Here is a 56,577-nt window from a genome sequence, read left to right on the forward strand (position 1 = left end):
CTTGAATGTATTTCCGTAACGCGCCAACTTGTTCTCTCTTTATCGCCCCCAGATTCCAATTTTATCCAGGCGACAACCATTGTGACGCGGGGGGCCAGACCCACGGTCACTTCGAAGCCTTTGTAGGCGTAAGTTCTGTTCATAGACGGCCTAACTTCTGGAAAGGCAAACAAGCACGCCATCGGATAGCTTACTGACTAGCAGTGTACGCTTGCTCGCCCCTCGCCTTGGGAGGGCCTCACGCGACAAAATTTGAGAGCGTGAAGGAACATCTTTTCTTGGATGGCATTTGCCGCTCTGGCAGTTTGACCCTGCTCCTACTCCCTAAGCCGAACGTCATCAAGCCATACAGAACCGGACGGCCGCAAATTGCGACTGAACGGCCAAGGCGGGTCGCGTGCCGCCCCTCGACGTCAGGCAGCAGCCGGCCAGGAACAGCCGCTCGACATATGCGGCTAGATTGCTGACAATCCTGTTTCCTAGAACCCTACCCGGTTATCGCTTATATCGGAGAGCTCGGAAAGTTCCGCAGATCGAAGGGCCTCCTTCACTACGACTAATACCTTGAGTACATAGCCATGGCCAAGAAACCATCAGGAACGGCTGGACCTTTCACGGTCACCGTCAGCGCAGAAGGAACGATAGTTGGCCAGCAAGCAAAGATCGTGTGGCCCCCAGACCAAAAGGAGATCGAGCGTAAGATCCTAGGATTCTTTGTTCGAGAATTCGAGAAAACCGGCGCGAAGTTCTTGAACATTCAGGACGGTGGGACGAAAGACTTGGATTTTCTTCTCACACTTCCTGGCGGACAGGTTCACCTGGAGTTGATGGAGGTCGTGATCCCGAAATCGGGCGAGATCCCTTTCCGACCCGGGCATCGGCGACATCAACCTGTCCCTTACGCAGACGCAATTTTCGAAGGTGTTCAGAGGAAGATAGACAAGTATCGTTTGAACCACGAGGTTCCGATTGATTTTCTCTTATATGTGACGCACGAACAATACAATCCAAACGGAGCGGCACTCGACGTTTTGCGTCGATATTTTCTGGAACGGAAGCATCCGTTTGAATGTGTTTTCTTCCTTACCCCTAGTCCCGAAGACCTAGTCCATCTGAACGTTCTGTTCAACAAGGACCACCCATTTAATCCACCGCCACTATCGGAGCTTGAAAAGCGCGAGTGGATCAACGTTGTGGCCTCCGAGGCGCAGGTTGGAACATTTCCCAATAGCTAACCGGGGCCCGCCGAGTCGACCGCTGAACGACCGCTTTGCAGATAGCCATCGGGCAGCTTTGGTCGAGGGCGGTCAATCGCGGCACTCCCGTAGTGCATGACAACCTGCGGGATGCCGATTGGACGTATTGGCTACCCAAGCTTTGTGAGCAAGTCGGCAGGATTCAGGTGCGTGTACCGTTTCAGCATCTGCATGGACCGGTGGCCCGTAACGCTGGCGACCTCAAGTGGGTGGAGTCCTTTCTCGAAAAGCCTGCTCGCTGCTTCATGGCGCAGATCATGCCAGCGGAGGTTGGGGAAACCATTCTCGCTTTTCACGATGCGCTTCCAGACTAGCTGGACGGCGTTACACGATGTACCGAAAACCGGGCCGCTCAGCTTATCCGGATCGACATTCACCGGGCCTAACTGGCACAGTTCGGGATCGATGAATCTGTCGCGTTGCCAGAGGGCGGCGAGGGCGCGGAGAACATCTGCGGCGCGGCGTGTCAGCGGGAGACGAGCAGGGACTCCCTTGTTGTCAGCACCGCGTGCTTCGGGCGGAAACTCGATCATGCGGTCCTGGATCTTGACCCACTCCCAACGCACGTTAAACAGCGTACCTTGGCGCAGGCTTGTTTCGACCGCCAGTTCGAACGCAGGAGCCGCCCAAGGGTTGTTGCTTGCAGCAAGGCGCGTACGTAGCGCATCGAACTCACCAGGCAGAAGGCGGCGATCTCTGGCCCGACTACCAGTGGGCTTGCGAATGTTTTTCAAGGGATTCATGAGCGTCTCGAATCCCCACTCCTTGCGAGCGATCTCAAACAGGTGGCTGATGACCTGGAGTTCTAGGCGGATTGTATTTTCGGCCCGGCCAGCTGCTCGGCGGGCATCTCGGTATTTCGCAAAATCGACGCCACGCAAAGCCGCCAGTGGTCGCCAGGCGAGGTCATTTTTCTTCCAACGCGCAATGCGAGTCAGTTCTTGGCTCGGGTAGCGTTTGGTCGGCACGATCTCGCGGGCGTATCTGTCGAGTGCTTCCCCCAACGTGGTGCGCTCGGCCTCAGAGCGATCAACAAAGATGTTGAGGGAAATTTCGGCCTCGACGCGCTGAGCCCAATCGCGAGCCTGCTGCTTGGTGTCAAACGTCCGGTAGATCGGTTTGTGCCCGCGCTTGCGGACTTCGGCACGCCAGTAGGCGCCGCGTTGACTGATGTATGCCATCCAGATTCCCATGCGAAAGGTTGAGTTCGCTTGGTCTGGATTGTTCCGTTCCGGCAAATTTCCGGCAAAGGCCAGTTTTTGACGCCGAAGCACGTACGACAGACGAAAAAAAAGCACCGCGATAAATCGCAAGTGCTTGATTTTCCTTCCCTTGCGGGAAGAGGTGTCTTTGGTAGGCCGTACGGGATTCGAACCTGTGACCAACGGATTAAAAGTCCGCTGCTCTACCAGCTGAGCTAACGACCCAAAAGAGAAGCGAAATTATATCGGCGCACCAATGCCCTGTCAACTCTGCAAGACCATCGACCCAAAATGGAAAGCCCGGGCATCACTACCCGGGCTTTCCAGCGAGAGGCGCGCATGGTTATCAATTCGGACACTGCGCGTTACTGCCAACTACATCAAAACGTGATCAATCCAGCACCACGATCTACTTGATCTGCGACAGCTTGTTCTGCGCCGACTGCGCGACGTCCGAGCCGGCGTATTGCGCGACGATCTGCTCGAGCGTTTTTTTCGCCGCGGCCTTCTGGCCTTGTTCGAGCTGATTGTTCGCGATCGCGAGCAGCGCTTCCGGTGCACGCGGATGCTGCGGATAGTTCTTCACGACACCTTGCCAAACCGCCGTCGAACCCTTGTAGTCGCGCAGTGCATACAGCGCGTTGCCGAGCCAGTATTGCGCGGTCGGCTGATAGGGGCTGTTCGGATATTTGGAGATGAAGCTGCGGAACGATGCCGCCGCGTTCTTGAAGTCGCCGCTGCGGAATTGCTGTGAAGCCGCGTTGAACGCGTCTGTTTCACCCGGCTGCACCTCGCCCTGGACGCCGTCCACCGTCTGCTGCTGCGGCTCGAATTTCTTCAGGCGCGTGTCGAGATCGGTGTAGTAGTCCTTCTGCTGCTTTTGCAGCGTCGTGAGCTGGTTCGCCATGTCCTCGTTCTGTCCGCGCAGCGTCGCGACCTGCTGGTTGAGCTGGTCGAGACGGTTGGACTGATCGAGGATCGTGCGTTGCGCCGCCGATAGCTGGCTCGACAGACTATCGGTCTTCGAGCGCAGATCGAGAATGGCCTGGCGGGCCTGATCGTCGTCGAACATGCCCGCATGGGCGGGCACGGCCGTGAGGGCCGTGCCCGCGACGCAGGCCACTGCGGCAAACCGCAGCCAGGAGAAACGATGCGTCATTCGGCTCATCACCCGTTGGGACTTACTGTTGATATGCGAGGTCGGCGCGGCGGTTCTGTGCCCACGACGCTTCGTCATGACCCGTTGCCAGCGGCTTTTCCTTGCCGAGGCTCACGGCCTCCATTTGCGAATCCGACACGCCCATCAGCGACAGCGAACGACGCACGGCTTCAGCACGCTTCTGGCCGAGTGCGAGGTTGTATTCGCTGGTGCCGCGCTCGTCGGTGTTGCCCTGGATCAGCACGTGACGCTGCGGGTGGCTCTTCAGATATTGCGCGTGTTGTTGCAGCAGCGGTTGATAGTCATCCTTCACCGAGTAGCTGTCGAAGTCGAAGTAGATGCTGCGCTTCGCGAGCGGGCTGTTCGGATCGTTCAGCGGGTCGACGTTGACCGTCGCGACGTCGTTCGGGTTCGGTTGGGCCGAGCCTGCGCCCTTGTTGGCGTTTTCGTCGAGCTTGACGCCCGAGTGACATGCGGCCAGTGCACCGACCATCACGACGGCGAATGCGAAACGAAGTTTGGACATCATTTGATTACTCTCCTTGTGTTATTGCATCAACGTTATTGCATAAACGGGCCCCAGGACGGCTCGCGTACGCTGCCCCCCTGAACGGACAGGACCTGCCGAGTGCGACCGTCGGTCGATACTGCGGCCAACACGCCACGGCCGTTCACCTGAGTGGCGTAAAGAATGTACTGACCGTTCGCCGCGAAGCTCGGCGATTCGTCATGTGTCGTGTCCGTCAGGCCCGTGGCGGTTCCGCCTTGCAGGTCCTGGATGTACAGCTTGAACGCACCGCCGACGCGCGAGATGTAGGCAAGCTCCTTGCCGTCAGGACTCACACGCGGGCTGGTGTTGTAGTTGCCCGTAAACGTGACGCGTTGCGCGCCGCCCGCGCTTTCACCTTGCGCCGGCATCTTGTAGATCTGCGGTGCGCCGCCGCGGTCGCTCGTGAAATAGATCCACTGACCGTCAGGAGAGTAGGTCGGCTCGGTGTCGATCGAGCTGCCTTGCGTCAGACGACGCAGACCGCTGCCGTCCGCGTTGACCGCGAAAATCTGCGTATTGCCGGTACGCGACAGCGCGACAGCGAGCGTGCGGCCATCCGGCGACCACGCCGGCGCACTGTTGTTGCCCTTCTGGTCCGATACGACGATGCGCCGGCCCGTGGGCAGGTCGTGGATATAGACGATCGGCTTCTTCTTCTCGAACGACACGTAAGCGACCTTGGTGCCGTCGGGCGACCAGGCCGGCGAGATGATCGGCTCGGGACTCGACAGCGCGATGTGCGCGTCCTGACCGTCCGAATCCGAGATCTGCAGCTGGTAGCGGTTGCCCGACTTGATCACATACGACAGGCGCGTGGCGAACACGCCGCGATTGCCCATCAGCTTGGCGTAAATGTAGTCCGCGACCTTGTGCGCGCTCATGCGCAGACCGCTTTCCGGGCTCACCAGCACGAGGCCGCCGAGGCTTTCGCCCTTGACCGTATCGTACAGCTTGAAGCGCACTTCGTACTGGCCGTTCGGCAGGCGGTTCACGCTGCCCGCGACGAACGCGTTGGCGCCCTTCGCCTTCCATGCGCCGAGGTCGACGGAATCGGTCTCGGACACCGGCGTCGAGCCTGCGTCGATATTCGTGAATTTGCCGCTGCGTTGCAGATCCTGACGCACGATCGTGCTGACCTGCTGCGGGGAGTTCGCTTCATTGGCGAAATTCGCCGTTGCGATCGGAAACTGAGTGGATCCGACGCCCGTCACGAGGACGTTGAGTTGTGCGTTGGCGGCGCCGCCGACGCCGATCAGGCACGTTGCCACGAGTGTTCGCAGGCCTAGCTTGGTCATCAAACTCATGCTGTATGGGTTCCTCAAAACGGTTTTACTTAATACTCGAAGACAGCAGACAGACCGGAAAACGGTTATTTCGTTCCCGCGCAACGCCGCGCCGGGTGGGGCGCGGCGTTGGCCGCCGGTCGGCTGTCAGCCTGCACATCAAGCCGCCGGACGCAGCGTGATAGTGAAGTAGTCCGGCGTCTTGCCATTGACGTCCCGAGGCATCGGATCGGAGGCTCTCACCGCCCGCAACGCGGCGGCGTCCCACGCGGCATTGCCGCTGCTGTGGGTAATGTTTGCGCTCAGCTGATTGCCGTCCGGCGAACAACGCACGGCGATCACGGTTTCGAGACCTTCCGTTTCGCCGCCCCAGTTCACATGCTGAAGCACCAGCCGTCGTACCTTGTCCGCGTAACCCGGCGATGCCGCCGTGCCGCCCGAGCCGCTACCCGTTCCGCTCTTGCCTAGGCCGTTGCTGCTCGAACTGCTGCCGCCCACGCCGCCAGCCAGACCCTGCATCTGCGCAAGCCGCGCGCGACGTTCGTTGTCGAGCTGCTTTTTCGCCTGCGCGGCCGCATCGGCTTGCGCCTTGGCCTTCGCCGCTTTCTCCGCCTCGGCCTTCTTCTGCGCTTCTGCCTGAGCCTGCTTTTGCTGCTGCTCCTGCTGTTCTTTCAGTTGCTGTTGCTTCTGCTGCTCGGCGAGCTGCTGTTGCTTGAGCTTCTCGGCCTGCTGCTGTTGCTGCTGTTGCGCCTGCTGCTGCTTGAGCTTCGCGGCCTTTTGCGCCGCGAGCTGGGCCGCCTGTTCGGCCGCCAGTTGTTGCTGACGCTTCGCTTCCGCTTCCTGCTGCTCTTTCAGCTTCAACTGGCGCTGCTGTTCGGCCAGTTGGGCCGCGCGAGCCGCTTCCTGCTGCTGGCGCTTCTTTTCCTGCAGCGCGATGTCGGCCTGTTCGTCGCGCACGGGCGGAGCAGGGGCGACCGGCGTGGGCGGCGGCGTGACGACGGGACGCGGAATCGCGGAATCCGGCACCTCTGTCCACAGTTCCGCTTGCTCGCCCTCTGGCGTGCTGTTCTGCCATTGGATGCCGTGATACAGGAAGAATCCGAGCAGCGCATGCATCACCAGCGCGAACAGAAAAGCTCGCCCGGTGCCGCGTTCACGCGGCGGCTGAAGCGGGTATTCGGAGTTCTTGCGGATCATTGCGATTTGACTAGCAATCCGACGCGCTTGACGCCCCGAGCCTTCAGCTCGGACATCACGTTCATCACGACTTCGTACTTCACGGTTTTGTCGGCGGCGATCACGACGGGCTGATCGGGGTGCGATTGTGCCCGATCGGCGATGAAACCGTTGAGGCCAGCCTTCGTCATGTCTTCCTGCTGCTGCGTGCCGGAGTCGTCCTTGTACTTGACGCTCATGTTGCCGTCGGCGCGGATGTTGACGATTACGGGTGGCGTCTGCTGTTGGGGCGCCGCGCCGCCGACGGTCGGCAGATTGACGATCGACGGCGCGACGAGCGGCGCCGTGACCATGAAGATCACTAGCAGCACGAGCATCACGTCGATGTACGGCACGACGTTGATGTCGGCCATTGCGCGACGCGAGCGCGAGCCGCGCATGCTGGAGGAACGGGAGCCTGCCATCTTGGCCTCCTCAGTGTGCCTGGCGCTGCAGGATGTTCGAGAACTCTTCGATGAAGGTTTCGAAACGGATCGCCAGACGGTCGATGTCGTGCGCGTAGCGGTTGTAGGCGACCACGGCCGGAATCGCGGCGAACAGGCCGATCGCGGTGGCGGTCAGGGCCTCGGCGATGCCCGGCGCGACGTTCGCGAGCGTGGCCTGCTGCACGTTGGCGAGGCCGCGGAACGCATTCATGATCCCCCACACCGTGCCGAACAGACCGATATACGGGCTGACCGAACCGACCGACGCGAGGAACGCGAGATTCGCTTCGAGCACGTCCATTTCGCGCTGGAACGCCGCGCGCATCGCGCGCCGGGCGCCGTCGAGAATCGCGCCCGGATCGTTCAGGCGCTTCTCTTTGCCCTTCAGGAATTCACGCATACCGGACTCGAAAATCCGCTCGAGCGCGCCGATCGTGTGACGGTTGTTCGCGGCGCTCTGATACAGGGCCTGCAGGTCGCCGCCCGACCAGAAATCACGCTCGAAGCGTTCAGTTTGCGCGCGCGCCCGGCGAATCGCAAACCACTTGCGGAAGATGAAAGTCCAGGAGAGTAGCGACAGCAACAGCAGCAGAGCCATGACGGCCTGGGCCAGCAGGCTCGCGTTGAGTACGAGTGAAACGATCGACAGATCTTGTGTAGTGTTCATAGAGGTTCGTTTTAACGTCCCGGGAAGGGGGCGTCCGGCTGCAAGGCCGCTTCAAGCTTGCCGTGGGCAAAACGGAAGCTTCGGCGATATCGAAGCCGAACCATGCTTTGTGTTACCTGACCGGTATGAGTTCACTGGCCCCGTAACAACGAGGCTCAGGTATCGTCCGTTGACATGCCGCCGTCGTTCAGTCCGCGCTCTCGCCAAGGCCCGGCCCGTGCCGCAGCGCGGCGAGAACCGCCGGCGGGATCGCGGCTGGCCGCAGCGTCGCGCGGTCCACACAGCCAACCCGGACCGAACCGGTGGCAAGCAGCGTGCCTTCGCGCCATGCTTCCTGCACGAAGTCTACCGAAGCTCGGCCAAGACGCTCGATCCGGCTGACAATTTTCACGATGTCGTCGAGCCGGGCCGGAGCCCGGTAATCGACCGCGGTACTGCGCACGATGAAAATCGCGTCGTTTTCTTCCGCAAGCCGATGCTGGTCGACGCCGCACGCGCGCAGCCATTCGGTGCGAGCGCGTTCGAAAAATTTCAGGTAATTGGCGTAAAACACGATGCCGCCGGCGTCGGTATCTTCGTAGTACACGCGGATGGGCCACGTATAGCCGATTTCCGTGCCTGGCTGGCTGGTCGACATATTCATGCGGCGCATTCTACCGGAACGCACAACCCGGGGTCTGTTTCGAAGTGTGAGTTGCTTGTGGCGGGCGTCGGCGGCGATAGGAGCCGGCTTTGCCGGCCGCGCCGGGACTGGCGGAGCGGCTATCGACGTGCCGCAGGAAAAAGCCAGCACGATGATGGGCGGCGGCGCGACCGATGGTAGCGGCGGCCGCCGCCGCCCGCCTTCAAACTCAGCCGCGATGCACGGACAGGCCGGCGAACGACTGCGCGACCGGCATCAGCTCGATGGTGTTGATGTTGACGTGGGCTGGGCGCGTGGCGATCCAGTAGATGGAATCGGCGATGTCTTCGGCCATCAGCGGTTGCACGTTTTCGTAGACCTTGGCGGCCTTGTCGTCGTCGCCGCGATAACGCACGTTCGAGAATTCGGTGCCGCCGCACAGACCCGGCTCGATGTCGGTCACGCGCAGCGCGGTGCCGGCGAGCTCGGCGCGCAGGTTCAGGCTGAACTGGCGCACGAACGCCTTGGTCGCGCCGTACACGTTGCCGCCCGCGTACGGCCAGCGGCCCGCCACCGAACCCAGATTGAAGATATGCCCGCGGTTGCGCTCGACCATGCCGGGCAACAGCGCATGCGTGACCTGCACGAGGCCCGTGCAATTGGTCTCGATCATGGTGTTCCATTCATCGAGACTTGCCTTGTGAGCCGGTTCGGTGCCGAGCGCGAGGCCGGCGTTGTTGACGAGCACGTCGATCGCGGCGAAGTCCGCAGGCAGCGAGGCGGGCACGGCTTCCACGGCGGCGCGATCGCGCACGTCGAGCTCGTACGGCAGCAGCGCGTCGCCGAGTTCGTCGGCGAGTGCTTGCAGACGGTCCTTGCGGCGTGCAGTGGCGACGACACGATGGCCGCCCTTGACGAACGAGCGGGCGATGGCGGCGCCGAATCCGGCCGACGCTCCTGTGACAAACACGATCATTGCAGTTCCCTGGTCGGTAAGAGACAAAGGCCCAAAGCGTACTTCCAATGCCACGCTGCGGCAAGGATGCACGAGCCGGATCGGCGGCTGCCGCGGCGGCGCGCAACGGGTGCGCGGCGCGACCGGCGCGCTTTCCTCAGATGGTTGCGCGGCGGGGCCGCCGGACCGTCCGGAGGCCCCGCCAGCGGCCGCCGGAGCACCCGCAAGTCGGTTGCCTATTCGGGTCTCTTCCAATACACTAACGCGCTCGACCCTGCGTGACTGGCGATAGAACCGAGTCGTCCGACTCAGCCGATTCAACCAATCGGGTTCAAGGTGGAACAACCCACCGTGAAGCGCAGGGTGCCGTTTTGCCGTTCGCCTGGGCAGCCGTGAACCGCGCGCATTAATCTGCGCTGACGGTGGCTGGCCTGCCTCGCGTATGCGGCGACTCTCCACTCGCCACGTCAGGGCAAGCCTCGCCGCCCACAGTGCTGCGTACCCCGCTGTGTACCCTCTACGCAGGATTCGGCGCACGATCCGGTCAACCTGAAAACACTCAACGGAACCCGTATGTTTGACAGAGCCCAAAGCACCATCGCCAACGTCGATCCTGAACTCTGGAAGGTCATCGAGCAGGAAAACCGCCGTCAGGAAGAGCACATCGAACTGATCGCGTCGGAAAACTACACGAGCCCGGCCGTGATGGCCGCGCAAGGCTCGCAACTCACGAACAAGTACGCCGAAGGGTATCCGGGCAAGCGCTACTACGGCGGCTGTGAATACGTCGACGTTGCCGAGCAGCTGGCAATCGACCGCGTGAAGCAGCTGTTCGGCGCCGAAGCCGCGAACGTGCAGCCGAACTCGGGCTCGCAGGCGAACCAGGGCGTGTTCTTCGCCATGCTCAAACCGGGCGACACGATCATGGGCATGAGCCTTGCGCACGGCGGCCACCTCACGCACGGATCGCCGGTCAACATGTCGGGCAAGTGGTTCAACGTGGTCAGCTACGGCCTGAACGAAGCCGAAGACATCGACTACGACGCCGCCGAGAAGCTCGCGCAAGAACACAAGCCGAAGCTGATCGTAGCGGGCGCGTCCGCGTTCGCGCTGCGCATCGATTTCGAACGCATGTCGAAGATCGCGAAGTCGGTCGGCGCCTACTTCATGGTCGACATGGCGCACTACGCCGGTCTCGTCGCCGCGGGCGTTTATCCGAACCCGGTGCCGCACGCCGATTTCGTCACCACTACCACGCACAAGAGCCTGCGCGGCCCGCGCGGCGGCGTGATCCTGATGAAGGCCGAGTTCGAGAAGCCGATCAACTCGGCGATTTTCCCGGGCATCCAGGGCGGTCCGTTGATGCACGTGATCGCCGCGAAGGCCGTCGCGTTCAAGGAAGCGCTTTCGCCGGAATTCAAGGCGTATCAGCAGCAGGTCGTCGAGAACGCGCGTGTGCTTGCTGAAACGCTGGTCAAGCGCGGTCTGCGCATCGTGTCGGGTCGCACCGAAAGCCACGTGATGCTGGTCGATCTGCGCGCGAAGAAGATCACTGGCAAGGCTGCGGAAGCAGCACTCGGCTCGGCACACATCACTGTCAACAAGAACGCGATCCCGAACGATCCGGAAAAGCCGTTCGTGACCTCGGGTATCCGCCTCGGTTCTCCGGCCATGACCACGCGCGGCTTCGGCGTGAAGGAAGCCGAGCAGGTCGGCAACCTGATCGCCGACGTGCTGGACAACCCGGAAGATGCCGCGACGGTCGAGCGCGTGAAGGCTCAGGTCGCCGATCTGACCAAGCGCTTTCCGGTTTACGGCTAAACCATGCATTGCCCCTTCTGCCGCCACGCCGATACGCAAGTCGTCGACTCGCGCGTATCCGAAGACGGCGCGACGATCCGCCGGCGCCGCCGCTGCCCGGCCTGCGACAAGCGTTTCACGACGTATGAGCGGGTCGAGCTGGCGTTGCCGTCGGTCGTCAAGAAGGACGGCACGCGCACGGAATTCGATCGCCGCAAGATCGTCGCGAGCATGCAACTGGCGCTGCGCAAGCGCCCGGTTGCGGTGGACGCGATCGAAGCGGCTGTCGCCCGTATCGAGTATCAGCTGCTCGGCAGCGGCGAGCGCGAGGTGCGTAGCGAGCGCCTCGGCGAACTCGTGATGAACGAGTTGCGCGCGCTCGACACGATCGCTTACGTCCGTTTCGCTTCCGTGTACCGGCGCTTCGAAGACGTCTCCGAATTCGAGGACGTGATCGAGGAATTCCGCCGCGCCTCTTCCCCGCCCAAGCCCTCCCGCAAGCGCTGAGCGCACGCGTGTCGCAGCTGAGCTGCGGTCATCCGCATCCATCGCCTCGCGCATTTCGCGCTTTTTTTCACGCATCGCTTCTCCCGCCTCCGTGATCGATCGTCACGTGCATTGTTGCGCGCGCTAACGTCTGAATGCCACCTGGCCATTCGGACGATGGTCGGCGCGCTCGCAAATCGCTAGATTGGCTGCATCCGTTCGTAACGCTCAGGCATGCAGATGAAATTCAAGGGGATTTGCCGGCCATCGCGCGCCGGTTTCACACTCGTCGAAACGCTGGCGGTGATAGCGCTCGTGATGCTGATGGCCGTGATGGCGGCGCCGTCGTTCGCCGCATGGCATATGCGCGATCAGGTCGACGCGCGCGCGAAGGCGCTGCTGTCCACGTTCGCCTACGCCCGCAGCGAGGCGCTGCGGCGCGGTGCGCGCATCACGGTGTGCCGCGTCGATGCAGCGCGCGTCTGTCTCGCGTCGGGCCAACCCTGCGCCGGCGGCATCGCCGACTGGGCCTGCGGCTGGGCCGTATTCGCCGAACGTGGCGGCAAGCCGTCGTTGTTGCGCGCGCAGCCGGCGCTCGCGGCGGTGAGCATCACCGGCGTGCAGACGGATATGATGTTCACGCCGCCGGCTGGGCAACTGATCGGCGCGTTTCGAAGTTTTGATATCGCGCCGCGAAGCCCATCGAAATCGATGCAGGGGAACCCGTGGCGGCGCTGCATCAGTGTCGCTGCAGGAGGTCGCGCACGGATCTCGGAGGGCGCGTGCGGAGCGACGTCATGAGACAGCCCGCAATCAAGACCGGTTTGCGTGTGCACGCATCGCCATGTAATGGCAGCTCGTTGATCGAGGTGATGCTGGCGGTCGCGTTGGTCGCGGTGAGCGCGCTGGGTTTGATCGCGGTTCAGGTGTGGACCGCACGCGAAGCGCGCGCGATGACGCTGCGCGAGAGCGCCGCGTGGATAGCAGACTCGATTGCCGAAGCGACGCGCCCGCCTTCCACGGGCGATGTCGCGCTGAATCAATGGCGCACCTGGGCGAGCGTTCTGCTGCCGCACGGCGACGCATCGATTGGCGAGAGCGGCGCGGTCGCGGCGGCGCGCGTGACGTGGGCGTCCGTGCGGGACCGGCCCGCTTTGGGCGATGCGAGCGCCCAGCCGGCGGAACCTTGCGGCGACGTCGATGCACCGGCTGGATCGTCGTGTGTCGCGTTGGCGTTCGCGAAATGAAGCGACCGCATTGCCCACTCGGTCATACGCTAATCGAATTCCTGATCGCGATGGCGCTCGGGTTGATCGTGATCGCGGGTGCCGTGTCCCTTTACACGGCGCAGCGCAACGCGTTCGTGCAGGCGAGCAACGCGACCCGGATTCGCGAAGCGGGCTTGACCGCGCTGATGCTGATCGGCCAGCAATTGCAGATGGCCGGCTTCGTCCCTGCCAATGTCATTGGCTACAACGCGGCGCCTGCGCTATTCGGCTGCTCGGGCGGTCGTCCGACCGGCGCCGACGATAGCCTCGCTTGCACCACGTTGAGCACCGGCTCGGATGGCGTCGCGATCCGTTACGTCGCAGACGTCGTGTCGACATGGCCATCGTCGAGCGGTCAGGTCACCGACTGTGTCGGACAAGCCGTCAAAAGCAGCGACGCGGTCCTTGGCGATGAGGGCGCGCCGGTGGTCAATCGCTACTTCGCCAACGTCAGCGGCTCGACCGGCGAGCCGGAGCTTTACTGCGTGGGCAGCGGCAATGCGGGGTCCGCGCAGCCGCTGGTCGAAGGCGTCGAGCGCGTGCGGTTGCGCTACTGGCTGGACGGCGCGGCGAATGCGGTGAATGCGTCGGCCGTGGCGGCGGATCAATGGGCGAACGTCGTTGCGGTCGATGTCTGCGTGCTGGTGCGCGGCGCGCCGCAAGGACAGCGTTCGAAGTACATCGACTGCGATGGCGTGAGTACACTCGGTACCGACTTGCGGCCTCGACAGGTATTTTCCCGCCGCGTTGCGCTGCGTAATCGCGCGGAGGTGTCGTCGTGATGGATCGCGGCACAGCAACGCAACGCGGCCGCGCGTACGACATATGCGGCGGGCCAGGCGGAACAGCGAAACACTTAGGCAGGCAAAATTGTCGGGGCGGTGCCCGACGGGCACATCAACGCGGCGTCGTGCTAGCCATCGTGCTGTTGATCTCGGCCATGATGCTCGCCACGTCCGCGATATGGTTCGAAACATCGCTCGCGGCCGCTCGCGCGGCGACCAATGTGCGCGACTATCTGCAGGCTTTCCATGCGGCGGATTCGGCGCTGAGCTTGTGCGAGCGCAACGTGCTATCGGCAAGTGGCGACGCGCCCGATGCACCGCTCACATCCGGCGAGCCGACTCAATGGAGGCTTGAAACCGCGTTCGACGCAGGCGCCACCACGCCTGTCGCGCAATGGCCGGGATCATCGCGCGCGCCGCAATGCCTGATCGAGCCTTGGCGTCTTGCGAGTCGACCCAACGCCAGCGCTTATCTGCTGACCGCGCGCGGCTTCGGGCGGAGCAGCGAGTCGCAGGTCTGGTTGCAGATGGAGGTCGTGACCGAAGATGGCGCGATCGAACGTCATTGGCGGCGCGTTGCAGCAAGACCATTCTGAGGAACGCACCGACTGGACACGTATGAAAAGGCAGAACACATCCGCATTCACGCTGCTCGAACTCGTGATCGCGCTCGCGATTGCCGCCACGCTCGCCGCGTTTGCGATCCCTTCGTATCGCAGCCACATTGCGCGCACGCATCGCATCGATGCGGCGTCGGCGTTATATCGGGCTGCGCAATTCGTCGAGGCCGCGGCGAGCGATGGGGCGCCGGCCTTGCCACCGGGTATCGATCAGGCGCCGCAGTTCGGCGCCCCGGTGTATCGAGTGCGCGTGCTGCCCGCGGACGATACGAACGGCGGCTATTCGATCGAAGCGGCGCCCGCGGAAGCGGGCCCGATGCGCGACGACCCGTGCGGCACGTTCACGCTAGATGCGACGGGTCAGCGAGGCAATAGAAACGATGCGAGCGGCGCGACGCCCACAAGCAGCGAATGCTGGAATACCAGTTAGCGGGTGATTGAAGACCGACACGCGCAACCTTGCGAGCGGGAGGTCCGATAGATCGCTGCACTCGCAGCGGTCACGACCTCAATAGCCGCTTCGCATCGAATCGTCCTGCGCCGCCGCCGACTGCGCTGTAGCGGAAGCCGCAGAGGCCGCCCGCGCCGCCGCTGACTCGTTCTTCATCTGTTGCCAGATCCGGAACGCTTCCCACGCGCCGAGCGCAAGGCTGCCCCACTTGAGCGCGGGTTTCGCGCTCGCGACGACCGTCGCGCGCAGCGGTTTGGCGAGCAACAGCGACGCGATCGAGCTGATGAGCGGGTACTGCTTGAGCAAGGCGCCGATCGTGCCCGCGTTGAGCACGCTCGCCTTTTGCCCTTTACCGACGCGCACGCCGCCGAAGCCGGGGATCACGAACCTGAGCCAGCTGAAATGCGTGACGGCCTGGCGCAGTTCGAAGGTGGCCTGTGCGAGCTCGACGCGCTCGACGTCCGCGCGCACGAGCAGCAATTCCTTGCGCAGCGCCCGCAGATGCGGCGCGCTCAGATCCTTCGACGGATGGCGCTTGTTACGAAAGGCGGTATCAGGACGGGAGGGGCTCATGGCGTGTCGGCGGCAGTGAGGGTGAGGCGATGGATCGGATGCAGACGAACTTTCCCATCAGTCGCGGCTGCGAAACGCTTCGCGATCCTTTTCGAACTCCGCGATGGTCGCTTCGAATACCATCGGCGCGTTGCGCAAACCGCTGCGCGCCTTCAGCGCACAGGCGAGCCCGGCAATCGCGTAGACCGCGGTGATGCCGGCAAGCGCCTGCCATCGGTAGGTGTCCCAGAAGGCAATGGCGACGAGTGCGGTCAACGCGATCAAGGCCATCGTGGCGAGCATCATCGCGGCAAGACCGAGAAACAGCACGCCGAGCAGGCGGTCTTTTTCCTCGGCGAGTTCGATGCCCACCAGTTCGAGCCGCGTCTGCAGGATCGCAAACACGGAACTGAGAATGCGGCGCAACGGGCTGCGTTCTGCGCGCTGCGAGTGTGTTTCGGTCGTCATGGCTGTGGGCGTTGCGCGTGAGGGCCTGGCCGGCGCGCGCGCGCCGGCAGAAGGGGACCGGCGAGGCTCGCGCCGGTCCGCCCGTGTCGCCGGTGCGCCGGACATGCCTGCTCCGGCGGCCTCACCGGCCTTTACTTGCGATTGATCAACAGACCGACCACCACGCCGATGCCCGCGGCGATGCCGATCGACGCCCACGGATGCTCGTGCACGTAGTCGTCGGTGGCGCGGGCGGCCTTCTTGCCTTTTTCGACGACCACGACCTGAACGTCGGCTGCCTTTTCTTTCGCCTGCTTCAGGCGCGTCAGCGCGGTTTCGCGCAGTTCCGACGCGCGTTCGCCGGTAGCGCTCGCGGCCTGTTTCAGCAGGTCTTCAGCGTCCGCGAGGACGGTTTTGATATCCGACATCAATCTCTCCTTGTTGACTTCCGACATTGACAGCTCCCTTTGTCTCACGCTACGCGTAAATCGTAACCAAAGAAACGGTCGCTGGCGAGCATAGTGCCGGTTGCATGCCGCCGCCGCACGATCCGTTCCCGGCAGGGTGTGGCGTCAAGACACCCGTTTGAGGGCACTCTGCTCCAGCCCGGTATCGGATTGAGTTGATCTGTCCCGCAAAGTTTCCGTCAAACGGGAGAAAATTACAAAAAGGCATAAAGTACTGACGCGATGTTGGTTCGCCATGTACCACCGCGGCCTTATGCTTTATCGTGACGGGCCGCCGCGGGCACACGCCCGCGACCTTATCCGGATACCTTCCGAATACCTACAGGAGATGCACTATGAGTCTACGTCTTGGCGACATTGCGCCGGATTTCGAACAGGAGTCGAGCATTGGCCGCATCAGGTTCCACGAGTGGCTCGGCGATAGCTGGGGCGTGCTGTTCTCGCATCCGGCCGACTTCACGCCGGTCTGCACGACCGAGCTGGGCCTGACCGCGAAGCTCGCGGGCGAGTTCGAAAAGCGCAACGTGAAGACGATCGCGTTGTCGGTCGACAGCGCGGAGTCGCACAAGGAGTGGATCAAGGACATCAACGAGACGCAGGCCGCCAACGTCGGTTTTCCGATTCTCGCGGATGGGGATCGCAAGGTCTCCGGGCTGTACGACATGATTCATCCGAACGCGAACGAAACGTTCACGGTGCGCTCGCTGTTCGTCATCGATCCGAACAGGAAGGTGCGTCTGATCATCACGTATCCGGCGAGCACCGGCCGCAACTTCGACGAAGTGCTGCGCGTGATCGATTCGCTGCAACTGACCGACAGTCACTCGGTCGCGACGCCGGGCAACTGGAAGCAGGGCGATGACGTCGTGATCGTGCCGTCGCTGAACGACGAGGAAGTCATCAAGCAGAAATTCCCGAAGGGCTACAAGGCGTTGCGTCCGTACCTGCGCCTGACGCCGCAGCCGAACCCGTAAGCGGCGCGGCATCAAACACAAAGCCGGTTCGAACGAACCGGCTTTTTCGCATTATCGATGCACCAGCATCGGAATCAGAAGAACGCCTGAATACCGGTCTGCGCACGGCCGAGGATCAGCGCGTGAACGTCGTGGGTGCCTTCGTAGGTGTTGACGACCTCGAGGTTCACCAGATGACGCGCGACGCCGAACTCGTCCGAAATGCCGTTGCCGCCGAGCATGTCGCGCGCGAGGCGGGCGATGTCGAGCGCTTTGCCGCACGAATTGCGCTTCATGATCGAGGTGATTTCGACCGCGGCCGTGCCTTCGTCCTTCATGCGGCCGAGGCGGAGTACGCCTTGCAGGCCGAGCGTGATTTCGGTCTGCATGTCGGCGAGCTTCTTCTGGATCAGCTGGTTCGCGGCGAGCGGCCGGCCAAATTGCTTGCGATCGAGCACGTACTGGCGCGCGATGTGCCAGCACGCTTCGGCCGCGCCGAGCGCGCCCCAGGCGATGCCGTAGCGCGCCGAGTTCAGACACGTGAACGGACCGCGCAGGCCGCTGACACCCGGCATGATGTTCTCTTCCGGCACGAACGCTTCGTCGAGCACGATTTCGCCGGTGATCGACGCGCGCAGACCCACCTTGCCGTGGATCGCCGGTGCCGACAGACCCTTCCAGCCCTTCTCGAAAATGAAGCCGCGGATGTTGTCCTCGCCGTCTTCCTCGAGCTTCGCCCACACGACGAACACGTCCGCGATCGGCGAATTGGTGATCCACATCTTCGAGCCCGACAACGAGTAGCCGCCATCGACCTTCTTCGCGCGCGTGACCATGCCGCCCGGATCGGAGCCGTGGTTCGGCTCGGTCAGGCCGAAGCAGCCGATCCACTCGCCGCGCGCGAGCTTCGGCAGATATTTTTCCTTCTGCGCGTCCGAGCCGAATTCGTAGATCGGCACCATCACCAGTGACGACTGCACCGACATCATCGAGCGATAGCCGGAGTCGACGCGCTCCACTTCACGCGCGATCAGCCCGTACGCGACATAGTTCAGACCGGGGCCCCCGTACTGTTCGGGAATCGTCGGACCGAGCAGGCCAAGCTCGCCCATTTCGCGAAAGATCCCGATATCGGTCTTTTCGTGGCGGAACGCCTCCAGCACGCGCGGCAGCAGCTTGTCCTGCGAGTAAGCCGCAGCGGCATCGCGCACCATACGTTCGTCTTCGGTGAGCTGCTGATCCAGCAGTAACGGGTCTTCCCAGTGAAACTGCGCGGCTACGGCCATGACGTATCTCCTGATTTCTCGCTCAGAACCAGCTTGACTAGAGTTCCGCGTTGCGAAACAATGTTTTGCAAACGACGCCCGAGTGTATCACCCTATGACGCTGCCATCCACTTTCTCCGCTCCGCTCGACGAACGCAAATTTGTCGTCGCCCTTGCTCGCGGGCTGGACCTGTTGCGCGTGTTCCGGCCAGGCGAGACGATGCTCGGCAATCGAGATTTCGTCGAACGCACGGGGTTGCCGAAGGCAACCGTGAACCGGCTCGCCTACACGCTGACCGTGCTCGGCTATCTGCGGCTGGACGAGAGACACGGCAAATATGCGCTCGACGCGGGCGTGCTGTCGCTCGGTTTCGCGCTGCTGTCGGGCACCGACATGCTCGAACTGGCACGCCCGCACCTGCGTAGCCTGGCGCGTGAGGTCGGCGCGGCGGTCTCGCTCGGGTGCCGGGACGGGCTCGACATGGTGTATCTGGAGACGATTCGCAGCGAAACCGCATTGACGCTCGGCCTCGCATCCGGCTCGAAACTGTCGATGCTGACGAGCTCGATGGGCCGCGCCTATCTCGCCGTGCAGCCGCCCGAGGCGCGTACCGCGTTACTCGCGGAACTGAAAAAAGCGGCTGGCAGAGTGGGGGCGATGCTCGTCGCCGAAGCCGAACAGGAGATCGCCGCGTTCGCGAACGAGCGATGCTGCTACTCGTTTCGTGCGTGGCATGACGACGTGAACGCAGTCGCGGTGCCGTTTCGCGAGCCGCGCGAAAAGCGCTGGCTCGTGCTCAGCTGCAGCGGGCCGGCGTCGTCGATGGGGGAGGAAGTATTTCGCGAGAATGTCGCGCCGCGCCTGAAGGCGCTCGCGGCGCGGCTGGGGGAGCCGGGCTGAGGTAATGCCGGGGCGCCCCGGTTAACCGGGCCCACACCGTGTCACGCCGCCCGGTCGTGATAATGCGCGTTGAATAATGGCCCTTGCACGAACCGCACGTCGTACTGCTGTAGCGCGGAGAATTGCGCCTCATCCATCACGCGATTGAAAATCAGCGGCACCCGCAGCCGGCCCGCGTAGCCGACGAGCGGCTTCACGGTCGCGTCGCGCAATGCGGCCGCCGCATCCATCTTGATAAAGTCGAGCCGCGCGGTTTCGGATACCGACAGGATTTGCCCCGCGTTCGACAGATTGCCCGCCACCTTGAACCCGTAGTGCTGATAGCTGCGCGTCAGATAGCCCAGGAACGTCTTGTGTGCGACCGCCGCCGCCGGCAACTCGATCACGATGCGCGTCGGACTCAAATTGAACGAGGTCAGCACGCTCGAAAAATGCAGGCCGTGGTCGTACTTCACGCTCTTCAACAGCCTCTCGTGCACCCGCAGAAACAGCAACCCATGCCGCTGCGGGCCGAAGAAGTTGATTGCGTGCAGCGCGCGCGACATGCGGTCTAGCGCGACCAGCCGCTGATCGTCGGCGATGTTGTCGAAAGGATCGAACACCTCGAACGGCGGCGCGTCGAGCCGGTGCGTGACCGCCTGAAAGCCGAGTTCATCGCCGAAGCGGTCAACCCCTTCCGGGCCGCATGACAGCGACTGCGCAAGCGCGTGCACGCTGATGTCGAAGATCGGCTCGTAGGCACTCGTGAGCTCGATGCCGTCGAAATGCGCGAGCGCGATGCCGGCGTGTGCGCCTTGCCCCAATGCCAGATGCTCGCCGAGAAACGGGTGATGAGCGGCGCGGGCGATCAGATCGGGGATGGTCGGCGAAATCATGAAGGCAAATGAAAGGCGACGATGAACGCGCACCGGGCGCGTGGCAGCGCGACGCGATGGCCGCATTCACTGATGGTAGCAGTACGGGCCCTGCGCAGATTAACAAAATGCTCATATCGTTATTGGCCTCACGCTTATCGGCCGGGGCTGAGCGCGGAATGACGAGGTTCGCGGGCGTGTTTCCAAGGGTATACGTTAGTTTCACTATTCGTAATTCGTTTTACTATTCGTAAAACGCAATTTTAGCCAGCCTGAGGGGACGACCCAATGAGTGACCAACCCGCCGCCAATGTGATCGAAGTCGAGCGCGTGCTCGCTGAAACCGATCGCCCGACTTTTCAGGCGATGCTGCTTGCGCTATGCGGGCTGTGTCTGCTGATCGACGGTTTCGACGCGCAGGCGATGGGCTATGTCGCGCCCAGCGTGATCGCCGAATGGCACGTCGCGAAAACCGCGCTTGGCCCGGTTTTCAGCGCGAGCCTGTTCGGCATGCTGCTGGGCGCGCTCGGGCTGTCGGTGCTGGCCGACCGCATCGGCCGCCGACCGGTGCTGATCGGCGCGACGTTCTTCTTCTCGCTGTCGATGCTCGCCACGCCGTTCGTAGCGACGATTCCCGCGCTGATCACGCTGCGTTTCATCACGGGCCTCGGGCTCGGCTGCATCATGCCGAACGCGATGGCGCTGGTGGGCGAATTCTCGACGCCCGCGCATCGCGTCAAGCGCATGATGTTGGTGTCGTGCGGCTTCACGCTCGGCGCGGCGGTCGGCGGCTTCGTCAGCGCTGCGCTGATTCCGGCCTATGGCTGGCGCGCGGTGTTCTGGGTTGGCGGCGCGGTGCCGTTGCTGCTCGCGTTTGCGATGCTGGCGATGCTGCCGGAGTCGCTGCAGTTTCTGGTGCTGAAGGGCCGCAGCGAGCGCGCGGTGAGTTGGCTGGCGAAGTTCGAGCCGGCCTTGCCGATCGACGCGAACACGCGCCTCGTCGTCAGCGAAAAGCGCAGCGACGGCGCGCCGGTCGCCGAGTTGTTCCGCGCGGGCCGGGGTCCGGTCACGCTGATTCTTTGGGCGATCAGCTTCATGAACCTGATCGTGCTGTACTTCCTGTCGAACTGGCTGCCCACCGTAATGCGCGACGCCGGCTACACGCCGGGCACGGCCGTGATCGTCGGCACGGTGCTGCAGACGGGCGGTGTGATCGGCACGCTGCTGCTCGGCTGGTTCATCGAGCGCATGGGTTTCGTGCGCGTGCTGTTCGCGTGCTTCGCGGTAGCCACGGTCGCAGTCGGCACGATCGGTGCGGTCGCGCATGTGCTGCCGTGGCTGCTCGTCGTCGTGTTCGCGGGCGGCTTCTGTGTGGTCGGCGGACAGCCGGCCGTCAATGCGCTTGCCGGGCATTTCTATCCGACCGCGCTGCGCTCGACCGGCATCGGCTGGAGTCTCGGCATTGGCCGAATCGGTTCAGTGATCGGGCCGCTCGTCGGCGGACAGCTGATCGCGTTGAACTGGTCGAATGCCGCGCTGTTTCATGCGGCGGCGCTGCCGGTGCTGTGCTCGGCGCTGCTGGTGGTCGTGCTCGCCGGTGCGACGCGGCAACCCAACCGCGCGTCCGAAGCGGAGCCGGCCTGAGCCTGACTGCAAAGATCACGTAGCGACCGGGAAAGAATCGAGCAACTCGCGGAGAACCTTGTATGGATACCTCAACACGTACGCCGGCCGACGAACGCCTGCGGCCTGAAATCGAGCCTGGCTATCAGTCGGGTTTCGCGAATGAATTCGCGACCGAGGCGTTGCCGGGCGCGTTGCCGACCGGCCGCAATTCGCCGCAACGTGCGGCCTATGGTTTGTATGCCGAACAGATTTCGGGCACGGCGTTTACGGCGCCACGCGGTCACAACCGTCGCTCGTGGCTGTACCGGATTCGTCCGGCGGCCATGCACAAGCCGTTCACGTCGATGCCGTCGGAGCGGCTCGTCGCGAACTTCGCCGAGGTGCCGCCGACGCCGCCGAACCAGCTGCGCTGGGACCCGCTGCCGATGCCAACTGCGCCGACCGATTTCATCGACGGCTGGGTCACGATGGCGGGCAACGGCTCGGCCGAAGCGATGAGCGGTTGCGCGATTCATCTGTACGCGGCGAACCGCTCGATGCGCGATCGCTTCTTCTACAGCGCCGACGGTGAGCTCCTGATCGTGCCGCAACAAGGGCGCCTGCATATCGCGACCGAAATGGGCCACGTCGATATCGAGCCGTTCGAGATCGCGGTAATTCCGCGCGGCGTGCGCTTCGCGGTCAGCCTGCCGGACGGCAGCGCGCGCGGGTATATCTGCGAGAACTTCGGTGCGCTGCTGCGTCTGCCGGAACTGGGGCCGATCGGCTCCAACGGTCTCGCGAATCCGCGCGATTTCCTGACGCCGCACGCCGCGTACGAAGACCGCGAAGGCGCGTTCGAACTCGTCGCGAAGATGAACGGCAATCTGTGGCGCGCGGACATCGGCCATTCGCCGCTCGATGTGGTCGCATGGCACGGCAACTATGCGCCGTACAAATACGACCTGCGCCGCTTCAACACGATCGGCTCGATCAGCTTCGACCATCCTGATCCGTCGATCTTCCTCGCGCTGCAATCGCAAAGCGACACGCCGGGCGTCGATACGATCGACTTCGTGATCTTCCCGCCGCGCTGGCTCGCCGCCGAAGATACGTTCCGGCCGCCCTGGTTCCATCGCAACGTCGCGAGCGAGTTCATGGGCCTCGTGCATGGCGTCTACGACGCGAAGGCCGAGGGCTTCGTGCCCGGCGGCGCGAGCCTGCACAATTGCATGACGGGCCACGGCCCGGACGCGGACACGTTCGAGAAGGCGTCGCATATCGATACCTCGGTGCCGAAGAAGGTCGACGACACGATGGCCTTCATGTTCGAGACCCGCACGCTGATCAAGCCGACGCGCTTCGCGCTCGAAACCGCGCAATTGCAGGCGCATTACTCCGAGTGCTGGCAAGGCCTCAAGAAACACTTCAATCCGGAGCAACGATGAATGCGGTGAACGATCTCCAGGCGACGCTCGATGCGTCGCGCAAGAGCTGGATCGAGTCGGCCAACGACCCGGCTGGCGACTTCCCGATCCAGAACCTGCCGTTCGGCATTTTCAGCGACCGTGGCAACGACGCGCGTCGCGTGGGCGTCGCGATCGGCGATCGGATCGTCGATCTCGCCGCGTTGCAGGCCGCGGGTCTGCTGAACGTGCCGGCGCACAACGTGTTCGCGCGCGATGCGCTGAACGATTTCATCGCGCTTGGCCGCGACGTGTGGCGCAGCGTGCGTATCCAGCTGAGCGAACTGCTCGCGCGCGACGCCGCGACGCTGCGCGACGATGCCGCGTTGCGCGCGAAGGTGCTCGTGCGCACGGCCGATGCGCGTCTGCATCTACCGGTGCAGATTCCGGGCTACACGGATTTCTATTCATCGAAGGAACACGCGACCAATGTCGGCGCGATGTTCCGCGATCCGAAGAATGCGCTGCTGCCGAACTGGTCGGAGATGCCGATCGGCTACAACGGACGGGCCTCGTCGGTGGTCGTGAGCGGGACGCCGGTGCGTCGTCCCAATGGTCAGCTGAAGTTGCCCGACCGGGAGCGTCCGGTGTTCGGCGCGAGCCGCAAGCTCGATATGGAACTGGAGACGGGTTTCATCATCGGCGGCGGCAATGCGCTGGGCGAGCCGATCGCGTGCGAGGACGCGGAGGCGCACATTTTCGGCATGGTGCTGCTGAACGACTGGAGCGCGCGCGACATCCAGCAATGGGAATACGTGCCGCTCGGCCCATTCAATGCGAAGACCTTCGCGACGACGATCTCACCGTGGGTCGTCACGCTCGATGCGCTCGAACCCTTCCGCGTCGCGCAGCCGGTGCAGGAGCCAGAGCCGCTCGCCTATCTGCGGCATCGAGGAAAGCATGCGTTCGACATTCACCTCGAAGTGACATTGCGTGCGCAACCCGCGCGGCAAGCGAGCACGATCGCGCGGACCAACTTCAAATACATGTACTGGACGATGGCGCAGCAGCTCGCGCATCACACGGTGGCGGGCTGCAATACGCGGGTGGGCGACCTGATGGGCTCGGGGACGATCAGTGGGCCGACCGAGGATTCGTACGGCAGCCTGCTGGAGCTGACGTGGAACGGCAAGAAGCCGCTGGCGTTGAAGGAGGGCGGCACGCGCACGTTCATCGAGGACGGCGATGAGTTGACGCTCGTCGGCTGGTGCCAGGGCGACGGGTATCGCGTGGGGTTCGGCGCGTGTGCCGGAGAGATTCTGCCGGCGCGAGGGTGAGCGCGCGGCAGTCACGATGAGCGAGGGCCGGTGCGCAATGCCGGCCCTGGTCGTTGGTGCGAGACCTTGGGCATACCGTGCCGCAATGAATCGGCGCGTCGTCCGCTTCACCCACCCAGCAACCCGAACACCGCCACCCCATTCGTCGTGCCGACATACACCTTGCCGTTTGCGATCAATGGTGTGATGAACTTGTTGCCCGTGCCGAACTGATCGCGCGTGCCCATCTGGTTGCTGTTGTACAGCTCGTTGAGCGTGATCGGGTCGAACGCGTGCAAGGCCGCCACGGTGCCGTTTTCGGCGGCCCACACGATGCCGTTCGTGGTGCCGTTCGCCGAGATGCTCGGCGTCGTCCCGGGATAGGCGAACGTCATCGCGCTTTGCGCGGTCGGTGTGATCGACAGCTTCGCGTTGGTCACGGCGAACGCCTTCAGATGATCGCCGACCGAGCCGAAATACACGCGCCCGTTGAAATAGGCGGGCATGCCGAACTCGCCGCCGGCCAGTTGCGCGGGAATCTCCTGATAGATGTTGTCGGCTGTCGGGTTGAACTTGCCCATCGAGTCGCGATTCAGCACGTAGATGGTGCTGTCCTTGCCCGCACCGAGCGTCAGATGCTGTACGGTGCCGCTCGCGTCGGTCAGGTCCGGCAGCACCAGTGCGCCGCCGGAGCCGAGGTCGATGTCGTCGTTGGACTCGTGCACGACGTTCGTCATCGCGAAGTAGTCCGCCACCGACAGGCCTCCCGCCGTGCCGAGCTTCAGGAACGTATTGCCGAAATCGTTGTTGGCGGGGAAGCCGCTCGACGTCATCGTCGTATCGAACGTGCCGTTGGCATCGAGCAGATAGATCGACGAGCCGTCCGACGCCGGTCCCGCGCCGCTCATCCAGATCGCGCCGCCGATGCCGTTAGGCGCCAGGTTGAGCACGGTGGTCTGCTGCAACGTGTCGGCGCCGTAGCCCATGATCCAGCCCGTATAGCCGCCGTGGTCGCAGTGCGAGGTCCATGACGTGTAGACCGTGTTGCCGAGCAACAGCAGCCCCGCGCGCTCCGCGTACAACGACGTGGTGAACGGCAAGACGCCGTTCGTATTGCCCGCGCCGCTGCCCGGGTAAGAGGCGGCGACTTCGGTAGGACCGTTCAGCAGCTCGGCGCCGGTCGCGAGGTCGAGCGCGTGAATGCGATGATGGTAGCCGCCGGCCGCGTCCTTCGACATCGCGACCACGTAGATCGTGCCATGCGTGCCGCGCGAACGGTCGATCACCGGTGTCGAGGTGATGCCGATGGTGTTCACGATCTGGGTGCAGCCGAGGTCGTCGCTCGGGGTTTCGCCGGTGCCGAGTGTGCGCACCTGCCACAGGGGCGCGCCGGTGTCGGCATCGAATGCGTACACACTGTCGTTCTCGGTCGCGACGTACAGCACGTTGTGCGTGCCGCCCGCGATCGCCAGCGAAGCGACGAATAGCGGCTGCGCGTCGACCTTGCCGTCGACGCTAAAGAAGCCGACCTTGCCGAACGTCGAAGCCGCCACGTTGGCGGGCGTCAGCGTGGTTTCGCCGAGGTTCTGGCCGGTGCGCGCGATGTCGTCGTGATAGGTGAGCACGTCGTGCACGGCTGCCGCCGATGCGCCGCCCATCGCGGTGCCCGAGCCGCCGGTGCTACCGGTGGTGGTGCCGCCGCTCGTGGTGCCACCGCTGGTGGTGCTGCCGCCGCTCGCTGCGGCCGGGGTCGATGCGCCGGATGCGCCGCTACCGCCGGCGCCGACGCTCGCGCCCGTCGGGGCACTGCTGTCTCCGCCTCCGCCGCCTCCACAGTTCGCCGCGACGATCGCGGCTACCGCGATCGCCGTGCCCAACAGGCTGGCACGGAGCAACAGGCGCATCGAGACCATGACGGACTCCCCGCTGCTTGCGGCGGCGCCACGAATAGGGGCCGTTTGTCGAGTGTCCGCGCAACGTGGGTTGAGATTATCACCCTGCGTATAGATCGTAAAAGCCAGCAATTAGCGTCTATTCGTCAACTCGGCGCCCGCAGCGAGATCCGCCGGCGCAGCTCACCCCGCCACGGCCAGCCGCCGCTCGATCGACACCGACCACAATGTCAACAACAGCGCGCCGAGCGCGGTCGCGACGCCGACCCACGGCAGCGTCGTCAGCGGCGCGCCGGCGCCGATCGCCGTGCCGCCGAGCCACGCGCCGGTCGCGTTGCCGAGGTTGAACGCCCCCTGATTCAGCGTCGACGCCAGATTCGGCGCGTGGCTCGCCCGATCGACGATCAACATCTGCAGCGGCGGCACGATCGCGAATGCGAGCACCCCCCACACGAACACGGTCAGCATCGCTGGAGTGCGCGCGTGCATCGTGCCCGCGAACACGCACAGGATCACGACGATCGCCATCAGGAACGCGACCAGCGAGGGCATCAGCCGCCAGTCCGCGAGCTTGCCGCCGAGCGTGCTGCCGACCGTCAGGCCGAGGCCGAACAAGAGCAGCACCATGGTGACCGCGTGCGGCGTGAAGCCGGTCACGTCTTCGAGAATCGGCGTGATGTAGGTGAAGGTCGAAAACAGGCTCGCCGACGCGAGCACGCTGATACCGAGCACCATCAGCACCTGCGGGTTCTTCAGCACGCTGAATTCGCGCACGAGGCTCGCCTTGTGCATCTCGATCTTCGCGGGCAGGCACACCGCGAGCGCGGCCGCCGCCAGCACGCCGATGCCGGTCACGGCCCAGAAAGTAGCGCGCCAGCCGACCGCCTGGCCGAGCGCGGTGCCGAGCGGCACGCCGAGCACGTTGGCGAGCGTGAGGCCGGTGAACATCAGCGCGATTGCCTGCGCGCGGCGATTCGGCGCGACGAGCCCGGCCGCGACCACCGAGCCGATGCCGAAAAACGCGCCGTGGCAGAACGCGGTGACGATGCGCGCGGCCATCAGCACCGCATAGCCCGGCGCGATCGCGCACAGCAGATTGCCGACGATGAACACGCCGATCAGGCTCATCAGCGCCTTTTTGCGCGGCATGTTGGCAACCGCGATCGCGACGATCGGCGCGCCGATCGTGACGCCGAGCGCATACGCGGACACCAGCATGCCAGCCGCCGGAATCGACACGGACAGATCGCGCGCGACATCGGGCAACAGGCCCATGATGACGAACTCGGTGGTACCGATTCCAAACGCGGCAACGGCAAGGGCAAGCAGAGGCAAAGGCATGGCGATGATGGAGTGTGACGCGTGAAGCGGCGCGGAAAACGGGCGCCGGGCGGGCGATTCCGAAGGCGGAAACACTGTCGCCGGATAGGGAAAAACAGTAGGGGATTCTACCTAAGTCAAATCTGGCCTGCAGGCTGTCAGGAAAGCTGTTGTTTTTTGTGGAACGCGGCGGCGGGAGCCCGAGCCGCCGGGCGGCGTTCAGCGCCGCGCGAGGTTGCGCCCGAGTGCCGCGCAGCCCGCATCCGTCAGCGCTTCGACCACGTTGCTGCGATCGTCGGGCTTGAAGTCGGCGATCCAGATCACGCGGCAATGTGCGGGCGTGTCGGCCACGACCTGCAGCGTCGCATGATGATGCTCGAAGCGCCCGCCGCCCACCGAGTAGGCGAGCCGCATGTGGGCATCGTCGATGGCAATCACGCGTTCCTCGACCACGGTGCCGTCGGCGAACGTGACCCAGCGCAGGTCGCCTTCCATGCGCGCCGCGATCAGCACGCCCGCGAATACGCGGGCGACCTCGGCGGGATCGCGCAGCGCGGCCCATGCATCGGCCGCGGTGGTTGCCACGGCGATTTCCCGGTAGATCGTCGCCATTGCATTTCCTCCTGTTCGTTTCGGGTAACCCAGGTCTCGTGCGCGCGGGGGTGTCGCGACCGGCGATTGCAAACCTCTCACCGATCGCGCGGCGCCGTCTTATCCGCGATCCGCGTCGAACGCGTCGCCATGACGGCCCGCGCCGGACGCAAAGCGCGCCGCGCCCGCCACGCCCTCGGCGAAGACCGCCGCGTAGCCGCCCGCGCCTTCGCGCCGCAATGCCTCGGCGAGATCGTCTAGCGTGCTGTTCTCGAGCGCGGAGCGACGATCGGCGAGCAGCGCCGCCTGCGGAAACGCGGCGAGCTCCGCGGCCAGTTGCTCGGCGGCCGCGCGCGCTTCGCCCTTCGGCACCACGCGGTTGGCGAGCCCGAACGAAAGCGCCTCGCGCGCATCGACCGCGCGGCCGGTCAGGATCAGATCGAGCGCACGCGACAGACCGATCAGTCGCGGCAGCCGGATCGTGCCGCCGTCGATCAGCGGAATGCCGACACGCCGGCAGAACACGCCGAGTACCGCATCTTCCTCGACGACGCGCAGGTCGCACATCGCGGCAAGCTCGAGCCCACCCGCCACCGCATAGCCGGCGATCGCGGCGATCACCGGCTTGCTGAACCATGTGCGTGTCGGTCCCATCGGCCCCGGGCCGCTGCCGTCCGCGTGCAGCTCATTGCGGCGCGTAGCGTCGGCGAGCGCGCCCAGGTCCGCGCCCGCGCAAAACGTGCCGCCCGCGCCGAACAGCACGGCCGCGTGCCACGCCGGCTCGGCCTCGAAGCGGCTGAACGCAGCGCTCAACGCCTCAGCCACCTGCCGATCGACCGCATTGCGCCGCGCGGGCCTCTCCAGCACGATCGTAGCGACACCGTTGCCGTCATTCGACTCGATTCGCACATCGTTATTGAAATATTGGAAGGCTATCATCGTTATGTATACCTGAAGGGTATCTGAAGCTCCCCGTTTGCCTGTCGATCAGGCCGTGTTGCCATGCGCTCATGCGGCGTAATTAATCCGGTAGGCTGTCATGTTTCCGTCACGTCCGGCTCGTAGCGTTAGCGCTCTATTAATGCTCTGGCGTTCTGCCGCCAGCTTGCCGAGCCTGCCTTTGTCCCTGCCTTTGCCCAATTCATCGCCGGCCCGCGCCCCGGGCTGCGCCGAAGCTGTCTGGATCGTGCCGTTGCACGAGCACGCGTGGTACGACCATGTGCGTCTGAAGCGCGTCTTCGTCGCCGACGGCACACGTCACCAGGTCGTACTCGTCGATCTGCGCAAGCTGCTCGTGTGCGCGAATCGCGACAACACCGATTACGTGCTGAAGCCGGTCGCCGAATGGCACGCGGGCAAGGTCCGCGGCATTCGCGAGTTTCTCGATCCCGACAGCCCGCGGATTCCGCAGATGCCCTACGTGACGATCTCCACGCGTCGCGCGCCGGGACTGCTCGGCTGGTTCGGCATCGAGCGCGAGGGGGTGGTGGCGTTTCGCAACGGCCAGCATCGCGCGCGCTATCTGGCCGAGGCGGGCGCGCGCTGGTGTCCGGTCGAAGTGCACGAGCGCGAGGCGGGATTGCTGCGTGAGCTGTGCGGCGCGGCAGATGATGCCCGCACCGCGATTCGCGCGACCCAATTGGGAAGCGACAGCGACGTCTGACTTTCGCGGTCCGCGGTAAGTCGCGTACGCCATGGTTATCACGGCTACCCCGCCTGCACGAGGTTGCGCGGCGTGCCCGCCTGCCACGCCGCGATGTTCGCGAGCGTGGTCTGCGCGATCTCGGTCATCGCCTCGCGCGTGAAGAACGCCTGGTGCGCGGTGACGATCACGTTCGGAAACATCAACAGACGCGCGAGCACGTCGTCCTGTAGCGGCAGATTCGAGTGATCCTCGAAGAAGATGCCGCCTTCTTCCTCGTACACGTCGAGCCCGAGATGGCCGAGCTGGCCGTCCTTCAACGCGCCGATCAGTGCGTTCGCCTCGACGAGCCCGCCGCGCCCGGTGTTGATCAGCATCGCGCCGCGCTTCATCTTCGCCAGCGCGGCGCGGTCGATCAGGTGATAGGTGTCGGGCAACAGCGGGCAATGCAGACTGACGACGTCCGATTCGGCGAGCAAGGTATCGAGCGGCACGTAGCGCGCGCCGAGCGCGAGCAGTTCGTCGGCCGGCGGCCCCGGATCGTAGGCGAGCACCTGCATGCCGAAGCCCGCCATGATGCGCGCGAACACCCGGCCGATGATGCCCGCGCCGATCACGCCGACCGTCTTGCCATGCAGGTCGAAGCCGAGCAGGCCATGCAGCGAGAAGTCGCCTTCGCGCGTGCGCGCGACCGCGCGCGGCAGGCGCCGGTTCAGCGCGAGAATCAGCCCGGCCGCATGTTCGGCGACCGCGTACGGCGAGTAGGCCGGCACGCGTGCGACCGGCATGCCGAGCCGCTCGGCCGCCGCGAGGTCGACGTGATTGAAGCCCGCCGAGCGCAGCGCGATCATGCGCGTGCCGCCCGCATGAAGCCGTTCGAGCGTGGCGGCGTCGACGCTGTCGTTGACGAACGGGCAGACCACGTCGTAGCCATGCGCGAGGATCGCGGTCTCGCTGTCGAGAGGGGATTCCTGGAAATGCAGTTCATAGCCATGCGCGGCATTGGCCTCGGTGAATGTATCGACGTCGTATTGACGACTGCTGAACAGGATCGTGCGCATATCGGGCTCCGAAGAAGCTGTTTCTCGATGTTAGGCGACTTCGCGAATGAAAGAGTAGGGTGATGTGGTGAACGCGGGTACCGCTCGCGCGTGACGGCTGGCTACCTCGGCCAAAAAACTTGCGCAATCACACGGTTCAGTGAATGATCGGACGAACGGCCTCGAGCGGCGTGCCTGCCGCGAGGCCGTTCGTTCCTTTGCGCTTCACATTCATACACCGATCATGCCGACTTCGACCTCCACTACCATTGCTTCGTCCGTCCCCTGTCCGATAGTCGAATCACTCGACGCCATCCTTCCCGAAGAACCGCTGCTGATGATGGGCGCCGGCCCCGTGCCGATTCCCGCCGCGGTCGCGAAGGCCAATGCGATCGTGATCAACCATCTGGGCGGCACGATGGCGAAGGTGGTGAACCAGGTGAAAACGATGGCGCGCTACGTGTTCCAGACGCAGTCGAAGTGGGTGCTCGGCGTCGCGGGACCGGGATCGGGCGCGATGGAGATGGCGATCTCCAATCTCGCGTGGGAAGGCACGCGCATGCTGTGCATCAAGAACGGCTTCTTCAGCGACCGCATGGGCGAAATGGGCCGGCGCGTCGGCGCGCGCGTGAGCATGCTCGAAGTCGCGGACCGCACGGTCGCGAGTCTCGACCAGATCGCCGACGCGCTGCGCCGCGAGCGTCCCGAGGTCGTCACGGTCGTGCAGGGCGAGACCTCGAACACCGTGTGGAATCATCATCTGAAAGACATCGCCGCGCTTGCGAAGGAAGCGGGCGCGCTCGTGATCGTCGACGCGGTCTGCACGCTGAGCACGATGCCGCTCGAAATGGATACCTGGGGCATCGACGCGGTGATCACCGGCGGCCAGAAGGGCTTGTCATCGATTCCGGGCGTGTCGCTGATTGCGTTTTCAGACGCGGCCTGGGCGCGCGTCAAAGGCCGCACGGTGCCCAATACGCACTGGTGCCTCGATGCGTCGCTGGCGGAAAACTTCTGGCACAACGCCGGGTATCACTACACGGCGCCAGTGTCGGGCGTGCTCGCGCTGCACGAGGCGCTGCGTCTCGTCTGCGCGGAAACGCTGGAGAAGCGCTTCGCGCGCCATCTGAAATGCTCGCTCGCGTTGCAACAAGGCGTCACCGCGATGGGCCTGCAACTGTATGCGCCGGAGAATTGCCGCCTGAATTCGGTGGTCGGCATCGAAGTGCCGGACGGCCTAAGTCCCGCCGACGTCTGCGCGCATATCTCGCGGCAGCATCAGGTGGAAATCTCCGGCTCGTTCGGTCTGCCGATCGTGCGTATCGGCCAGATGGGCGAACAGTGCCGCGAGCACAACCTGTTTCGCACCGTGCATGCGCTGGGCCGCACGATGGTCGATCTCGGCGTCAAGGTCGATCTGCCGGCGGGTGTCGCGGCGCTCGAGCGCGGCTTGAGCGAAGGTAAATAAACATTTCTCCGATGCGCTACGAATAGCATTCGCAGCGCATATCTTTTGTGCGATCCAGCACTTTATAGTCCCATTAGAAAGTTTTTTTCCGCCATTATGGCGCTGCAATAAATTAATGCTTCGCAACCTTTTTACATAACAATGGCAAAATCGTCGAAACCATTACGGAATAAGGCTCTGCGCCTTTCTAAAGGGTTTTCTTCCTTTCTTGCTTTCTATTGCCCTCTGTGCGCCGGCGCACGTATCGAGATCAGGCCGAAACGTAAAGTAGGTCACGGCGAGAGCAGCGCAATGCTCACGCTGCGGTAAATCGCAAGACCATGATTCGACACACGGCGCGTGCCAGGACGTGCCTGCCGCGCTCATGCATGCATGCCGCCGGAACCAGGCTTTAACGCCAAAGCGCCCCCAAGAGGCGATAAAAAAGGATTTCTATCCGATTCGATAATTCGATTGCGTGGAGTCTCGAAGTCTGTCTTCGAGGGTCCGCGCACGTACGAAGCAAGGATATCGACACTATGGCGAGCGCATACGACTCAGGTCAATCGGCAGGAGTTATCGTTGGAGCAGAGTTGAACGGACTGGGGGTGGCGCGATCGCTCGCGCAGGCCCGCGTTCCGGTTATCGCAGTCGATACGAGGACCCGCGCGGCGACGTGGTGCCGACACGTTCATGCGTATCAGGTAAAGAGTTTTGTCGGGAAAATATTCGTTGATGAAATGATCGAACTCGGCAAGCGGTTCGATCGTCTGCCAGTTCTGATTCTGACCGACGAAGACGCGGTGCATGCGGTGTCGGAAAATCGGGCGGCTTTGTCGCACTGGTATCGGTTCCGCCTGCCGGCCGACGACACCGTCAAGATGTTGTCGAGCAAGGCGCGCTTTCACGAATTCGCGCAGCGGCATGGCTTTCCGGTGCCGCGCTCGGTTGTGCTCGACAAGCTTGCCGACATCGAACGGCTGGCCGAATTGCGCTACCCGTGCGTGCTGAAACCGGACGACAAGCGCAACGTGCTGCGCGGCGAGAAAGAACGCGCGGTGCGCGTCGACACGCTGCAGCATGCACGCGATCGCGCTATCGCGATGCTCGCGACGCCGGGCGGCCTCATCGCGCAGGAGTGGATCGAGGGGCCTGACAGCAACATCCACTTCACGCTGTTCTATCGCGGCGCCGACGGCAACGTGGTCAGCATGTTCACCGGCCGCAAGGTGTTGAGCTCGCCGCCGGGCGTCGGCAATACCGCGATCTGCGTGGCCGCGCCCGAAGCGCGCGGGACGCTCGAACCGCTGACGCGGCGCTTCGCCGAGCTGGCCGGTTTCGACGGCATGGGCAGCATCGAGTACAAGTGGGACGACAACTACAACGAGTTCGTGATGGTCGAGCCGACGGTCGGCCGCACGGACTGGCAGGAGGAGATCGCGACGCTGTGCGGCGTCAACATTCCGCTTGCCGCGTACCGCCATGAACTCGGCCTGCCATTGCCCGTCGAGCGCCTGAGCCGGCAACCGGTTGCGTGGCGCGCGACGTTTTCCGACCGGCCGCCGCCCGAATTGCTGAGCGAGCGCACAAAAATTTTCGATGGCTATTTCCGCTGGAACGATCCGTTCCCAGCGTTGCAGCACTATGTCGTGATGAATCCGCTGCGACGCATGAAGCGCAGCTGGAAAAAAGCGATCAGGGCGCCTGAGTCGCGTCAGGCCAAAGCCTGACGCTGGCGACGCAAGCCGTTCCCCCTGGAGACCAGCAATGTCTTTGACCGATACCATCATCATTGGCGCGGGGCCCTACGGGTCTTCTCTGGCCGCGCATCTGAAGGCCGCCGGCGTGGATCACCAGATCCTCGGGGAGCCGATGGGAGCGTGGCGCAACTACATGCCGCCCGGCATGCTGCTGCGCTCCGAGGCTTTCGCGTCGAGCCTGCACGCGCCGCGCAGCGGCTTTACCGTCGAAGACTACTGCCGCCTGAAAGGACTGCCTTACCAACCGCTCGGCATGGCGCTGACGCTCGAAACCTTCGTCGAGTACGGGTTGTGGTTCCAGTCGAATCTGGTCGGCGAAATCCGGCCGGTCGACGTGCTCGCATTGCGCCGCGTCGGCGATCAGTTCCAGCTGTCGCTGAGCGACGGCCGCTCGCTCGCCGCGCGCAGAGTCGTGATCGCGCTCGGCCTGAAGGGCTTCGCGCAAACCCCGCCGGCGCTGCGGGACTTGCCGGCGCAATATGCGTCGCATTCGGAGCTGTATGGGAACCTCGAGTGGGCGCGCGGCAAGGACATTGCGATCGTCGGCGGCGGGCAGTCGGCGCTCGGGCTGTCCGCGCTTCTCAACGAGCTCGGCGCGCGCGCACACGTGCTGATGCGCGAGAGCAGCGTGGTGTGGCATGAGCGGCCGCAGGGCGGTCGCAACATCCTGTCGCGCATCAAGGGGCCCGACGCGGGACTGGGGCGCGGCTGGCGCTCGCTGTTCCTGTCCGAGTTTCCGGGCGTGTTCCACATGCTCGACCCGCGACGCCGCAAGCAGATCATGGAGCACACGTACGGCGCGTCCGGCGCGTGGTGGCTGCACGATCGCGTGGTCGGCAAGGTGCAGATCTCGCATCGCACCGTGGTGCGCTCCGCGGCGGTCGAAAACGACCGCGTCGTACTGAACGTGCTGACCGACGGCAAGGAAGCGCGGGTGAGCGCCGATCACGTGATCGCCGCGACCGGTTTCAAAACCGACATGCGGCAGCACGCGTTCCTGTCCAAAGATCTGGCCGACGCGATTTCGAATCAGGGCGGCATGCCCGACCTGACGTCGCATTACGAAACGCGCGTGCGCGGCCTCTATGTGATCGGACCCGCGTGCGCGCACAGCTTCGGGCCCGTGATGCGCTTCGTCTATGGAACCAAGCACGCGTCGCCGACCGTGGCGCGGCACATTATCGGTTCGTTGAAAGCGGGTGCGCGGCAACGCACGTGGCCCGTCGCCCATGCACCCATGCCGGAGCGCTCAGGTGAATAAAACCCAAGCAACTGGCGCGCCTGCGCGCTCGCACCTGTCCGACAGCTACCGCGGGCGCCGCATGAAGCGCTACAAGCTGCTCGTGAAGGAGATGCTCGCGGGCTTCGTCCTGATTTCGGGGCTCGCGTGGTTCACGCGCAAGGTGCTGTGGCGCGATCGCGTGGCCGTGCTGCTTTATCACGATCCCGATCCGGACACGCTCGACCGCCACCTGACTTATCTCGGCAAGCTGTGCGAGTTCGTGCCGTTGACCGACGTCAGCGCGCCCGGCCGCGGCCGGCCACGCGTGGCGATCACGCTCGACGACGGCCACGCGGGCAACGCGAAGCTGTTGCCGGTGTTCATCAAGCACAACGTGCGCCCGACGATCTTCCTGTGCAGCCGCATCGTCGGACGGCCGCGCAGTCACTGGTGGCTGCATCCGGGCTCGCTGCGCGTCGGCCATGAACGTCTGAAGCGGATGACGAACGACGAGCGCCTCGCCGCGCTGGCGGCCCAAGGCTACCAGCAGGACGGCGACGACCGGCCGACCGGCCTGTCGATCGAAGCGATGCAGGCGATGCGCGAGCACATCGACTTCCAGGCGCATACGCGCTTCCATCCGATCCTCACGCATTGCAGCGACGCTGAAAGCGAGGCCGAAATCCGCGACAGCCGCCATGAGATCGCGGCGCTGCTGCAACAACCGTGCGAGCACTTCGCGTATCCGAACGGCAATTACGGTGAACGCGAAGTGGAGTTCGTGCGGGCCGCGGGCTTCAAAACCGCGCGCACCTGCGACATCGGCTGGAACGATCAGCACACCGATCCGTACCGGCTGCGCACGATCATCATCGACGATGCGGCATCGACGCTGCGCTTCGCGGCGCAATTGAGCGGCATTGCGCTGTTTCTGCGGTATCTGCGCGAGGGTGGAGGCTGGCGCGGCAAGTTTCCGCAGTTTTGAACAGAGGGAGCGCCTGGACGGAGCGATTCGTCCGGGCAAAGCCGTCCGGGTTTTTCGCGAGACGGCACGAGGGGCAAACGACAGGAGGAGAACATGCAGCGCTGCAGGGTACTGGTGATCAACGATTACGCGCACATGGGCGGCGCGGAAGTGGTCTATCAACAATCGGCCGAGCTGTTGGGCACGCTGCCCGGCGTCGAGGTCGAGCGTTTCGACGATAGCCAGTTTTCCGCGCGCTCGACGATGCTGTCGCGCTCCTGGAACACGACCGCCGCGCGCGCGCTCGAAAAGGCGCTGCATCGTTTCCGGCCGCATCGGCTGATGGTGCACAACTACCACAACGTGCTGTCGCCTTCGATTCTCAGCGTGATCGCGCGGCACGAGCGTCAGTTCGGTTACCGCGCGTATCACACCTGCCACGACTATCATCTCGTCTACTACAACCCGTCGCTGCAGTACTTCGACAAAGATAAGCGTCCGATCATTCTGCCGCTCGACGTGCTGCGCACACGCGCGGTCTTCACGTTGCGGCCGACGCCGAAGGGCCTCGTGCACGATCTGATGACGAAGGCGTGGTGGCACGCGGTGCGCGCGGCCTATCAGCCTGCGCGCGTGTTCGACAGGATCTTGTGTCCGAGCCTGTTCATGCAGCAGGCGCTGCATCGCGTCGGCATCGAGAATACCGTCATCGTGCACAATCCGTCGGCGGTACCGACCGCGATGCCAATCGTCACGGTGCGTGACAAGGAGCGCTTCAACATCGCGTTCGTCGGACGGATCTCGCCGGAGAAAGGCTTGCTGCAATTTCTGACGCTCTGCGAGGCGGCGGGCTTCGAGCGCATCAATAGCATCGGCGTTTACGGCGACGGCCCGGACCGCGCGGCGATCGAGCAGCGTTACGCGTCGCTGATCGCACAGCGCAAGCTGATCCTGTTCGGCACGATGCCGCAGCAGCAGTTGTTTCCCGCCATGCGCGAGTTCGCCGATGCGGTGGTCGTGCCGTCGGTGGGCGCGGAGAACGCGCCCCTTGTCGTGATCGAGGCGGCGATGCTCGGTCTGCCGGTGCTGGTTCGCGATGGCGGCAGCATGGCGGTGACCGCGGAATCGGTCGGCAACAAGATCAAGTTCAAGTTCGATCCGGGCAGTCTGAAACAGGCGCTCGGCGAACTCGCCATTCATCTTGCCGATGAACACAGAAAGTACGACGTCGAAGAATATCTGCCCGAGCATTACGCGCGGCGTCTGGCTGAAATCATGCATATCGGCGAAAGTTCGACGCACGTCGCATCGTCGCGCCGACGCGCGCGCTATGCGGATAATCCGCGTCCGGCGCCCTGAAAATAGCCGGCGCTGATTGTGGCAAACGGCGTGTATATCCGCGCCGTTATCGTAGCTTTAAAACACGCGTTTCTTATCGCGTGATTTGTCTGAAGCAATCCTGTAGCAATCGGCTTTTGTGTGCGCTGCCGAACGTTGTAAGGACGGGCTCTCTGAATATTATGATCGCCAAGGAAAGGTATTTTATCGAGCGCTGAAGCGCGTGGCTCGACAGGGTAAACGAGGCCGCGGTGACGGCGCGGAGTCGGCGATGATCGGCTCAGTGGGTCGGCGAAAAAGCCAGACTCATCAGAACAAAAGCATGTGTATGTCGTGAGCGTTTGCGTGGAAAAACGGCGGACGAGACGCGGCTAATCGGGGAACCTTCGCTACCAGGCCCGGCAGTCAGTTCAACCAAACAGGAATGTGGCCGCAAGCGGCCACATCGGCGATACGGGGGGATCCAGACGGTGATGCGCTACAGCTCAGCGCACGCTGTACGGATCGGAGGTCTCGGGAGACGCGTAGGTCTGGTCTGAATTCCACAAATCGCTGCCGTAGGGGTCCGCTGAGTTCTTGCCGCGGACAGGCTGTGCAACGCTTGTACGTTTCTGCTTCGGAAGGCTGTTTTTCGTTTGGGTGTACACGTTGGGCGCGACATAGCGGTTCTTTTTAGCGTACGCGAAGTCCGACGAGGAGCCGTAGAGCGTGGTGGAACTGGCCGCATGAGGCGTCATCGCGTCGAGTTGCGAGTGTTTGGCCACATAACGCGGCGCATAAGCGGAAGAGGCGGCGGACACGATGCTCTGCGCGTAACCCGCCTGGGCGGTCAGCAATACCGGCAATACGGCGGCAAGAAGTTTGTTCATTTCGGGGTCCGTAAGAAAGCATGTGGTGCGATGTTAGGGAAAAGAGCCGACTTCGCATAGGCGCTGTTACACACAAAGGTAGCCGATGTGGCGTAAATCAGCTACCCCCGTCCGATCGAGGCGGTCAGCTCGATGGACACAGGCATGACTGGATGCGGCGACGTGCCGGTCCCGGCGCCGAGAATAAGTGGCAAACCGTCGAGACTTTGGGAGAACTCGCATGAACCAAAGCAGTACACCGTTCGATAGCCGGAACAACAACATCGAACATCCGCCGGCAGGCTTCGCGAACTATCTGGATGCGCTGTACGACAATCGCAAGCTGATTGCCATCACGACGGCCATCGCGGTCGCGCTCGGCATCGCTTATTCGGTGTTCTCCCAACCCGTGTATCGCGCGGACATTCTGGTGCAGGTCGAGGAGAACGCGGGTACCTCGTCCAAGAGCGTGATCGGCGACGTGTCCGCGATGTTCGACGTGAAGACCGCGACGTCAGGCGAGGCACAGGTGATCGGCTCGCGCATGGTGGTGGGCCGCGCGGTCGAGAAGCTCAATCTCGACATCGAAGCGGCGCCGCGCTACTTCCCGCTGTTGGGCCGCTGGCTCGGCCGTCATTCCGATCATCTGTCGACGCCGGGACCGCACGGCTACGTGTACGGCAACGAGCGCATCACGGTGTCGAAATTCGACGTCCCCGAAGAGCTATTCGACCGTCCGTTCGTACTGAAGATGGGCGAGGGATCGAGCTACGAGTTGCAATACGGCAAGCTGAAGCTCGACGGCACGGTCGGCGAACCGCTGAGCGCGACGACCAACTACGGGCCGCTCACGCTCGTCGTCGACCGGATCGAGGCGAAGCCCGGCGCGACCTTCGAAGTGCGGCGCCAGTCCGCGCTGACGACGACCGAAAAGCTGCGCAAGGAACTGACGATCTCGGAAAAAGGCAAGGAATCGGACATCCTCGGCGTGTCGCTCGAAGGCAGCGATCCGAAGAGGATCAGCGCGATTCTCGCGACCATCGCTGGCGAATACGTGAGCCAGAACCTGAAGCGCAAATCCGAGGAAGCGGAGCGTTCGATCCGTTTCCTCGAAATACAGCTTCCGGAAATGCGCCAGCAGCTTTCCGCTTCGGAAACGCGCTTCAACGACTTCCGCGCGAAGCATGGCACCGTCGATCTCGGCGAGGAAGCGACCAACCTGCTGCAGCTGTCGGTTCAGACGCAGACGCGGCTCGCGGAACTTCAACAGAAGCGCAATGAACTGCTGACGCGCTTCACCGACCAGCATCCGGCCGTGCAGTCGGTCAACGCGCAGTTGCATGCGGCGCAACAGGAAGCGAAAGATCTCGCGAGCCGGACGCAATCGCTGCCGCCGCTCGAACAGAACGTGCTGCGCCTGCAGCGCGACGTGCAGGTCGGCACCGAGCTCGATACGTCGCTGCGCAATACGCTCGAACAGCTGAAGCTGATCAAGGCGGGTAAGGCCGGCAACGTGCGCATCGTCGACGGCGCCGTCGCTCCCGATACGCCGGTGCGGCCCAAGCCGCTGCTGATCATCATCGGCGCGCTGATGCTGGGCGTGTTCGTCGGCTCGGTGATCGCGCTCGTGCGTCAGCGTCTGTTCGACGCGATCGACGATCCGTACGAAGTCGAGCTGCGCACTGGTTTGCCGGTCTACGCGAGCGTGCCGTTCAGCCGTCAGGAAGAGCGGTTCGCGCACAGCCGTCGCCGTCCGGAATCGAAGGCGCTCGTTCTTGCGGGCGAAGCGGTGATCGATCCGGCCATCGAAAGTCTGCGTGGCTTTCGCACCGCGCTCGAATTCACGATGACCAAGGCGCGCAACCAGATTGTGCTGATCACGGGCCCGACGCCGGGCATCGGCAAGTCGTTCGTGTCGCTGAATCTCGCCGCGGTAATCGGTGCGACCGGCAAGCGCGTCCTGCTGATCGACGGCGACCTGCGTCGCGGCTTCCTGCATCGGCATCTCGGCGGCGATCGCGGTCCCGGCCTCACCGATCTGATCCAGGGCGCGCACCGTCCCGAAGAGCTGATTCGCGCGACCCGTTTCCAGGGTGTCGACTTCATCGCGAGCGGCCGCCAGGTTACGAGCCCGAGCGACGTGCTGTCGAACACACGGCTCGAAGCGGTGCTGCGCCAGGTCGCGACCGGCTACGACGTCGTGCTGCTCGACGGACCGCCGGTGCTGCTCGCGGCGGATGCGGTCCGGCTCGCCTGCGTGGCAGGCACGACGTTCTTCGTCGCGCGTCAGGGTGTCACGGGCATCGGCGAGCTGCGTGAGTCGGTCCGCCAGATGCAGAAGGTCGGTCTGCCGGTGCGCGGCGTGATCATGAACGGACTGCGGATGCGGCCGGGACGCTACAGCTACGGCTACGGACGCTATCGCTACGCGGCCTACATCTACAAACCGTACGACAGATAAGCGCGGCGCCTGGTTCGCGACGCGCCCGCGGAGCGGGGCGTAGCGCCCGACTGGACCGATCAGAAAACCAACGTGGCAATGCGAAGGGATCTTACGGCCGCGCTTACCGGGCGCATACCGTACAGGCAAGGGACTACTCGGATGAAACAGCTATTTGTCACGCCTTTTCTGCCTCAGAAAAACGCGCCGCAAGCTGGCCACCGTTTGGCCTACGACTACCTGATCAAACTGAGCGCGGAATCGGAGCTCGACGTGCTGATCGTGTCGCGCGTGCCGGTCGACGAAAAGGACATCGAGTTCCGCGCGAACGTGCGCAACGTGTACATCCAGTACGTGAGCCGGTTCGACCTGATCCCGTCGTTCCTCGCGAATCCGCTGACTTTTTCACCGCGCCTGTTCTCGCGCTATAAACCCGCGATCGGCAAGTTCCTCTGCGAGCTCGTCGACAGGAACCGATACGACACCGTGCGGCTCGAGTTCTCGCAATGCTTTGCGTATGCCCAGAATCTGCGCGACCGTTTCCACGACCGCGTGAAGATCGTGATGTGCGCGCATGACTTGCAGATCCAGGTCATGTTGCGCATCAAGTCCATCGAAGGATGGCTGTTCATCCGGCAGACGTTCATGCTCGAGCAGCGTCTGCTGAAGCTGGCCGACAAGGTGCTCGTGCTGTCCAGCAAGGACGCGCAACTGATCAACGGCCTGTACCCCGGGGTCGGCGCGTTGCAGGTCGTGCCGATCTCACTGCCGGAGTTTCTGAAGGAAGTGCGGCGCTCCAAAGACACGGTCGAGAAAGGCAACATCCTGTTCTGGGGGGCGATGCAACGCCGTGAAAACGAAGAGGCGCTGCTCAATTTCGTCGACACGATTTTTCTGCCGCTGCGCCGGCGCGGCCTGCAACTGAAGCTGTTCGTGGTCGGCTCCGATCCGAGCGAGCGCGTAAAGCGCCTGAATAGCGACGAAATTTGCGTGACCGGCTTCGTCGAAAATCCGGGCAAGTTCTTCGAGTCCGCCGATATCGGCGTGGTGCCGCTGCTGTCGGGCGCCGGCGTCAAGCTCAAGACGCTCGAAATGCTCGCGGCGAAACTGCCTGTCGTCTCGACGCCGCTCGGCGCGGAAGGCGTCGAGCACGACGGCACCTTGCTCAACGTCTGCGAAATCGATGAGTTCCAGGACGTGATCGAGCGCATCTACCGCGGTGATCCGGTCAACGTCAACGCCTCCGTGGCGTATCAGGCCTGACGCCATGATCGCCACCATTGCCTATCTGCTGGCCGTCGTGCTGTGTGCCTCGCGCGGCGTGCTCGAGTATCTGATCGGCAAGGACGCCGCCTATCTGATCCAGGTCGGCGGCATCGTCGGGCTGCTCGCGTGGTACATCTCGCCGACAGCGATTGCCGCTTACTTCCGCGACGAAGGTCGCCTGTCGTTCGGCTTCCTCGTGGGCATGCTGTTCTCGACCGGGCTGTCGATCGTCGCGACGCTCGCGCTCACCGGTGAGCTCGGGCCGTCCTATCTGTTCGTCTTCATCTTCACGCTGTTCATCTATTTCTACGCGATCTCGAACTATCAGAAGCGCTTCGTGCGGCCGCGCGTCGCCTATGCGGGGCTCGTGCTGATCGCGCTGATCGAGGCGGCCGTCGCGCTCGCGCAGCAGCAGAACGTTTTCCCGATCGATCTGCCCGGCGCGACGTACGGCTTCGACAATCTGCGCGCGCCGTCGCTGACCGGCAGCTATCTGCACTACCCGCTGTTCGTCGCGATTGCCGCGTCGCTGTGCGGCGTCGACTATCTGGTGCGCAAGAACGTGCTGTCGGGCCTCGCGTGCGCGGTGCTCAGCTTCGCGATTTTCTCAGCGCTGTCGCGTAGCGGCATGCTGATCATTCTCGGCACGTTCGGGCTCGCGTTCGTGCAGGCGCCGATCCAGTTCATCACGAGAAACGCGAAACTGATCGTTGCCACCGTGTTCGCGACGATGGCAATCATGATCTTCGGCGTCGCCGTGAGCAGTCAGAACGATAGTGTCGTCAACGTCGGCACCGAACGGCTCGTAAGCGCGACCGATCTGCAATCGGACGGCAACGACGGCCGCGCCGAAGCATGGGAGAAGGCCAAGTCGCTCGTATTGCCGGTCAACGTGATCGCCGGCACGTACTTTGGGCTCGTCACGAACTCGGCACCCGAGCCGGTGAAACAGGAGTTCGGCGTCGTCGAATCGAGCGTGCTGCAGCAGATTCTGAATATCGGCCTGATGGGCGCGATCTTCTATTACGGCGTGCTGATATCGGTGACGAAACTCGCGAGCAGCGCGAGCCGGATTTCGTTGTGCGTGTGGGCCGCTTTATTTCAAACGCTCTTCTATCAATCGATCGAAGTGATTCCGTTTCTCTTCATCCTGATGACATTGCCAGTGTTCGATTACGTGGGCGGACCGCGTGCAAACAGCACGTAGCGAACGGGAAGGCAGTGCGCTCCAGATCGTCTGCGTCGCGCGGACGAGCAGTGAGTAGTCGGTAGTGCGCGCGAAGAGCGCGAAGCAAGGTGCAAGAACCAGAAAGCCGTGTTTGGGGGTAATTCCACGAACACCTGATGTAAAGCAGGAGGTGGGGATGAACCTGAAGGGAATGTTTAGCGTTGTGATCGTCAATTACAACACGCCAAAACTGGTCGGAAATTGCGTTCGCTCCGTGCTCGAACTTTCGATTGCGGATAAGGAGGACATCGTCGTGGTGGACAACGCGTCACCCGACAATTCGTTTTCCTATCTGAGGGAGACGCTTCCGACGGGAGTGAGGCTCGTCAAAACGTCGATCAATCGCGGCTTCGGCGCCGGCGTCAATTTCGGCATGGTCGGTTGTCTGCGCGAACTCGTGCTCGTGCTGAACCCGGACACCTATTTCGTCGATACATCGCTCGAAAACGCGGTGCAGTTGTTCAGAACGGAGAAGGATGTCGGCCTCGTCGGTCTCGATCTGGTCTATCCGGATGGCGAGCGGCAGTTTTCCGCGCGGCGCTTTTATTCGGTGCTCGACATACTCGGCCGGCGTTCGCCGCTCGGGCGGCTCGGCGCGTTCAAGCGCCGCATCGACAACCACATGATGCGCGAAGCGTGGGCCGCGGGCACGCCGTTCGAGGCCGACTGGGTGCTGGGCACGGGCTTTATCGTGCGGCGCGCGTTATTCGGCGAACTCGGCGGCATGGACGAGCACTTCTTTCTCTATATGGAGGACGTCGATTTTTGCGCACGCATCTGGCAGGCGGGCTACCGCGTGCTGTGCGTGCCGGGCGCGCGACTCACGCACGAGCATCAGCGTGCGTCGGCAGCGGGCTTCCTGAGTAAGGCGGGGCGCCGGCATATGAACAGCTTGTGGCGTTTCAGCCGCAAGTATCGTGTGCCGCTGTTCAGACCGCCAGGCGTGCAGGGCCTGATTCGCGGCGCGAAGGCGCGTGCGTTGCCGGTCCCCATGACCGTGAGCGCGCGTCCGGTGGCCGCCGAGCAGGCGCAAAGCATCACGGTGGAGTGACGCCTGTCGATCTCTCGACGTGAAAAAAGAACGGAGTAACGCAATGGGGGAAGACTAGATGAAAACCCGGCGACAGGCGCTCAAGACGTTCCTGCTCGGCGGCCTGGCCGGGGCCAGTGCAAGCACAGCCGATTTGGGCGTCGCGCGCGCGACGGGGCACGCGCTGCGCGAGCGCGACGCGTTCGCGAGTATGGGCAACGGCGCGGGCGACGGTGCCGGCGGCATCCTGCGCGTCGCCGCGTCCGTGCCCGAGCGTGCCGCATCGGAACCGGTTGCGCCGAGCTATCTGAAGACGCTCAGCGATATCGTCGCGGGACTCGAGGTCAGCGTCGCGCGCTTCGTCGATCCGCACCGGCTGGCGGCGATTCAGCGCGGCGCGTCCGGTTACGACTGCGGCGCTGAACTCAGGGAAGCGTTCGCGAGCGGCGCGCGCGGGCTGTATCTACCGCGCGGCATCTGGCGTTACACCGGCGACCTGGCCACCGCGAACGGCTCGAGACTGCGCGGCGACGGCGGCGGCGAATACGTGGTGATCACCGACATCGCGATGGGGGCGACCGTGCTGGAGAGACAGGACTCGGGCGGCCCGAGGTCGGCGGCGCTGACGCTCGGCGACTCGGCGTTCGTCGAGCATGTGCAGGTGCGGCCGGCGCATTACGACAAGGTCATCTACTACCTCGCCAACTATCCGGCGCACACCGGCAACACGGCGATCGGCATCCACTTCGGTACGTCGGCGGGGGCTAGTCGTTGCACGGCGATCGGTTTTTCGCGCGCGGGCTACGAACTCGGCGTCACCTCGACGCTCGAGCGCTGCTATGCGTACATGTGCGAGCGCGGCTTCTACGCGACCGAGCACACCGACGGCTCGCTGATCAATTGCGTCGGCATGTTCTGCCATACGGCCGGCGCCGATATCGTCGACAACTTCTGGCAGGTGATCGGCGGACGCTGGGAATGGAACGCGCGACACGGCGTGATTCTCGGTGCGGAGTCGCTGATCGTCGGCGCGGTGTTCGATCGCAATGGCTTTGCCGGCGTCTATATGAAGAGCGGCAACTGGGGCAAGGTGGTGAACGGCAATTACTTCTCGCGCAACGGTTGCGGCGGCGACGGCAAGATCGGCCGCTGGAAATTCTCGACGCGCGGCCATCCGTCGTACCTCGATGTGCCGCCCGGTCAGAGTTGCCACATCCAGATCGATTACCAGCAGGCGGCGACGATCGTCGGCAATCGCTACCGTCCCGGCCAGGACGACGAGAACGCCGGCTGCGACGGCCCGCAGTTCGTGTACGGCAGTTCGACCGCGCCGGGCAGCACACCGCTCGACGGCATCACGATTCAGGGCAATTTCGGCGATCGCGCGGGTGACACGATCGTCGGTTACGCCAAGGCGTATCCGGGCGGCGGCGCGATCGCGGGCGGCAAGGACGCGAGCCTCGTGCATGCGCTGAATCTCGGCGTCGGCTACGAACGCGGCGGTGTCGCGGCGGCGCTGCATTGCGGAAACCAGAGCGTATCGCAGGAGACGACGCGCATCTCGATCAACGTGCTGCGCTCGACCTCGGGCCGGGTGGTGTTGCGCGCGGCCACACGCGGCCATGCTCTACTCGCCGAAATCCTGTTCGCAACCGACGCAACCGACGCCAACTACAAGACCGTGGTAAGCAATCTGATCGGCAATGCGGTGAAGGGCGCGGTGTTGAACGCAAATGGCGAAGACGATCGCTACAACAAGATCGATGTCGCACTAAGTGAACCTGCTTTCGTGTCGTATTCTGTTTTTTCGACCTGAGTTTTAACCGCCTACTGCAGACAGGACGATTGTGTCGACGAGAAACGTCATCATCGCGCTGTATTCGGTGTACGCACTGAACTACGTGCTGCCGCTCGTTACGTTGCCATATCTGTCGCACGTACTTGGGCCGGCCGGGTTGGGCGTGATCGGTTACGCGCAATCGATTTCGCAGATTCTTCTCGTCATCGTCGACTTCGGCTTCGGCCTGTCGAGCGCGCGCAAGGTGGCGGTGCACATCGATAACCCGGAGGTCGTGAACCGCATCTACTGGTCGACCACGATCGGCCGCACGATTCTCGCGTTGCTGTGCTCGCTGGTGCTGGTCGGCTGGGCCTTCGCCGCGCACATGTCGCCGCAGGAGCGCGGTGCGACGCTGCTGGGCTCGCTCGTGATCTGGGGCGGCGTGCTGACGCCCGGCTGCTTCTACGAAGGCACGCAGCGCCTGCCGGTGCTCGCGGGCACGCTGCTCGCGACGCGCGTGGGTCTGCTGATTCCGTTGTTCCTGTTCGTGAGGACTCGCGACGACGTGATGCTCGCGGCCGCTCTGCAATATGCGCCGACCTTCGTGTGCGGCGTGATCCTGATGGGCGCGCTGATCTGGAAGCGCGAGATCCTGCTGACCGTGCGGGTCACTTGGGCCGACGTGATGGCCGAGGCGAAAGAGGCGTATCACATCTTTCTCGGTTCGGCGCTGACGTCCGTGTACATGTACGCGAACGTGATCATGCTGCGCATGATCAGCGGCCCGGGCGCAGTCGGCTATTACGTGGCGGCCGAGCGACTCACCAACGCGCTACGCGCGTGCACGGCGCCGGCCATCCAGGCGTTCTTTCCGAAGATCTGCGTCGCTTACGAGCGCAACGACATCGCCTATATCCACAAGGTCAACCGCGGCTTCATGCTCGCGTTCGCGGCGTCGGCGGTGCTGATTCTGGTCGGCTTTACGGTGCTCGGCGAATGGTTCGTCGGACGTTTTCTCGGCGAGGCATTCGGCGAGACTTTCCGCATTTTGCGCATTCTCGTGTTCGTGCCGGCGATCGTCGGCATGACGACGACCCAGGTGATGCTGACGATCATCGCGTCGGGCAATCAGTCGTTGCTGAAGCGGATCTATATCTACGGCGCGCTGTTCCATCTGGTGCAGGCACCGATCAGCATCTACTTCTGGGGCGGTGTCGGCACCGCGTGCTCGGTGGCCGCGACCGAGCTGTTCATGCTGATCGGCGTGTACAACGTGTCGAGCCGAATCAATCACGGCCAGATCGCGGTGCGCGCGCAGACGACGATCAAGCAGGAGATGGCGGCGGAGAGGGAATAGCCGCGAAGATGGACAGCGGGATCGAACGGCCGCGGCGCGCCTCGTGAAGACTTTGCGCGTCGCGGCCTTGTTGCGTCAGCGCCGCGCGTTCGTTGCGCGCGTTCACTGCGAGGGCTTACTGCGCGGTCGACAGACTGGTTACTTTCGCGGTGCGCAGATACAGCACCGTCGACAGCACGACCGCCGCGGCAGCCGCGATCGCGGCAAACAGGAACACCGAGCCGTAACCGAACTCGCCGGCGATATACCCCGCCAGCGGCCCGGTAATCCCGAGCGACAGATCGAGAAACACCGAGTACGCGGACAGTGCCGCGCCGCGGCTCGCCGGCGGCACGAGCCCGACCGCCTCGACGCCGAGCGCCGGAAACACCAGCGCGAAGCCAAAGCCGGTCAGCGCGGCGCCCGCGAGCGCGATATGCGGCTCGGGCGCGAGCCACAGCATCAACAGACCCGCGCATTCGAACGAGAACGACACGATTGCGACACGAAAGCCGCCATAGGTCTTGATCGTGTTCGCGAACAGCAGGCGCGCGCCGACGAACAGCGTGCCGAACAGCGTCAGCGACAGCGCCGCATTCGGCCAGTGCTTCGCCGCATAGAACAGCGTGATGAAGGTCGCGATCGAACCGAAGCCGGCCGAGCCGAGCGCGAGACCCATACCGTGCGGCAGCACGCGCGTCAACACGCTGCGATACGACATCCGCTCGCCGTGCACGACCGGCACCGGCGCGATCAGACGCGCGAGGTAATAGCCGAGCCCCGCGAGTGCGATCACCAGAATGCCGAGCGCGCTAAAGCCGATCGAGCGCGAGATCATCACGCCGAGCGGTGCGCCGATCGCGAGTGCGCCGTACGTCGCGATGCCGTTCCACGAGATCACGCGGGCGTTGTTGGACGTGCCGACCCGGCCGATCCCCCACAGGATCGCGCCGGTGCCGCACAGACTTTCGCCGAAACCGAGCACGAGCCGGCTGCACACGAGCAGTGCGAGGCTCAGCCCCGGCCAGTGAGCGGTCAGCGCGGCGAGCAACAGCAGCACGCCGCTCGCGCCGCAGCCGAGCAGACCGATCGACACCGTGCGCTTCGGCCCGAGCGTATCGGCCGAGCGACCCGCGAGCGGCCGCGACGCGAGCGTCGCGAGGTACTGCACGCTGATCGCCGCGCCGGCCAGCACCGCGCTGTAGCCGAGGTCGGCGTGCACATAACCGGGCAGCACCGCGAGCGGAATACCGATCGCGAGGTAGCAAAGAAAGGTGAAAAAGACGACCGGAATGATCTGCAGGGTCGTCGCAAATTCGCTGCGGGCGGACGCGGAGTCGGTGGACATCGGGAAAACCAGACTTGAATTCGGCGGGAAGGCGTGATTCTCCCATGGAACCGATTCCTTTGCAGGGTTTGCCTAAAAAATGGGACGAATCAATGGTGGGTTATATCGCGCGAACAATATGTCCCCCATGCGATTCAGGCTATGGGTAAGGTTTATTGACGGTGATAGCTTTCAAACCATCGATGCGGCGCGTCCGCGCGCACCCAGAACAGACGAGAGCACCGAAACATGACCGAGCCGATTCGTTTCTATCACCGCAACGCGATCCGCGAAATCGAGGACGCGCCCGTCACCCGCACGGTGCTGCAGTATCTGCGCGAGGACGCGCATTGCACCGGCACCAAGGAGGGCTGCGCCGAAGGCGACTGCGGCGCCTGCACCGTCGTGATCGGCGAGCGCAATCCGGCGGGCGGCGTCGACTTCAAGGCGGTCAACGCCTGCATCCAGTTCGTGCCGACCCTCGACGGCCGCGCGCTCTTCACGGTCGAAGACCTGCGCCAGCCGGACGGCTCGCTGCATCCGGTGCAGCAGGCGATGGTCGACTGCCACGGCTCGCAGTGCGGCTTCTGCACGCCGGGCTTCATCATGTCGATGTGGGCGCTCTACGAGAAGCACGGCCACGAGCATGGCTGCGCGAACCGCACGGTGCCGTCGCGCGAGGCGATCGGCAATGCGCTGACCGGCAACCTGTGCCGCTGCACCGGCTACCGGCCGATCGTCGATGCGGCCGAGCGCATGTTCGACGCGCCCGCGCCGCGAGCGCCAGTCGACGTAAAGGCGCTCGCCGACACGCTCGCGACGCTCGAACGCCGCGACACGTTTCAGTACGAGCACGCGGGCCAGCGCTTCGCCGCGCCGCGCACGGTCGCGGCGCTCGCGCGGATCAAACAGCAGGAACCGGCCGCGCGCCTGCTCGCGGGCAGCACCGACATCGGCCTGTGGGTCACCAAGCAGATGCGCGAGCTCGGCGACCTCGTCTACGTCGGACAGGTCGCCGAGCTGCAAAAGCTCGAAACCAATGACGACTGGATCGAGATCGGCGCCGGCGTCAGCGTCGAAAAAGCGTATGCCGAGATCGCGAAGCAGTACCCGGAGCTGACCGAAATGTGGCAGCGCTTCGCGTCGCTGCCGATCCGCAACGCCGGCACGCTCGGCGGCAACATCGCGAACGGCTCGCCGATCGGCGATTCGATGCCGGGGCTGATCGCGCTCGGCGCGCGCGTGATCGTGCGCGGCGGCGACATCGAGCGCGAGATGCCGCTCGAAGACCTGTACCTCGCGTATCAGAAGAAGGACATGGCCGAGCACGAGTTCGTCGTCGGCCTGAAGGTGCCCGCGCGCGGCGATGCGCGCGCGAACCTGCGCTTTCGTACCTACAAGCTGTCGAAGCGCTTCGATTCGGATATCTCGGCCGTCTGCGTGGCGTTCTCGTTCATCGCCGACGGCGACGCGATCCGCGAGCCGCGCATCGCGTTCGGCGGCATGGCCGCGACGCCGAAGCGCGCGCTCCAGGCCGAAGCCGTGCTGCGCGACGCCGAATGGCACGAGGCGACCGCGCAGGCCGCGATGCTCGCGCTGGGCACCGACTACGCGCCGCTCACCGACATGCGCGCGAGCAGCGACTACCGCCTCGAAGCGGCGAAGAACACGCTGTACCGCTTCTGGCTCGAAACGCGCGCGCAGCAGCCGCTGCCGAAGAGCGCGCTCGACGTGCGCGCGGTCGCGCCGGCCGGCGCGAGCGCCTGAGCGCCGCGCGTTCAAGGATACGGAGAACACAACCATGAACCAGCAAGCCGAACCGTTCCTGAAAGAGCTTCAGGAACTCGACGACTTCACCCAGGTGCACGTGTCGCGTCCGCACGAGTCCGCGCATCTGCACGTAAGCGGCCGCGCGACCTACACCGACGACATCCCCGAGCTGGCCGGCACGCTGCACGCGGCGCTGGCGCTGTCGTCGAAGGCGCACGCGAAGATCGTCTCGATCGCGCTCGACAAGGTGCGCGCGACACCCGGCGTCGTCGCGGTCTTCACCGCCGACGACATCCCCGGCGTCAACGACGTCGGCCCGATCGTTCATGGCGACGATCCGATCCTCGCCGACGGCGTCGTGCAATACGTCGGCCAGCCGATGCTCATCGTGGTCGCGACATCGCACGAGGCGGCGCGTCTCGGCGCACGGCGCGCCGAGGTGGCCTACGAGGAACTGCCGGCGGTGCTGAGCGCGCAGCAGGCGCGCGCCGCGAACCAGTTCGTGCTGCCGCCGATGAAGCTCGCGCGCGGCGACGCCGGCACGAAGATCGCGCGCGCCGCGCATCGCGACGCCGGTGAGATGTTGCTCGGCGGCCAGGAGCAGTTCTATCTGGAAGGGCAGATCTCGTACGCGGTGCCGAAAGACGACGACGGCATGCACGTCTACTGCTCGACCCAGCATCCGACCGAAATGCAGCACCTCGTCGCGCACACGTTGGGCGTTGCATCGCATAACGTATTGATCGAATGCCGGCGCATGGGCGGCGGTTTCGGCGGCAAGGAATCGCAGTCGGCGCTGTTCGCCTGCTGCGCCGCGCTCGCCGCGTGGAAGCTGCTGTGCCCGGTCAAGCTGCGCCCGGATCGCGACGACGACATGATGGTGACCGGCAAGCGTCACGATTTCCACTACACCTACGAAGTCGGCTACGACGAAGAGGGCGCGATCGAAGGCGTCGCGGTCGACATGACCTCGCGCTGCGGCTTTTCCGCCGACCTGTCGGGCCCGGTGATGACGCGCGCGCTGTGCCACTTCGACAACGCGTACTGGCTGTCGGACGTCTCGATCGACGGCTTCTGCGGCAAGACCAACACGCAGTCGAACACGGCGTTTCGCGGCTTCGGCGGCCCGCAGGGCGCGTTCGCGATCGAGTACATCCTCGACAACGTCGCGCGCTCGTGCGGCATCGATGCGCTCGACGTGCGCCGCCGCAATCTCTACGGCAAGACCGAACGCAACCAGACGCCGTACGGCCAGGTGGTCGAAGACAACGTGATTCACGAGCTGATCGCCGAGCTCGAAGCGACCAGCGACTATCGCGCGCGCCGCGAGGAGATCGACGCATTCAACGCGAACAACGAGATCCTGAAGAAGGGCCTGGCACTCACGCCGGTCAAGTTCGGCATCGCGTTCAACGTCACGCACTTCAACCAGGCCGGCGCGCTCGTGCATATCTACACCGACGGCTCGGTGCTCGTGAACCACGGTGGCACCGAAATGGGCCAGGGGCTGAACACGAAGGTCGCGCAGGTCGTCGCGCATGAACTCGGCGTCGGTTTCAACCGGATTCGGGTGACCGCGACCGATACCAGCAAGGTCGCCAATACGTCTGCGACGGCCGCGTCGACCGGGTCCGACCTGAACGGCAAAGCCGCGCAGGACGCCGCGCGCCAGTTGCGCGAGCGGCTCGCCGCGTTCGCGGCCGAGCGCTTCGGCGCGGGCAGCGTGAACCCGCGAGACGTGCGCTTCGCGCATGATCGCGTGATGGTCGGCCAGGTCGCCGTCCGGTTCGAGGAAGTGGTCGCGAAGGCTTATCTCGCGCGCATCCAGTTGTGGTCCGACGGCTTCTACGCGACACCGAAGCTCTACTGGGATCAGTCGAAGCTGCAAGGACGGCCGTTCTACTACTACTCGTATGGCGCGGCGGTATCGGAAGTCGTGATCGACACGCTGACCGGCGAAATGCGCGTGCTGCGCGCCGATGCGCTGCACGACGTCGGCACCTCGCTGAATCCGGCGCTCGACGTCGGCCAGGTGGAAGGCGCCTTCATTCAGGGCATGGGCTGGCTCACCACCGAGGAGCTGTGGTGGGACGCCGGCGGCAAGCTGATGACGCACGCGCCCTCGACGTACAAGATCCCGACCGTCAACGACGTGCCGCCGGTTTTCAATGTCAGGCTGTTCAGGAACCGCAACGCGGAAGACAGCATCCATCGTTCGAAAGCGACCGGCGAGCCGCCGCTGCTGCTGCCGTTCTCGGTGTTCTTCGCGGTGCGCGACGCGGTGTCGGCGGTCGGCGGCCATCAGGTCGATCCGCCGCTCAATGCGCCCGCGACCAGCGAGGAAATCCTGAAGGCGGTCGGCGCGGTGCGGGCCGCGACGGCGGCCGCGTGGCGGGCGTGATGGCGAGTGGCAAACGAGTTGGGAGCGCAATATGGAAGCACGCCTGAATTGTTGTCCGGGCGGGACCGGACCCGAGCTTGCACCGCGGCCGGCGCCGATGCATATCGTGCTGTTCGGCGCGGGACACGTCGGCCATGCGCTCGTGCATCTGCTCGGCAGCCTGCCGTGCGTGGTCCAGTGGGTCGACGAACGCGACGAGCTGTTCCCCGACGAAACGCCGCCCAACGTGCAGGTCGAAGCGACCGACACGCCCGAGGCGATCGTCGACGCGGCGCCGCCCGGCGCGTGGTTTCTGGTGATGACGCACAACCATGCGCTCGATCTTTCGCTCGCCTCACGCATCATGCGACGGCGTGATTTCAGCTACTTCGGCATGATCGGCTCGAACACGAAGCGCGTGAAGTTCGAGCGGCGACTGCTCGAACGAGGCGTGGAGTTGGAGCGGCTCGCGGAGATGACCTGCCCGATCGGCGTCGAAGGGATCGTCGACAAGGCGCCTGCCGCGATCGCGATTGCGGTGTGCGCGCAACTGCTGCGACTGAGGACACGGCAGGCCGCGACGGTTGATGCTTTGCGGCAGGCCGCGAGCCACGTCCGCGCAACGGCGCAGATCACGGTTTAGGCCATACGGCGCGACGGGGGCTTGCGCGCGACCAGCTCACCCGACACCTCGGACATCAACGTCCTCAGCCAGCCTATATCGCTCGGCCGATCCGGCTGCGGATGCCACAACTGATAGCAGCGGATGCGCGGAAACGCGATCGGCACGTCGACCACCGCGAGCGGCAACATGCTCGCGTAGTGCATCGCGAAGCGCCGCGTCGTCGTGAAGATCAGATCGGATTGCAGAAGCGTCTGCGCGACGAGCCCGAAGTAGGGCAGCGTCGCGACGATGCGCCGGCTCGCCTTCGCCCGCGCGAAGCCGGTATCGATCGCGCCGCCGCGCGCGCCGCTGTAGGGCGTCGGCGCGAGATGCGGCGCGGCCAGATAGGCTTCGCGGGTGAGCGGCTCGTGTGTCAGCGGATGGTCCGCGCGCATCATGCATACGACGGTATCGGCGAACAGGTCGCTGCGCTCGAAGCGCGGATCGGGCTTCGGCCAGTTGCCGATCACCAGATCGAGTTCGCCGGCCTCGAGCGCGGCCGAATGATCGAGCAGCGGCCCCAGCGATTCGATTTCGAGCCGCGCATGCGGCGCCGCTTCGCGAAACCGCGCGATCACGGTCGGCATGAAGAAGTCGTTCAGATAGTCGGGCGCGGCGACGCGAAAAGTGCGGCGCGAGCGGCTCGGGTCGAAATCGCCATGCGGCGTCGCGACGAAATCGACATCGCGCAACACGCGCTGCGCGGCCGCGAGCAGCGACTCGCCGTATTCGGTCGGCACCATGCCCGACTTGCCGCGCACCAGAATCGGATCGCCGAGCGTTTCGCGCAGCTTGCGCAGCGCCGTGCTGATCGCGGGCTGGGTCTGGTTCAGCCGCAACGCGCTCTGCGTGACGCTGCGCTCGACGAGCAGCGTGCGCAGCACGCGCACGAGCCAGATATCGAGTGAGGCGGCGGTGTCGTCCATGATCGAAGCGTGGTGGCGCGGGCGCTGCCGATGAGCTCGCCGCGCGGCGCGCGCATGGGGTGCGAAAGCTTAACCTTAGGCCCGTTTGCGCTTCGGCGGCATGGCGGGCGCGGAATGGCCGGCATCAGCCGTGTTATGCCGGTGTTGGTTTGTCCGGCAGCCCCCACGGTAGCGAACTGATCCGCTTCACCTCGCGCGATTCGAGCCAGTTCGGCGTGCGCGCGCAGTACAGCACCATCGGCAGCGCGTCCTCGCCCCAGAACAGCTGATCGTTCAGACGAAACGTCGGCACGCCATAGACGCCGAGTTCGATCGCATCGGCGGTATTGCGCTGCAATTGCGCCTGCACGGCTTCGTCCTGGATCAGTTCCGGGCCGTCCGGCTTGCCGACGCGCTCGCACAGCTCGGCGAACGCTTCGTCGCTCGACGGATCGCGCCCCTCGCGCCAGATGAAGCGGAAAATCTCGCGCACGAATTGCACGTCGCCGTTCGCGGCGGTCGCGAGCAGCAGCGGCTTCGTCGAATCGAAGGGATGGGCGGGCGGCATTTTGTACGGAATGCCGAGCTGCTCCGCGCGAAACAGCGCGTGCCGGTACATGAAGGTGCGCTTGGCGGGCACGCTGTACGCGGAGCGCTGGCCCCAGTGGCGATACAGATCGTTCAGCACGACCGGCGTGAACGCGAATTGGAAGCCGGGCCATTTGTCGTATTGCTCGAGCAACAGGTAGGTGAACGGTGAGACGAAATCGTAAAACCACTGCCGCTGTTGGGCGTCGATGCCAACGGTCATAAATGTCTCCCGGATTGCCTGTGTCGGACGATGCGGACGGTGCGTCCGTTATCTCATCAAAATTGTAGCGATCTTACCAGGTGCGGTCCCGGCTTGCACCGGTCGATATCCCCTGGTGGCGGCAGGTGGGCGTAGTTCCGGCGGTGTCGTCAGAGGCGCTCAGCCTTTGACTTTATCGGCCGCCTGCTCGTCGGCCTCGTCCAGCCCGCCCCGCGTGTCGCGGCTTTGCGTGAGCCGTCGCCGCACGAAGCCGATGTGCTCGCGCAGCACGTAGAACTGGTCCGCGTACGCGAGCGGCATCTTCATGCCGTTGACCGAGTCTTCGATCGCGTCGAGCCGCTCGATCAGCGACGCGCGTTCGGCCGACGAATGTTCGCTGAGCGCGCTGCGCTCGATCGCGATCAGAGAGCCGTACCAGCGATAGATGCGCGATTTGACGCGCCACGCGTACAACCCGGGCACGACGCGCAGCGCCGGCACCAGCAGCACGATCAGCGGCACGATGATCACCAGCAGGCGGTCCGCGAGACTCGCGATCCAGAACGGCAGCGTCCGGTACAGGAAGCTCTTGCCCGACTTGTAGTAGCGCGCGGCGTCGTCGGAAAGCGGGAAGTCGTGCGCGAGCGGGGCGGGGAATTCGCCGGCGCGCTGCATCGTCGTCGCGCCGCCATGCACCTCGCGCGCGGCTTCGATCAGCAGATCGGACAGCGCCGGATGCAGCGAATCGCGCGCGATCAGCTCGGCGGTCGGCGCGACGATGCTGATCGAGTTCGCCGGCAGGTTCTTGCCGAGGTCGAAGGCGCCCATCGGTACCTTCAGCTGCGTCAGGTACGGAAAGCGGCGCGTGTACGCGTCGGCCTGCGAAAAATCGTAGAAGCGCACGTTCTGCGTGCGGTAGAGCTTGCCCATCACGGCCGGCTGCGCCGAGTCGCCCGCGAGGAAGGTCGCGTCGATCGTGCCGTCGATCAGCGCGTCGGCGGCTGCGTCGCCCGTCAGCGGCAGCAGTTGGGTCGGACCGCCCGGCACGATGCCGTTGGCCTTCAGC

The 56,577-nt window shown here is 64.2% G+C and carries 52 protein-coding genes, 1 tRNA gene and 1 riboswitch (1 of these 54 only partly in view); of the genes, 28 read left to right on the forward strand and 25 right to left on the reverse strand.

Annotation, left to right across the window (positions count from 1 at the left end; all coding sequences use genetic code 11):
- Positions 1-578: 578 nt before the first annotated feature.
- Positions 579-1,235, forward strand: a complete 657-nt coding sequence (locus HDG39_RS18535; protein WP_184007496.1) for a hypothetical protein — start codon at positions 579-581, stop codon at positions 1,233-1,235.
- 131 nt (positions 1,236-1,366) lie between these two features.
- Here HDG39_RS18535 and HDG39_RS18540 read toward each other — a convergent pair whose 3' ends face one another.
- From HDG39_RS18540 to ydfG, 10 genes are all read right to left on the reverse strand, one after another.
- Positions 1,367-2,569 carry a site-specific integrase gene (locus HDG39_RS18540; protein ID WP_184007498.1) on the reverse strand — a complete coding sequence of 401 codons (1,203 nt, stop codon included), beginning with the start codon at positions 2,567-2,569 and terminating at the stop codon, positions 1,367-1,369.
- A 38-nt stretch (positions 2,570-2,607) separates the two neighbouring features.
- Positions 2,608-2,683 (reverse strand) — tRNA-Lys (locus HDG39_RS18545).
- Positions 2,684-2,867: 184 nt separating this feature from the next.
- Positions 2,868-3,617 carry a tol-pal system protein YbgF gene (ybgF, locus tag HDG39_RS18550; protein ID WP_184007500.1) on the reverse strand — a complete coding sequence of 250 codons (750 nt, stop codon included), beginning with the start codon at positions 3,615-3,617 and terminating at the stop codon, positions 2,868-2,870.
- A 22-nt stretch (positions 3,618-3,639) separates the two neighbouring features.
- On the reverse strand, positions 3,640-4,146 hold the full coding sequence (pal, locus tag HDG39_RS18555; protein WP_018419502.1) for a peptidoglycan-associated lipoprotein Pal: 507 nt from the start codon (positions 4,144-4,146) through the stop codon (positions 3,640-3,642).
- 32 nt (positions 4,147-4,178) lie between these two features.
- Positions 4,179-5,471 carry a Tol-Pal system beta propeller repeat protein TolB gene (gene tolB, locus HDG39_RS18560; RefSeq protein ID WP_184007502.1) on the reverse strand — a complete coding sequence of 431 codons (1,293 nt, stop codon included), beginning with the start codon at positions 5,469-5,471 and terminating at the stop codon, positions 4,179-4,181.
- A 138-nt stretch (positions 5,472-5,609) separates the two neighbouring features.
- Complete coding sequence (gene tolA / locus HDG39_RS18565) at positions 5,610-6,647, reverse strand: cell envelope integrity protein TolA (RefSeq protein ID WP_184007504.1); 1,038 nt, start codon at positions 6,645-6,647, stop codon at positions 5,610-5,612.
- Positions 6,644-7,090: a protein TolR gene (gene tolR, locus HDG39_RS18570; RefSeq protein ID WP_026225609.1), complete on the reverse strand. Its 447-nt coding sequence runs from the start codon at positions 7,088-7,090 to the stop codon at positions 6,644-6,646. The genes tolA and tolR overlap by 4 nt, the downstream gene beginning before the upstream one ends.
- 10 nt (positions 7,091-7,100) lie before the next feature.
- Positions 7,101-7,778, reverse strand: coding sequence for a protein TolQ (tolQ, locus tag HDG39_RS18575; RefSeq protein ID WP_006047860.1), 678 nt, complete (start codon positions 7,776-7,778; stop codon positions 7,101-7,103).
- A 187-nt stretch (positions 7,779-7,965) separates the two neighbouring features.
- Positions 7,966-8,430 carry a tol-pal system-associated acyl-CoA thioesterase gene (gene ybgC / locus HDG39_RS18580; RefSeq protein WP_184007506.1) on the reverse strand — a complete coding sequence of 155 codons (465 nt, stop codon included), beginning with the start codon at positions 8,428-8,430 and terminating at the stop codon, positions 7,966-7,968.
- 199 nt (positions 8,431-8,629) lie between these two features.
- On the reverse strand, positions 8,630-9,376 hold the full coding sequence (gene ydfG, locus HDG39_RS18585; protein ID WP_184007508.1) for a bifunctional NADP-dependent 3-hydroxy acid dehydrogenase/3-hydroxypropionate dehydrogenase YdfG: 747 nt from the start codon (positions 9,374-9,376) through the stop codon (positions 8,630-8,632).
- A gap of 247 nt (positions 9,377-9,623) precedes the next feature.
- Positions 9,624-9,750, forward strand: a riboswitch (ZMP/ZTP riboswitch).
- Between the two features lie 178 nt (positions 9,751-9,928).
- Between ydfG and glyA the strand changes: the two genes are divergently transcribed.
- The 7 genes from glyA (at position 9,929) to HDG39_RS18620 (ending at position 14,744) form a co-directional block, all read left to right on the forward strand.
- Positions 9,929-11,176: a serine hydroxymethyltransferase gene (gene glyA, locus HDG39_RS18590; protein ID WP_184007510.1), complete on the forward strand. Its 1,248-nt coding sequence runs from the start codon at positions 9,929-9,931 to the stop codon at positions 11,174-11,176.
- A gap of 3 nt (positions 11,177-11,179) precedes the next feature.
- Entirely contained in the window at positions 11,180-11,662 is a 483-nt protein-coding gene (gene nrdR, locus HDG39_RS18595) for a transcriptional regulator NrdR (protein ID WP_008919734.1), read from the forward strand.
- Between the two features lie 213 nt (positions 11,663-11,875).
- Positions 11,876-12,442, forward strand: a complete 567-nt coding sequence (locus tag HDG39_RS18600; protein ID WP_184007512.1) for a GspH/FimT family pseudopilin — start codon at positions 11,876-11,878, stop codon at positions 12,440-12,442.
- A complete protein-coding gene (locus tag HDG39_RS18605) occupies positions 12,439-12,888 on the forward strand; it encodes a type IV pilus modification PilV family protein (RefSeq protein WP_184007514.1) in 450 nt (149 codons plus the stop codon). The genes HDG39_RS18600 and HDG39_RS18605 overlap by 4 nt, the downstream gene beginning before the upstream one ends.
- Positions 12,885-13,691, forward strand: coding sequence for a PilW family protein (locus HDG39_RS18610; protein ID WP_184007515.1), 807 nt, complete (start codon positions 12,885-12,887; stop codon positions 13,689-13,691). The genes HDG39_RS18605 and HDG39_RS18610 overlap by 4 nt, the downstream gene beginning before the upstream one ends.
- A gap of 128 nt (positions 13,692-13,819) precedes the next feature.
- Positions 13,820-14,290 (forward strand): pilus assembly PilX family protein, encoded by a 471-nt coding sequence (locus HDG39_RS18615; RefSeq protein WP_184007517.1) that lies wholly within the window; start codon positions 13,820-13,822, stop codon positions 14,288-14,290.
- A gap of 22 nt (positions 14,291-14,312) precedes the next feature.
- A complete protein-coding gene (locus HDG39_RS18620; protein ID WP_184007519.1) occupies positions 14,313-14,744 on the forward strand; it encodes a type IV pilin protein in 432 nt (143 codons plus the stop codon).
- Positions 14,745-14,822: 78 nt separating this feature from the next.
- On the opposite strand, the gene HDG39_RS18625 is transcribed toward HDG39_RS18620, so the two are convergent.
- The 3 genes from HDG39_RS18625 to HDG39_RS18635 form a co-directional block, all read right to left on the reverse strand.
- Entirely contained in the window at positions 14,823-15,338 is a 516-nt protein-coding gene (locus tag HDG39_RS18625) for a DUF3318 domain-containing protein (protein ID WP_184007521.1), read from the reverse strand.
- Between the two features lie 57 nt (positions 15,339-15,395).
- Complete coding sequence (locus HDG39_RS18630) at positions 15,396-15,785, reverse strand: phage holin family protein (protein ID WP_018419515.1); 390 nt, start codon at positions 15,783-15,785, stop codon at positions 15,396-15,398.
- Between the two features lie 131 nt (positions 15,786-15,916).
- The gene (locus tag HDG39_RS18635; protein ID WP_026225611.1) at positions 15,917-16,219 is read right to left on the reverse strand and encodes an ElaB/YgaM/YqjD family protein; all 303 of its coding nucleotides are present in this window, start codon (positions 16,217-16,219) and stop codon (positions 15,917-15,919) included.
- 347 nt (positions 16,220-16,566) lie between these two features.
- Between HDG39_RS18635 and HDG39_RS18640 the strand changes: the two genes are divergently transcribed.
- Entirely contained in the window at positions 16,567-17,205 is a 639-nt protein-coding gene (locus HDG39_RS18640) for a peroxiredoxin (protein ID WP_184007523.1), read from the forward strand.
- Positions 17,206-17,279: 74 nt separating this feature from the next.
- On the opposite strand, the gene HDG39_RS18645 is transcribed toward HDG39_RS18640, so the two are convergent.
- Complete coding sequence (locus HDG39_RS18645) at positions 17,280-18,470, reverse strand: acyl-CoA dehydrogenase (protein ID WP_184007525.1); 1,191 nt, start codon at positions 18,468-18,470, stop codon at positions 17,280-17,282.
- Between the two features lie 94 nt (positions 18,471-18,564).
- Here HDG39_RS18645 and HDG39_RS18650 point away from each other — a divergent pair, with 94 nt between their 5' ends.
- Positions 18,565-19,350 (forward strand): IclR family transcriptional regulator, encoded by a 786-nt coding sequence (locus tag HDG39_RS18650; protein WP_184007527.1) that lies wholly within the window; start codon positions 18,565-18,567, stop codon positions 19,348-19,350.
- Between the two features lie 41 nt (positions 19,351-19,391).
- Here HDG39_RS18650 and HDG39_RS18655 read toward each other — a convergent pair whose 3' ends face one another.
- Positions 19,392-20,225, reverse strand: a complete 834-nt coding sequence (locus tag HDG39_RS18655; protein ID WP_184007529.1) for an EAL domain-containing protein — start codon at positions 20,223-20,225, stop codon at positions 19,392-19,394.
- 267 nt (positions 20,226-20,492) lie between these two features.
- Here HDG39_RS18655 and HDG39_RS18660 point away from each other — a divergent pair, with 267 nt between their 5' ends.
- The 3 genes from HDG39_RS18660 (at position 20,493) to fahA (ending at position 24,552) form a co-directional block, all read left to right on the forward strand.
- A complete protein-coding gene (locus HDG39_RS18660; protein ID WP_184007531.1) occupies positions 20,493-21,848 on the forward strand; it encodes an MFS transporter in 1,356 nt (451 codons plus the stop codon).
- Between the two features lie 62 nt (positions 21,849-21,910).
- Positions 21,911-23,257 (forward strand): homogentisate 1,2-dioxygenase, encoded by a 1,347-nt coding sequence (hmgA, locus tag HDG39_RS18665; RefSeq protein ID WP_184007533.1) that lies wholly within the window; start codon positions 21,911-21,913, stop codon positions 23,255-23,257.
- On the forward strand, positions 23,254-24,552 hold the full coding sequence (gene fahA / locus HDG39_RS18670; RefSeq protein WP_184007535.1) for a fumarylacetoacetase: 1,299 nt from the start codon (positions 23,254-23,256) through the stop codon (positions 24,550-24,552). Before hmgA ends, fahA begins: the two co-directional genes overlap by 4 nt.
- A 107-nt stretch (positions 24,553-24,659) precedes the next feature.
- On the opposite strand, the gene HDG39_RS18675 is transcribed toward fahA, so the two are convergent.
- The 4 genes from HDG39_RS18675 to HDG39_RS18690 form a co-directional block, all read right to left on the reverse strand.
- Complete coding sequence (locus HDG39_RS18675; RefSeq protein ID WP_184007537.1) at positions 24,660-26,444, reverse strand: outer membrane protein assembly factor BamB family protein; 1,785 nt, start codon at positions 26,442-26,444, stop codon at positions 24,660-24,662.
- Positions 26,445-26,606: 162 nt separating this feature from the next.
- Entirely contained in the window at positions 26,607-27,764 is a 1,158-nt protein-coding gene (locus HDG39_RS18680) for an MFS transporter (RefSeq protein ID WP_184007539.1), read from the reverse strand.
- Positions 27,765-27,962: 198 nt separating this feature from the next.
- Positions 27,963-28,355, reverse strand: coding sequence for an SRPBCC family protein (locus HDG39_RS18685; protein ID WP_184007541.1), 393 nt, complete (start codon positions 28,353-28,355; stop codon positions 27,963-27,965).
- 99 nt (positions 28,356-28,454) lie between these two features.
- Entirely contained in the window at positions 28,455-29,273 is an 819-nt protein-coding gene (locus HDG39_RS18690; RefSeq protein WP_184007543.1) for a crotonase/enoyl-CoA hydratase family protein, read from the reverse strand.
- A 142-nt stretch (positions 29,274-29,415) separates the two neighbouring features.
- Here HDG39_RS18690 and HDG39_RS18695 point away from each other — a divergent pair, with 142 nt between their 5' ends.
- Positions 29,416-29,997: a plasmid fertility inhibition factor family protein gene (locus tag HDG39_RS18695; protein WP_409259227.1), complete on the forward strand. Its 582-nt coding sequence runs from the start codon at positions 29,416-29,418 to the stop codon at positions 29,995-29,997.
- A gap of 44 nt (positions 29,998-30,041) precedes the next feature.
- Here HDG39_RS18695 and HDG39_RS18700 read toward each other — a convergent pair whose 3' ends face one another.
- A complete protein-coding gene (locus HDG39_RS18700) occupies positions 30,042-31,037 on the reverse strand; it encodes a 2-hydroxyacid dehydrogenase (protein ID WP_184007547.1) in 996 nt (331 codons plus the stop codon).
- 223 nt (positions 31,038-31,260) lie between these two features.
- Here HDG39_RS18700 and HDG39_RS18705 point away from each other — a divergent pair, with 223 nt between their 5' ends.
- The 5 genes from HDG39_RS18705 to HDG39_RS18725 all read left to right on the forward strand — a co-directional run bounded on the left by HDG39_RS18705 (position 31,261) and on the right by HDG39_RS18725 (position 37,768).
- A complete protein-coding gene (locus tag HDG39_RS18705) occupies positions 31,261-32,484 on the forward strand; it encodes a pyridoxal-phosphate-dependent aminotransferase family protein (RefSeq protein WP_184007549.1) in 1,224 nt (407 codons plus the stop codon).
- A 719-nt stretch (positions 32,485-33,203) separates the two neighbouring features.
- A complete protein-coding gene (locus tag HDG39_RS18710) occupies positions 33,204-34,193 on the forward strand; it encodes a carboxylate--amine ligase (RefSeq protein WP_260328061.1) in 990 nt (329 codons plus the stop codon).
- 37 nt (positions 34,194-34,230) lie between these two features.
- The gene (locus HDG39_RS18715; RefSeq protein ID WP_184007553.1) at positions 34,231-35,484 is read left to right on the forward strand and encodes an FAD-dependent oxidoreductase; all 1,254 of its coding nucleotides are present in this window, start codon (positions 34,231-34,233) and stop codon (positions 35,482-35,484) included.
- A 61-nt stretch (positions 35,485-35,545) separates the two neighbouring features.
- Positions 35,546-36,430, forward strand: a complete 885-nt coding sequence (locus tag HDG39_RS18720; RefSeq protein WP_184007938.1) for a polysaccharide deacetylase family protein — start codon at positions 35,546-35,548, stop codon at positions 36,428-36,430.
- A 93-nt stretch (positions 36,431-36,523) separates the two neighbouring features.
- The gene (locus HDG39_RS18725) at positions 36,524-37,768 is read left to right on the forward strand and encodes a glycosyltransferase (protein ID WP_018419535.1); all 1,245 of its coding nucleotides are present in this window, start codon (positions 36,524-36,526) and stop codon (positions 37,766-37,768) included.
- A gap of 464 nt (positions 37,769-38,232) precedes the next feature.
- Here the strand turns inward: HDG39_RS18725 and HDG39_RS18730 are convergent, their stop codons facing one another.
- The gene (locus HDG39_RS18730; protein WP_184007555.1) at positions 38,233-38,616 is read right to left on the reverse strand and encodes a hypothetical protein; all 384 of its coding nucleotides are present in this window, start codon (positions 38,614-38,616) and stop codon (positions 38,233-38,235) included.
- Positions 38,617-38,836: 220 nt separating this feature from the next.
- On the opposite strand from HDG39_RS18730, the gene HDG39_RS18735 reads away from it, so the two are divergent.
- From HDG39_RS18735 to HDG39_RS18760, 6 genes are all read left to right on the forward strand, one after another.
- Positions 38,837-41,056, forward strand: a complete 2,220-nt coding sequence (locus HDG39_RS18735; RefSeq protein WP_184007557.1) for a GNVR domain-containing protein — start codon at positions 38,837-38,839, stop codon at positions 41,054-41,056.
- A gap of 141 nt (positions 41,057-41,197) precedes the next feature.
- Positions 41,198-42,298 (forward strand): glycosyltransferase, encoded by a 1,101-nt coding sequence (locus HDG39_RS18740; protein WP_184007559.1) that lies wholly within the window; start codon positions 41,198-41,200, stop codon positions 42,296-42,298.
- A 4-nt stretch (positions 42,299-42,302) separates the two neighbouring features.
- On the forward strand, positions 42,303-43,508 hold the full coding sequence (locus HDG39_RS18745; RefSeq protein ID WP_184007560.1) for a hypothetical protein: 1,206 nt from the start codon (positions 42,303-42,305) through the stop codon (positions 43,506-43,508).
- Between the two features lie 157 nt (positions 43,509-43,665).
- Positions 43,666-44,580 carry a glycosyltransferase family 2 protein gene (locus HDG39_RS18750; RefSeq protein ID WP_184007562.1) on the forward strand — a complete coding sequence of 305 codons (915 nt, stop codon included), beginning with the start codon at positions 43,666-43,668 and terminating at the stop codon, positions 44,578-44,580.
- Positions 44,581-44,638: 58 nt separating this feature from the next.
- A complete protein-coding gene (locus HDG39_RS18755; RefSeq protein WP_184007564.1) occupies positions 44,639-46,375 on the forward strand; it encodes a hypothetical protein in 1,737 nt (578 codons plus the stop codon).
- A 31-nt stretch (positions 46,376-46,406) separates the two neighbouring features.
- Positions 46,407-47,696 (forward strand): oligosaccharide flippase family protein, encoded by a 1,290-nt coding sequence (locus HDG39_RS18760; protein ID WP_184007566.1) that lies wholly within the window; start codon positions 46,407-46,409, stop codon positions 47,694-47,696.
- Positions 47,697-47,811: 115 nt separating this feature from the next.
- Here HDG39_RS18760 and HDG39_RS18765 read toward each other — a convergent pair whose 3' ends face one another.
- Complete coding sequence (locus tag HDG39_RS18765) at positions 47,812-49,023, reverse strand: MFS transporter (protein WP_184007569.1); 1,212 nt, start codon at positions 49,021-49,023, stop codon at positions 47,812-47,814.
- A 228-nt stretch (positions 49,024-49,251) separates the two neighbouring features.
- Between HDG39_RS18765 and xdhA the strand changes: the two genes are divergently transcribed.
- Genes xdhA through xdhC form a run of 3 tightly spaced genes read left to right on the forward strand, consistent with a single transcriptional unit; the run spans position 49,252 to position 53,795 of the window.
- Entirely contained in the window at positions 49,252-50,769 is a 1,518-nt protein-coding gene (gene xdhA, locus HDG39_RS18770) for a xanthine dehydrogenase small subunit (protein WP_184007571.1), read from the forward strand.
- Positions 50,770-50,803: 34 nt separating this feature from the next.
- Entirely contained in the window at positions 50,804-53,173 is a 2,370-nt protein-coding gene (xdhB, locus tag HDG39_RS18775; protein ID WP_184007573.1) for a xanthine dehydrogenase molybdopterin binding subunit, read from the forward strand.
- 31 nt (positions 53,174-53,204) lie between these two features.
- Positions 53,205-53,795, forward strand: a complete 591-nt coding sequence (gene xdhC / locus HDG39_RS18780) for a xanthine dehydrogenase accessory protein XdhC (protein WP_184007575.1) — start codon at positions 53,205-53,207, stop codon at positions 53,793-53,795.
- Here the strand turns inward: xdhC and HDG39_RS18785 are convergent.
- The 3 genes from HDG39_RS18785 to HDG39_RS18795 form a co-directional block, all read right to left on the reverse strand.
- On the reverse strand, positions 53,792-54,742 hold the full coding sequence (locus HDG39_RS18785) for a LysR substrate-binding domain-containing protein (protein ID WP_184007577.1): 951 nt from the start codon (positions 54,740-54,742) through the stop codon (positions 53,792-53,794). The two genes, xdhC and HDG39_RS18785, sit on opposite strands and share 4 nt — an antisense overlap.
- Positions 54,743-54,875: 133 nt before the next feature.
- A complete protein-coding gene (locus HDG39_RS18790) occupies positions 54,876-55,532 on the reverse strand; it encodes a 2-hydroxychromene-2-carboxylate isomerase (RefSeq protein ID WP_184007578.1) in 657 nt (218 codons plus the stop codon).
- 159 nt (positions 55,533-55,691) lie between these two features.
- Positions 55,692-56,577, reverse strand: partial view of a TAXI family TRAP transporter solute-binding subunit gene (locus HDG39_RS18795; protein WP_184007580.1) — the 3' portion only. The gene runs 518 nt beyond the window's last position; the window shows 886 of its 1,404 coding nt (coding positions 519-1,404); its start codon lies off the right edge, out of view; it ends in the stop codon at positions 55,692-55,694.

This window comes from Paraburkholderia lebeckiae (assembly GCF_014201005.1).
GTDB lineage: Bacteria > Pseudomonadota > Gammaproteobacteria > Burkholderiales > Burkholderiaceae > Paraburkholderia > Paraburkholderia tuberum.

Coding starts and splice junctions, on each gene's coding strand:
- HDG39_RS18700 (WP_184007547.1), bottom strand. CDS start 31,037: ATGCGCACGATCCTGTTCAGCAGTCGTCAATACGACGTCGATACATTC.
- HDG39_RS18785 (WP_184007577.1), bottom strand. CDS start 54,742: ATGGACGACACCGCCGCCTCACTCGATATCTGGCTCGTGCGCGTGCTG.
- xdhA (WP_184007571.1), top strand. CDS start 49,252: ATGACCGAGCCGATTCGTTTCTATCACCGCAACGCGATCCGCGAAATC.
- tolA (WP_184007504.1), bottom strand. CDS start 6,647: ATGATCCGCAAGAACTCCGAATACCCGCTTCAGCCGCCGCGTGAACGC.
- HDG39_RS18695 (WP_409259227.1), top strand. CDS start 29,416: ATGCTCTGGCGTTCTGCCGCCAGCTTGCCGAGCCTGCCTTTGTCCCTG.
- HDG39_RS18625 (WP_184007521.1), bottom strand. CDS start 15,338: ATGAGCCCCTCCCGTCCTGATACCGCCTTTCGTAACAAGCGCCATCCG.
- HDG39_RS18710 (WP_260328061.1), top strand. CDS start 33,204: ATGATCGAACTCGGCAAGCGGTTCGATCGTCTGCCAGTTCTGATTCTG.
- HDG39_RS18765 (WP_184007569.1), bottom strand. CDS start 49,023: ATGTCCACCGACTCCGCGTCCGCCCGCAGCGAATTTGCGACGACCCTG.
- HDG39_RS18630 (WP_018419515.1), bottom strand. CDS start 15,785: ATGACGACCGAAACACACTCGCAGCGCGCAGAACGCAGCCCGTTGCGC.
- fahA (WP_184007535.1), top strand. CDS start 23,254: ATGAATGCGGTGAACGATCTCCAGGCGACGCTCGATGCGTCGCGCAAG.
- HDG39_RS18705 (WP_184007549.1), top strand. CDS start 31,261: ATGCCGACTTCGACCTCCACTACCATTGCTTCGTCCGTCCCCTGTCCG.
- HDG39_RS18680 (WP_184007539.1), bottom strand. CDS start 27,764: ATGCCTTTGCCTCTGCTTGCCCTTGCCGTTGCCGCGTTTGGAATCGGT.
- ybgF (WP_184007500.1), bottom strand. CDS start 3,617: ATGACGCATCGTTTCTCCTGGCTGCGGTTTGCCGCAGTGGCCTGCGTC.
- HDG39_RS18640 (WP_184007523.1), top strand. CDS start 16,567: ATGAGTCTACGTCTTGGCGACATTGCGCCGGATTTCGAACAGGAGTCG.
- pal (WP_018419502.1), bottom strand. CDS start 4,146: ATGATGTCCAAACTTCGTTTCGCATTCGCCGTCGTGATGGTCGGTGCA.
- HDG39_RS18790 (WP_184007578.1), bottom strand. CDS start 55,532: ATGACCGTTGGCATCGACGCCCAACAGCGGCAGTGGTTTTACGATTTC.
- HDG39_RS18755 (WP_184007564.1), top strand. CDS start 44,639: ATGAAAACCCGGCGACAGGCGCTCAAGACGTTCCTGCTCGGCGGCCTG.
- HDG39_RS18715 (WP_184007553.1), top strand. CDS start 34,231: ATGTCTTTGACCGATACCATCATCATTGGCGCGGGGCCCTACGGGTCT.
- HDG39_RS18660 (WP_184007531.1), top strand. CDS start 20,493: ATGAGTGACCAACCCGCCGCCAATGTGATCGAAGTCGAGCGCGTGCTC.
- HDG39_RS18635 (WP_026225611.1), bottom strand. CDS start 16,219: ATGTCGGAAGTCAACAAGGAGAGATTGATGTCGGATATCAAAACCGTC.
- xdhC (WP_184007575.1), top strand. CDS start 53,205: ATGGAAGCACGCCTGAATTGTTGTCCGGGCGGGACCGGACCCGAGCTT.
- HDG39_RS18620 (WP_184007519.1), top strand. CDS start 14,313: ATGAAAAGGCAGAACACATCCGCATTCACGCTGCTCGAACTCGTGATC.
- ybgC (WP_184007506.1), bottom strand. CDS start 8,430: ATGCGCCGCATGAATATGTCGACCAGCCAGCCAGGCACGGAAATCGGC.
- HDG39_RS18605 (WP_184007514.1), top strand. CDS start 12,439: ATGAGACAGCCCGCAATCAAGACCGGTTTGCGTGTGCACGCATCGCCA.
- glyA (WP_184007510.1), top strand. CDS start 9,929: ATGTTTGACAGAGCCCAAAGCACCATCGCCAACGTCGATCCTGAACTC.
- tolB (WP_184007502.1), bottom strand. CDS start 5,471: ATGAGTTTGATGACCAAGCTAGGCCTGCGAACACTCGTGGCAACGTGC.
- HDG39_RS18740 (WP_184007559.1), top strand. CDS start 41,198: ATGAAACAGCTATTTGTCACGCCTTTTCTGCCTCAGAAAAACGCGCCG.
- HDG39_RS18645 (WP_184007525.1), bottom strand. CDS start 18,470: ATGGCCGTAGCCGCGCAGTTTCACTGGGAAGACCCGTTACTGCTGGAT.
- HDG39_RS18610 (WP_184007515.1), top strand. CDS start 12,885: ATGAAGCGACCGCATTGCCCACTCGGTCATACGCTAATCGAATTCCTG.
- nrdR (WP_008919734.1), top strand. CDS start 11,180: ATGCATTGCCCCTTCTGCCGCCACGCCGATACGCAAGTCGTCGACTCG.
- HDG39_RS18655 (WP_184007529.1), bottom strand. CDS start 20,225: ATGATTTCGCCGACCATCCCCGATCTGATCGCCCGCGCCGCTCATCAC.
- xdhB (WP_184007573.1), top strand. CDS start 50,804: ATGAACCAGCAAGCCGAACCGTTCCTGAAAGAGCTTCAGGAACTCGAC.
- HDG39_RS18735 (WP_184007557.1), top strand. CDS start 38,837: ATGAACCAAAGCAGTACACCGTTCGATAGCCGGAACAACAACATCGAA.
- HDG39_RS18600 (WP_184007512.1), top strand. CDS start 11,876: ATGCAGATGAAATTCAAGGGGATTTGCCGGCCATCGCGCGCCGGTTTC.
- tolR (WP_026225609.1), bottom strand. CDS start 7,090: ATGGCAGGCTCCCGTTCCTCCAGCATGCGCGGCTCGCGCTCGCGTCGC.
- HDG39_RS18745 (WP_184007560.1), top strand. CDS start 42,303: ATGATCGCCACCATTGCCTATCTGCTGGCCGTCGTGCTGTGTGCCTCG.
- HDG39_RS18535 (WP_184007496.1), top strand. CDS start 579: ATGGCCAAGAAACCATCAGGAACGGCTGGACCTTTCACGGTCACCGTC.
- HDG39_RS18725 (WP_018419535.1), top strand. CDS start 36,524: ATGCAGCGCTGCAGGGTACTGGTGATCAACGATTACGCGCACATGGGC.
- HDG39_RS18685 (WP_184007541.1), bottom strand. CDS start 28,355: ATGGCGACGATCTACCGGGAAATCGCCGTGGCAACCACCGCGGCCGAT.
- ydfG (WP_184007508.1), bottom strand. CDS start 9,376: ATGATCGTGTTTGTCACAGGAGCGTCGGCCGGATTCGGCGCCGCCATC.
- hmgA (WP_184007533.1), top strand. CDS start 21,911: ATGGATACCTCAACACGTACGCCGGCCGACGAACGCCTGCGGCCTGAA.
- HDG39_RS18750 (WP_184007562.1), top strand. CDS start 43,666: ATGAACCTGAAGGGAATGTTTAGCGTTGTGATCGTCAATTACAACACG.
- HDG39_RS18650 (WP_184007527.1), top strand. CDS start 18,565: ATGACGCTGCCATCCACTTTCTCCGCTCCGCTCGACGAACGCAAATTT.
- HDG39_RS18720 (WP_184007938.1), top strand. CDS start 35,546: ATGAAGCGCTACAAGCTGCTCGTGAAGGAGATGCTCGCGGGCTTCGTC.
- tolQ (WP_006047860.1), bottom strand. CDS start 7,778: ATGAACACTACACAAGATCTGTCGATCGTTTCACTCGTACTCAACGCG.
- HDG39_RS18690 (WP_184007543.1), bottom strand. CDS start 29,273: ATGATAGCCTTCCAATATTTCAATAACGATGTGCGAATCGAGTCGAAT.
- HDG39_RS18675 (WP_184007537.1), bottom strand. CDS start 26,444: ATGGTCTCGATGCGCCTGTTGCTCCGTGCCAGCCTGTTGGGCACGGCG.
- HDG39_RS18730 (WP_184007555.1), bottom strand. CDS start 38,616: ATGAACAAACTTCTTGCCGCCGTATTGCCGGTATTGCTGACCGCCCAG.